Here is a 45,508-nt window from a genome sequence, read left to right as displayed (position 1 = left end):
AGTATTTTTTTTCATGTTTTCAAATCGGAAACATGTATTTGGCCTGCTTTTTTGTCTGAAAAAGCTGAGTAGTTACTAAATTATTTATCGGTAAAAATCAAATTGAAGATGTGACACCACTTGCTAAAATGACTCAGCTTACAGAATTAGATTTACCTAATAATGAGTTAAAGGATATTACTCCATTATCAAATCTAGTAAACTTACAAAAACTTGATTTAGAAGCAAATTATATTTCAGACTTATCGCCAGTTAGTAAGTTGAATAAGTTAGTATATTTAAGTTTTGTTGCAAATGAAATCCGCGATGTTAGACCAGTAATAGAACTAAGTAAGAAGGCTTATATTAATGTTCAAAACCAAAAAGTCTTTCTAGAGGATACAGAAGTAAATAAAGAAGTAAAAGTACCTATATACGAAAAAGACGGCGAGGTATCTACAAAAATCCGTCTGAAGAGTGATGGTGGTACGTATAGTAATGGTGTAGTGAAATGGAGTACACCAGGTGAGAAAGTATATGAATTTGGAGTGAAAGATCCATTTGCAGATACAGGTATTTTCTTTACAGGATCTGTAATTCAAAATGTAGTAGAAAGTAAAGGGGACAACAATTCTAAAGAAAACAATACTTCTAAAGAAGATGAAAAAGTAGAAGTAGTAGAATTTAAAGATGTACCAAAAGGACATTGGTCAGAAGAAGCAATTCATTATTTAGCGAAAGAAAATATTTTCAAGGGATATGGAAATGGACAATTTGGATTTGGGGATAGTATTACTCGTGGACAAGTTGCGTCTTTAGTACAAAGGTACTTGAAATTAGAAAATAAAGTAGAGCAGAAAGAGAGATTTACAGATACGAAAGGGCATATGTTTGAGCAAGAGATTGCCACAGTTGCGCAAGCTGGAATTATGCAAGGAGATGGTACTGGGGAGTTCCGTCCAGATGGAGTATTAACTCGATATGAAATGTCAGTAGTATTACAAAAAGTATTTCAGTTAAAGGGAAATGAAAAGAGTGTAGAGAGCTTTACTGATGTGCCAAAAGGTCATTGGGCAGAAGGCTATGTGAAAGCTTTAGCGGATAATAATATATCAAAAGGTGATGGAAAAGGAAACTTTTTAGGTGATGATTTCGTAACACGTGAACAATATGCACAGTTTTTATATAACGCAATAAAGAAATAAAAGATGAGAAAATACGTTATTCTTTGATTTAAAAAGAATAACGTATTTTTTATGTACAAAATGAAATAGGGAATAGACAGAAGTATAGATATATGGATGGCCCATTTTAAAGAAGAGCTATGAAACTATATTGACAAAAAGGCGTTATCATGTGATAATTCAATTAAATTTTTAGAATAATCAAAAAATACTCCTTTTACATAGAAAGGATTCGAACATTATATAAATATTATGCCGGGGGTGACGAAATGTTATTTTTTCTAAAAAAATGGAATGAATTAAAAGATGTGAAATCTGAATTGGCACTTCGTGATTGGTTTTATGGTACAAAAATTAGTTTATCACTCTGTACGTCAAAAGAGCCGTTAACTTTTTTAATAAACGTTGAGGGAAGAGATAAAGGGTTATTTTCAGAAGAAGACTTTATTGTTGTTAATTGTATGTGTGAGCCAGTATTTGAAAATGAAGAAAAACCAGCTGCAGAATCGTTTATGCATGCGGATATTTATAAAAAAAGTAGTGCAGAATGTATTTTACAAGTGCAGACTGTAGATAGTCATTTAATATCAGAGTTATATGGAGAAGAAGGGGAAGTAACATTCGATAAACGTAGTGTGGAACGTGTTTTTGGAAAAGAAGGTATAACAGAAATGACAATTCCCATTGTAGAAGATGAGAAGAAATTTGCTGATTTATTAGAAAATAATGTACCGAATTTTATTGAAGGTGGAGGAGTAGTTCTTGTTCATAATTATGGCATGATTGTGTGGGGGAAAACTCCAGAAGAAGCGAAAAAATGGCTAGAGGGTATAGAATATTTAATGAATTACCATGTAAAGTTGTTAATGATAAAAGGTGCAAAGAGCTCTGTTATATAAAATGTTTGTGATGTCGTTACAAGTCAATAAAAAATGAAAGCGTTTTAAAAATAATTTCACTCATAAAATATAGGTCTCCTTATTATATATAGATTACATGTTGACATGTAAGGAGGAACATATTTTGCGAGTTAAATATCATTTTCTGCCAAAACAGCAAGTAACATTTTGCAAAATGAACGATTCAGGTGAAGAGGCTTTGCACATTATGAATGAAACGGGATTTCGAGCAATCCCTGTATTAGCAGAAGATGAAAAGAAATTCATAGGGATTATTTATAAAGTAGATCTTTTAGAAAAGAAGTGTAATAGCGGATTAGAGAAATTAAGTGCGGAACATATGCTGGGAGATTCCTCCGCATTTATTTTTGAAAAGGATTCTTTTTTTAGAGCATTTTATGTTATTCGTCGACTTCCATTTTTAGCTGTGCTAAATGACTATAATGAATTTGTCGGTATCTTAACACATTCCAATATATTTGATGTTATTGAAGATTCATTCGGTATGCGGACGGGTGGTTATATATTAACAATTGCAACACAAGATTGTAAGGGAACGATTAAAGAACTTGGGACATTGTTGAAAGCATTTAATATCGGTGGATTATTTACACTAGATAACGGTGATCAATATATTCGCCGCGTTATCGTAAATATAGCAGATGAGTTAAATGAAAAAAGATTAAAGCAATTAATCGAAAAAATAGAGAAAAAAGGATTCAGGGTGAGTCATGTAGATTATATTTAAGGTGAAAAGGAAAGGTACCAATTTGCTATATGCAGATTGGTACCTTTTTAGTGTAAGTAATGAATCTTATTTTGAAACAGGAGGTGGAGATAGTGCTAAATCAGATAAAAAAATAAAATCTGCATGCGCGCGAATGTTAGGAATAGAAGTTTCTATAACACGTGATGTAATTTCACCTGGAGGTCCAACGTGTCCAATAGCTACCATAATCGGTTTTTCTTGAAGTTTTTTAATGAGTAATTGGGCTTGTTTTGAAATATGTGCCGCCGTATACACATCATCAAAAAATAATTGATTTTCAATAATAGGCACTCCTAATTCTTTCCCGATTTTTGGGACAACACTCTTAGGATTTGTTTTGCTATCTAAATAAAATAAACCGTGTTTTTTACAAGCTGCAAGTATAAGTCGTACAATTCTTTCGTCCGCGGTCACTTTTGATCCCATATGATTGTTCATGCCAATTGCATGCGGTACTTCTTGAATCGCTTGTTCGAGTCGGTTATTTATTTCTTCGTCGCTTAAATCAGTTGTAATTGCTTTTGGTCCAAGCCATTCTTTTTTACCTTTAATAGGTTCCATTGGCATATGTATAATAACTTCGTGCCCTTTCTTATGAGCCGCTATCGCATCTTCCTTTGTGGAAGGGAGAAAAGGCATAACGGCAACAGTCAGTGGAATAGGAAGTGATAACATTTTATCAGTCCCCTTCATATTATTGCCGAAGTCATCAATGACAATAGCGACTTTGTTTGTATGGGCCTTTGCTTGAACAGGAAACAAGAAGGATGGTAAAAACATAGTAAATATAAGCAATGCAATCGTATATTTGCGCATATAAATATTTCCTTTCTATTTTATCCCGCTATTTGCGAGCAGTGAGGAATGGACAAAATCCCCAATGATTAAATTTCACTTTATCAATCATCATTATGTTTTGCGTTTTTATATAAATTAAACAAAAAATGTCGAAGAAAAGTATATGGAAAATAGAGAATCCGCTATTTAATTGGTATTTGTAAAAAAAGAAGATGAAAAAAATGTCTATTATTGCGAATGTATTTACAAAGATAGAATAATTTGTAATAATTCTCAAAGTGAGGGTAAAGATTTGTAAATTACAGGGAGAAAATGTTAAATTTTCTGATTCTTCAAATTCAAATATGATTAAGTAGTTAAAAGGCCGATGGAGAAGTAAAGTCGAGAGCACGGAAGTATAATAAGGGGGATATGGATGTTTACTGTAAAAAGGAAGTACACATTAGAAAAGCTTTCACGTGATATTCATATGAAACGTGAAGAAATGATTCAATTAGGTTTAACAAGTGGGTTAAATAGTATGGAGACAATTCAAGTGAGTCAAGAATTGGACAAGCTTATTTTACAGTACCAGTGTTATAAAGAAAAACAAACACCAAAATGGTTATCAATTATAAAGGTACCTATTTTTCAAATTGGGTATGAAGGGAAATCAAGTAATTTTTGGCGAATGCTTGTGGCTGGTTTTATGAAATAAGTATAATTACCCTTTTGGGATAAGGATAATTATACTAGGTGTAACGGAATTTCGATATGAACTGTCGTTCCTTCATTTTCTATACTATCAATAAAAATATGCCCATTGTACATCTCTACAATTCGTTTACATATGACAAGTCCAAGACCGGTTCCAGTATCTTTATTAGTAAAGAACGGATGAAAGAGGTGTTTTTGAATATGTTTCGGAATTCCCTTTCCAGTATCTGTAATTTTCAATTGTGCGTGTGTCTCATTGTTTGTTACGGAAATGGTCAGTGTGTCACCAGAATTCATGGCTTCAATTGCATTTTTTGTAATGTTTAAAACCACTTGTTTCATATGGTCTTTTGAGCAACGGATATGAACAGGATGGTCTGGCAAATGTAAATGGAATACAATGTTATGTAGATTCGCCTCAGATTGAATAATTAATGCTACCTCATTTAGAATGGTTCTCACATCATATGTTTGTTCAATGATAGCAGTTGGCTTTCCAAGAATAAGAAATTCGCTTACAATTTCATTAATCCGTTCTATTTCTTGTTCGATGATGGAAAAATAAAACTGATCTTGTTCATCTTTATATTTCTCTTTTAATAGAGCGACGAGCCCTTTAATTCCGGTAAGAGGATTACGGATTTCGTGGGCTGTACTAGCTGCAAAAGTTCCAACTAATTCAATTTTTTGTAGTTCATTTTGTTGTCTTTCCAGTTTTGTTTGACGTTTTAACAACATATATTGAGCAAGTAAAAATAAAATAGACATTAAAAATAAAGTAGCTATACACTCTATTGCAACCCACTGATATAAAGTTTTTTGATGGATAGGCAATGGAGAAACAGAGACCTTCCAATTTAATCTTTTGAGTGGGGTAGTAAGCATATTAGAATGCGCATCACTTGTTTCGTTATTATCATCGGTGAGAAAAACTACATCATGTTTATCAGTTACTTCAAAATGATATTGTGGCTTAATGGCATTTAAAGATGCTGAAATGTAGTCAAAGCGTAAACTTGCTAACAATAAGCCTGAGATTTCCTTCTGTTTATTGAAAATGGGAGAAGCAATCATAATAGCTTGATGTCCAAGAACACGATCTGTAATGACTGATGATACAGTTGTTTTCTTCGTTTGCAATACGTCTTGAATATATTTGCGATCTGAGACATCAACAGGTGGCCGGTCGCCTTCAGATGCGATTGTAATGATTCCTTCTGGTGTAGCGTAATATAAACCAGAAAAACGTGCATCGTTTCCATCTGTATCATGTACAATTTGTTTAACTCCATTTATATTTCCAGTCTCGGTTCCTACGACCTTTGAGAGCATTTTTAATGCGGAAATTGCTTCACCAAGGTGATGATCTAAATAGTCTCTATATAAAAAGAGAACCGTGTGAGCAGATAGTTTGTTTTCCTGCTTCATTTTATACGAATGATATGAATAAAATGTAGCACCAATCCCTATCGTTGGTAGGATAACAAGAACTATATATAAAACTATGCTGTGGAATTTGACTTTCAATTTGGTACTCCTTCTTTTTTATTATCATTATATATAAACTATGTTAAAATTGTCATGTTTTTATTCAAGAATCATTCATAATATATTTGGGGAGAGGAAATGAATGAGTGAATACTCATTCGGAATTCAGATGAAGTACTAAGTTGTTTTTTCTTTTTATTACTGAGAATTTAAGTGAAGGGTTGAAAGTTGTATGACATCAAATAATGAACGAGAAGATATTTCTCAATCTTTAAAAGTATTTATTGCATTATCTCGTGTACATCGTTCTGTTATGGATACTACAAATAAATCTATACAAAGTAACGGGCTAAATCCAACTGAATTTGCTGTATTAGAACTGTTATATCATAAAGGCGGTCAACCACTTCAGCAAATTGGTGAGCGTATTTTAATAGCTAGTGGCAGCATTACATATGTTGTAGATAAGCTAGAGAAAAAGGGACTAGTAAAGAGAATTCCGTGCCCGAATGACAGACGTGTTATTTATGCACAACTAACTGAATCTGGAGAGAGCTTTATTGCTTCTATTTTTCCAGGGCATGAGCAAGTTATACATCAGTCTTTTGAAATGTTAACGAAAGAGGAAAAGGATGAATTACTAGCTCTATTAAAAAAGATTGGAAAATATGAAAAATAATAGTATGTTTCAAAAGAGCTTTGGATAAAGAAATCCAAGGTTCTTTTGTTTACATGTAATTATGACAGCATCTGCCGTATTTTGTTGAAGAATAAGAGGAGATTTGTAAGTAAGCATTGAATTATAGTAAGGATGCACATAATGGAGAGGAGGCTCGTTCATGTCATTTAAAGACTATGAATATAAACGGCCAAATATTGAAGAATTAAAAGAAAAGTTTACCGTTGCTTTAGAGAAGTTTGATAACGTAAAAACGGTAGAAGAACAAAAACAAGTCATCAATTCAATTAACGAAATTCGCAACGACTTCGGTACAATGGGGAACCTTTGTTACATTCGTCATTCTGTTGATACGACAGATGCTTTTTATAAGGAAGAGCAAGATTTCTTTGATGAATTCTCTCCAGTTGTACAAGGATATGGTACAAAGTATTATAATGCGTTAATTCATTCTCCATTCCGTGAAGAATTAGAAGCGTATTATGGAAAGCAATTATTTGCTTTAGCGGAGTGTGATTTGAAAACATACTCTGATGAAGTTGTGAAAGATTTACAATTAGAGAATAAATTGTCTTCACAATATACACAGTTATTAGCATCTGCAAAAATTGACTTTGCAGGAGAAGAAAGAACGTTATCGCAACTGATTCCGTTTATGCAAGGGAAAGAAAGAAGTGAACGTAAAGCAGCAAGTGAAGCATATTACGGATTTTTAGCTGAGAATGAGGAAGAGTTAGATCGTATTTATGATGAGCTTGTTAAAGTGAGAACGAAAATCGCCAAATCTTTAGGTTTCAAAAACTTTGTTGAACTTGGATATGCAAGAATGTACCGTACAGATTATAATGCGGAAATGGTGGCGAATTATCGTCAGCAAGTACTAGATTATATCGTTCCCGTTACAACGGAGTTAAGAAAACGACAACAAGCACGTATTGGTGTAGAGAAGTTAGCATATTACGACGAAAACTTTGAGTTTGCTACTGGTAATCCAACTCCAAAAGGAGATGCGGATTGGATTGTTAATCATGGGAAAACGATGTATAAAGAGTTATCGGCTGAAACGGATGAATTTTTCAATTTCATGCTAGATAATGATTTATTAGATTTAGTTGCGAAAAAAGGAAAAGCTGGTGGCGGATATTGTACATATATTGAGAATTATAAAGCGCCATTTATTTTCTCAAACTTCAACGGAACATCTGGCGACATTGATGTATTAACACATGAAGCTGGTCACGCTTTCCAAGTATATGAAAGTCGTAAGTTTGAAATTCCAGAATACAATTGGCCAACGTATGAAGCATGTGAAATTCATTCTATGAGTATGGAATTCTTTACATGGCCATGGATGAAGTCATTCTTTGAAGAAGATGCAGATAAATATTATTTCTCTCACTTAAGTTCAGCACTTCTGTTTTTACCGTATGGTGTATCTGTTGATGAATACCAACATTATGTATATGAAAATCCAGAAGCATCACCAGAAGAGCGTAAGACAGCATGGCGTAATATAGAGAAAAAGTATTTGCCGCATCGTGATTATGAAGATAATGATTATTTAGAGCGCGGTGGATTCTGGCAACGTCAAGGACATATTTATAGCTCGCCGTTCTACTATATCGACTACACATTAGCACAAATTTGTGCACTGCAATTTTGGAAACGTGCAAGAGATAATAGACAAGAGGCATGGGAAGATTATGTGAATCTGTGTCAACAAGGTGGAAGTAAATCATTCTTGGAATTAGTAGAAGTTGCAAATTTAACATCACCATTTGCTGAAGGCTGTGTGAAAAGTGTCATTACAGAAATTGAAGCGTGGCTACGTGCGATTGACGACACAAAATTGTAAAAAACATGCGCTTTTTTTCACATGTTTAACATCGACATAACGAGAAAATGATGAGATAATAAAAGAAAATTCAGAATACTAAAGAGGTGTTTCTAATAAGGAGCACCTCTTTTCACCAACAAAAAGGGGGGAAAGAAGTATGCTTCAATCTAATATGGATGTGAGTTTAGAAAGTTTGGTGAACTTATTACAGTCTACTCGAAGCACGCTATTATCAGAAATTGAAATGTTAAATGATACAGAAGTGAATGTAAAGCCACGCCGTGATAAATGGAGTATTATTCAAATTTTGCATCACTTGCATTTAGTTGAACAATCAGTTACATCTGCCCTTGTATATGCTTTACAAAAAAATGAAAGAAATACGACTCCATTTAAAGACCTCCAACTTACGCTTGATCGCACACATAAACGAGAAGCTCCTCAGCAAATGGAACCAACAGAAACGTTAATGAAAAAACAGCAAGGAATTCAATTACTAGAACATTCACGACAAGAACTATTACACGCGCTTCATAGTGTGATAGATGAAAAAGATTTATTTGAAAATGGATTAAAGCATCCTATTTTTAACGATTTGAATTTGTATCAGTGGGTTCAATTTCTTGATTTGCATGAACAAAGACATCTTACGCAGTTAAAAGAGGCGAAACACGCAATTTTGCAACGATAATCAGAAGGAAGTGGGAGACCACTTCTTTTTTGATACGTGCATAGTTTTCTTTCTTATTTTGGAATACTACATGGAGAAAGAACAGAAGGAGTTGAAAAGTATGTCCAAGAAAAAGAAAGAAGAAGAGCGCGCGTGGAAAGCACGTAAAGAAAATCAAAAACCACATGGTAAAGTGAAAGCCTTTGCTGAATTAGTTGAAGGAACAGAAAAAACGTGATGAGTATTTCATCACGTTTTTTGTATGAGTGGAAAAGTTAATAAGAAGGTTGTACCTGTACCTTTTTCGCTTATAATATCAATTTTTCCGTTCATAGCTTGAATAACACTGAATACGACCATCATTCCAAGACCAGTTCCTTTTTCTTTCGTTGAGTAGAAAGGGGATCCAAGGCGTTTTACTTGTTCTTGATCCATACCAACTCCTGTATCTTTTATATACAATTGTATATGCTTATGGTCTGGAACTAAAGTGAGTACGAGATCACCGCCTGTAGGCATTGCCTCAATACAGTTTTTTAAAATATTTAATAAACATTGGTTTAGTTTTTGTTTTTCACCAGCGATATAGAAAGATGTACTTTGTTTGATATAGTGGATACGAACATTTGTTAAATTAGCAAGAGGTGTGATTAAAGATAAGGCATGCAATAATTCTTCCTCTACTTGTAACTGTTGTTCTTTTTCAATACTTGGTTTCGCGAAAGTTAAGTAGTCTGTAAGAACATGATTTGCTTGTTCGATTCCGTTGATGGCTATGTCGATATATAATTTTCGCTCTTGCTCAGTGCATGTATTTGACTGCAAGAGTTGTAAAAATCCTTTTGTTGAAGTTAATGGATTGCGAATCTCATGAGAGATGGACGCTGCCATTTCTCCAATTAAATGGAATTTTTCGGCATTCATAAGTTCGTTTTGAAGACGAACTTGCATTTGTAGTATGTGTAGCAAATATAAAATAAGGATTGTTCCAATTATTGTACATATTTCGTACACGATAATATGGGGTATGTAATCGGCGCTATTTGTAACCTCTGAGAGGAAAGAAGGTACCCAGCCCAAGCCAAATATGAGACTGTAAAAGATAGCGAGTGCTATTTTTATTCGATTAGAACTTCGGTTAAATAGTTTGTATGTTAATAGTAGAACAATAAACAGTAGAACCGAAGCGATAAGGGATGGAAAAACACCTATTCCCCCTAATAAGAAGCGGTATATGTTTAATACAGTTAAGATGGAAGCACCAGCAATAGGGCCCCCTGTTAATGTACCGACAATTAATACGATATGGCGCATATCAAATTGAAATCCATAATTTGTTTTTGCTCCGAAAGTAATACATAGTATGGTAGCGAGGCAACATAATGCAATAAATATAGCTGAATTTAATTTAGGAGAACGTTTCCCTTTTTGATTCCAAAATAAATGGTATACGAGCATTGTAACAAGGATGAATAATATATTTAGAAAGAGATAAATAATAAAGGGTTTCAGTGGGGTGCCTCCTCTCTTCTCGCATTAAATTCATCATACTATAAAATGAAAGAAATGAAATGAAAAATAGCGGAAAAATCAGAAATTTTTTCTGGTAGTATACAATATGTTACAATAAGCTTTGTCAATGAAAGAAGGAATTCCGTGCATTGCACGGGAGAGGTTCGCGAACTCCCTCTATAAAAAACTATGGAAACAACAATATCTTTAGGTATTGTTTTGTTTTTTTATTGTGACAGTTCAAGAACGTTCTTTCTTCTTATTCGTAGTAGAGAAGGAGAATGAGTGAAATGAAAAAAGAAAAGGCAGTTGTTGTTTTTAGTGGAGGACAAGATAGTACGACATGCTTATTTTGGGCAATAGAGCAGTTTGCAGAAGTAGAAGCTGTAACGTTTAATTACAATCAACGTCATAAACTAGAAATTGATTGTGCAGCGGAAATTGCGAAAGAGCTAGGAATTAAACATACGGTGCTAGATATGAGTCTATTAAATCAACTTGCTCCAAATGCGTTAACGAGAACGGATATGGAGATTACACATGAAGAAGGTGAATTGCCATCGACGTTTGTAGATGGACGAAATTTACTATTCCTATCATTTGCTGCTGTATTAGCAAAACAAGTTGGAGCACGTCATATTGTAACGGGTGTATGTGAAACTGATTTCAGTGGTTATCCAGATTGCCGTGACGTGTTTGTGAAATCGTTAAACGTTACTTTAAATTTATCCATGGATTATCCGTTCGTAATTCATACACCACTTATGTGGATTGATAAAGCGGAAACATGGAAATTATCAGATGAACTTGGAGCATTCGAGTTTGTTCGAGAAAAAACATTAACATGTTATAACGGAATCATTGGTGATGGTTGCGGTGAATGTCCAGCATGTCAGCTTCGTAAAGCAGGATTAGATACGTACCTACAAGAACGCGAAGGAGCAAATAACTAATGGATAATTTCTTTGGATTTCGCATCGTAGAAAATTTGCAAAAAATGGACAAGGATATTCAGCGTAAACAGCTCAAATATCATAATAAAAGAGTAATGGTCAGCAAGGAATTTACATTTGATGCAGCACACCATTTACACTGTTATGAGGGGAAATGTAAAAACTTACATGGTCACACATATAAAGTTGTATTTGGGATTAGTGGATATGTAAATGAAATAGGTCTTGCGATTGACTTTGGAGATATAAAAGAAATTTGGAAGAATGAAATAGAAATTTATTTAGACCATCGTTATTTAAACGAAACGTTACCAGCAATGAATACGACTGCTGAAAACATGGTCGTTTGGATTTATGAAAAGATGGCAGAAGCATTACTAAAAGATAATCGTGCGAACGAATATAAAGGAGCTCGTGTTGAATTTGTTCGTCTTTTCGAGACGCCAACTAGTTATGCGGAAGTAAGACGGGAGTGGATGCTCGATGAGTAAAATCCCTGTCTTAGAAATATTTGGTCCGACCATTCAAGGTGAAGGAATGGTTGTGGGACAAAAGACGATGTTTATCCGTACAGCTGGCTGTGATTATAGTTGCGCATGGTGTGATTCTGCTTTTACGTGGGATGGATCGGCTAAGGAACAAATTAGACAGATGACAGCAGAGGACGTTTGGAACGAGCTTGTAGAAATTGGTGGCGAAAATTTTTCTCATGTTACGATTTCAGGTGGAAATCCAGCATTGTTGAAAAATATTGAGTTTCTTCTTTCTATATTAAAAGAGAATGGAATGCGGACGGCAATCGAAACGCAAGGGAGTAAATGGCAAGATTGGTTACTTCAAATTGATGAGATAACGATTTCTCCAAAACCACCAAGTTCGACGATGAATACTGATTTTCAGAAGTTAGATGCTGTTATTCAGAAACTAGCAGGAAAAGATATTAGTTTAAAGGTAGTAGTATTTGACGATTATGACTTTGAGTATGCAGTTAAGATGCACGAACGTTATCCAGATGTTCCATTCTTCTTACAAGTAGGGAATGATGATACAAAAACTGTGGATGATGCGATGTTGATTAAAAAATTATTAGATAAATACGAGTGGCTTATTGAAAAAGCGGTTAACTGTAAAGAAATGAATAATGCAAAAGTATTGCCACAGCTTCATGCGTTAGTATGGGGAAATAAACGCGGAGTATAATGAGAAGGGATGTTTAAAATGGCAGGAAGATTAGATGAAGATTTAAAAGATGTAACTTTATTAGGAAATCAAAATACAAAATATTTATTTGAATATAGCCCAGAAATTTTAGAGGTATTTGATAACAATCATCCAAACCGTGATTATTTTGTGAAATTTAATTGCCCTGAATTTACAAGCTTATGTCCGAAAACAGGTCAACCAGATTTTGCAACAATTTATATTAGCTACATTCCAGAACAAAGAATGGTAGAGAGTAAATCTTTAAAGCTATATTTATTTAGTTTCCGCAATCATGGTGACTTCCACGAAGATTGCATGAACGTTATTATGAATGATTTAATTAAATTAATGGATCCGCGTTACATTGAGGTATGGGGGAAATTCACACCACGTGGAGGGATTTCAATTGATCCTTACTGCAACTACGGTCGCCCAGGCACGAAGTATGAACAAATGGCAGACTACCGTATGATGAACCATGATCTATATCCAGAAACAATTGATAATCGTTAATATAATAGAAAGAAAGGATCTGTATAACATACAGATCCTTTCTTTCTATTATATTATGCATTTTGATTAATGACAGTATAGTTTTTATGACTTACAACTGTAAGAGGTTCCATATCTAGTTCTCTAAAATTTTCCATAATTGTTATATCTACAATAACGGAGTTTTGATTTACTTTTTGAACACGGCCTTGCATTCCACCTTTAAATTCAATGATATCTCCAGTTTCTGCGATCTGCATAAGCAACTCTCCTTGTTACAGTTTTCCAAAAAAAGAATAATTTTGGTTTTTTTTTATTTCCTCTTATTTTGAACCATATTGTCTAGTTTGTAAATGTTTCCAAAGTAAAAATTCGAAAAATATTCACATTTTGTAAGAAAATATGCAAGAACTCCAAGTTATTAGAAAAAAAGAACGGTTTAAATGCGTGCATCTTTATATAGGGGTATAATGAAAAAATACAATAACCTACTAAAGTGGGAGAAATTAGAGGCGGTAAAATGATGTTTGAATTTGTGGGGAGTGTTATAGCATTAACTTTATTTGTATTTTCTTATATAAATTTAAAAAAGATTCGTCATCATGAAACGACTACATATTTTGATGGGATGGATGGTATACATGCTGGGGTCACACATGAGAGTGGTGGGGATATGTAAAGGTGTATAACTTTCTTTTTTTGCGTGGTATGATATTTAAAAATAGTACATAATAGAGTTCGTAAGTGATGAATGGAGAGTGGAAAGAATGAAGATTTCTTTTATTCGTCATGGCCGCTTAGATCGTACTATAGAACCAATGACGGTTACATCCTTTCATGAATGGATGAAAGGATATGACTTACATACTATAACAGAAAAAGCACCTATACCAATGGAAACAATGGAAGCGGTTGAAGCAGCAAAGTTGATTGTAACGAGTGATCAAAGGTGTGCTATACAGTCAGCAGCTGAATTAATGAATTCTTTATCTTTTATGCAAAATTCTCTTTTTAGGGAAGCTGAAATTCCGACGAATTTTTATGCTCCAACATGGTTGAAATGTAAACCTAACGTATGGATGTTTATCGGGCGAACATTATGGATACTTGGTTACTATAAAGGTGTTGAGTCTTATAAGGAAGTAAGAGAGAGGGCAAGGCAAGCGGCTTACTTATTACACCGTTATGCTCTCGTACATGGAAGTATTGCTCTTGTAGGTCATAATTACATTAATGCAATGGTTGGTGCGGAGCTGAGAGCGATGGGATGGTCTGGTTCTCCTATTTTACATAGGAAGCCATGGGGATGTACAACCTATACATTCCACGAAGTGATGGATGGAAATATATTAAATACAAAATTAACATAAAAGCACACGATTTATATATAAATCGTGTGCTTTCTTTTTAAGACATAGAAATTTTGATGTTTAATGTTTTTACGAGGTGTGCATAAGGTTCGCCTACAAGCATAACGATTTGATCTTTTTTATAACCTAGTTTTTCATATAGTGAATAGGCACGTTTGTTTTCTGAATTAACAAGTAATGCGATTTTTTCATGCTCCTTTTCAGTTGCATGGATTTCAGCAGCTTCAATTAATTGAGAACCGATTCCTTTTCCGCCATATGCACTTGAAACTGATAATGTATCAATGTAATATTCATCAAGTTCAGCTTCTTTTTCTAATGTAATTGATTCATCTTTATGTAATTCTCTTAAGTAATGTACAATTGGTGCATCAAGACTTGTTGCTTCACTACCGTGATAAGCGACAATAACCCCAACTGCAACCCCGTCTTGTACATATACAAAACAGTTTTCATAGCTCAGTCGATTTCTCTCTTTTGAGAACCATGTTTCAAGTCCTAGTAATACTTCTGTCTCAACTGTGCTGCCTGTGATTTTTTCAGCAATTTCGTGCAGAGCGTTATATAATAAAGGTGCAATTGCCTTCGCATCTGTCTTTTTTGCTTTCCGAATCATAGTATCCCTCCTAATTCTATTTATATATTGTAGCATAGTGGTATGGAACTTTGCATAATTGAATACTGAAATGATTGATATAGAGAAGTAGCTATGTTAGTATATGATATTTAGTGAACATATACTAAAGAGATCTTTTTTGAAAAATAATGAAAATGAAATGAAGGTATAGCACCTGGATAATTTTACAGTTGTTGACCTATAGAATATACGATAAAATAAAATATTGCATAGAGGTGAAATATATGGATAAAGAATTAGCAAATGCAATTTTGGATCAGCTGAAAAATGGTGAAATAAAGGAGTATGTTGTTACGAAAGATGTATTTTATACGTTCAGAGAAGTTGTAGTAAGTCGAGAAGATTTTAAACATATTATTGGGAACGCACAGCGCGGCGGACAAGTAATTTATACATATTCAGAAACGCCACGTTCGTAACTAGAAGAATATAGGGAGGGGAATTATGGGCGATTTTAAACAAGGCATATTACCGCATTGGGATTATATGTGGAAAGATAGAGCTGGCAATAGGTTTATGGGGATGGTCATGTATCCAGAGAAACGAAAGTGTTCGGCAAAAATGCTTCAGAAAATAAAAAGAGCATATGAAGAGGCTATAGAAATTAAAGTAACCGTACAAGTTCAACATACATATCAGTACGTAGAAGGAATGATTGTGTACTTTGATGAAGAAGCTCCTGTATGTACAATGATTGATAAAGGTGAAAATCCACATCATATATTTGTAAAAGATATTTTGCGCATTGAGCACTCAGAATAATCTTTTTATAAATAAGTTGAATTTCCATAATAATAATCTTTTTCTATAATAGTTATCTTTTAGTATGTAACGCGAACCGAAAGTATATGTATAATATTTAATAAAGTAAAACTGATAAATGTAATCGTTTTTTAGAACAGATTATCGTTTCATGTCTGTTCTTTTTTGCGTGATGCTGGAGAAATATATTCCTCCAGCATTTGCCGTTTTATGACAAAATATATTGGTAACTTTTTTTAAAATAAGGTTAAATTCGTTGACAACTTTTTTGAAAAGCACTTTATTGACATGAGTTTTAGAATGTTGTTTCATAGTCATTGTATTGAAAAAAATCGACTGTCTTGTCGAAAAGTAAAATTTAAAAAAAGAAAGAATTTATACATATATCTTGTGTCTTATTTTGAAACGTAATACAATATATAGAGAAATCAAGAAACAACATACAGAGAGTATAGATTGGAGAGGGAGGGTCGGAAATGATAGTTGCATATGATTCTATGACAGGAAACGTGAAGCGTTTCATTCACAAATTAAATATGCCGGCCGTTCAAATTGGTGAAGATCTAGTAATAGATGAAGACTTTGTTTTAATTACGTATACAACAGGTTTTGGCAATGTACCAGAACGTGTTTTAGAATTTTTAGAGCGCAATAATGAAAAATTAAAAGGCGTATCTGCAAGCGGCAATCGTAACTGGGGAGACATGTTCGGTGCAAGTGCTGACAAAATTTCTGCTAAATATGAAGTGCCTATTGTATCAAAATTTGAGTTATCAGGAACAAATAATGATGTAGAATATTTTAAGGAAAGGGTGCGGGAGATTGCGACACATTGAACTGAATAATGAAATCACGCAAATGCAGGACGGTTTTTATCAGCTTCATAAAGATAAAGAGGCATTAGAAGTCTTTATGGAAGAAGCTAGAGAAAATACCGTTCATTTTAATAGCGTGGCAGAGCGAATGGAGTATATGAAAGAATATGATTACTATTACAACGTTCTGGACGAGTATAGCTTGGAGGAAGTAGAAGAGGTATATAACATCGCTTATGGTGAAAACTTCGAGTTCCAATCTTATATGGCAGCATCTAAGTTCTACAAAGATTATGCGTTAAAAACAAATGATCAAAAACAATACTTAGAAAGCTATGAAGATCGTGTAGCAATTGTTTCATTATACTTAGGACGCGGTGATGTTGCGAAGGCAAAACACTTCGCAAGCATGATTGTAAAACAAAACTACCAACCAGCGACACCAACCTTTTTAAATGCGGGACGAAGCAGAAGAGGAGAAATGGTGTCTTGTTTCTTGTTAGAGATGGATGATAGCTTAAATTCAATCGGCTTTAACATTAATACTGCAATGCAATTATCAAAAATCGGCGGTGGAGTAGCTTTAAACTTGTCTAAGCTACGTGCACGCGGTGAGCAAATTAAAGGTATCGATAACGCTGCAAGTGGTGTAGTACCTGTTATGAAATTACTTGAAGATTCGTTTTCATATGCAAATCAACTTGGGCAACGAAAAGGTGCCGGCGCAGTATACTTAAACATTTTCCATTGGGATATTATTGAATTCCTTGATACCAAAAAAATAAATGCCGATGAGAAGAGCCGTATTCAGTCTCTATCAATCGGAATTATCGTTCCAAGTAAGTTCTTTGAGCTTGCTGAGAAAAACGAACCTTTCCATGTTTTCGCGCCTTATACGGTGTATAAAGAATACGGAAAGCATTTAGATGATATAGACATTGATGAAATGTACGATGAATTAATGAGCAATCCGAAAGTGAAGAAGAAGCCGCTAGATATTAGTGCACGTGATATGCTTATTAAAATTGCTATGATTCAGCTTGAGTCTGGTTACCCATACTTAATGTTTAAATCAAATGCAAATAACCAACATCCACTGAAGGATATTGGAACTGTGAAGATGTCGAACTTGTGTTAAATATGTAGCACCTTCTAGTAGAAATGCTAGTCGAAAACTCCGTTAAACGGGGAAAGCCTCAAATTTGAGGTAACCTACCGTGCTAAATCTTATCTTAGAATGAAAATATAAAAGTTCAGAATGTATCTTATTATTTTGTATAGCAGAGTTATGGGACAACATAAAGTAATAAGAGACTTTCTGAAGTATGTAAGATAAGTAAAAGCCTAACGACTATCCCTTATGGGAGTAGAGCGCAAGCGATTGGCGTTCGAAAAGCGGAGCACCTAATCAGGTAATGCTGTAGGTGATGATATAGTCTGTCCTGTATGGTGACATACAGCAGTTGCATGAGCAACGGACTGAGGAGTAGCGGACTCGGTTGAACATTCGAGACAGAAATCTTCCAGCTTCAAGAAACTTCTGAAATAAATGATTACGGTACAGATGATATTATCCGTCGTGATATTAACTGTAATTTAGGATCGTTAAATATCGTAAATGTAATGGAAAATAAAGAAATTCGTGAAGCTGTTCATGCGGGAATGGAAGCTTTAACAGCTGTGTCTGATATGACGATCATTCCGAATGCACCAACTGTGAAAAAAGCAAATGATGAGCTTCATTCAGTTGGACTTGGCGCAATGAACTTACACGGATATTTATCAAAAAACAAAATCGCATATGAAAGTGCAGAAGCAAAAGAGTTCGCTCGTACATTCTTTATGATGTTAAATTACTACTCTATTGAGAAAAGTATGGAAATCGCTAAAGAAAAAGGCGAAACATTTAAAGACTTCGATAAGTCTGATTATGCGAATGGCACATACTTTGAAAAGTACGAAACGATAGATTACAGCCCAGTAACTGAAAAAGTTCAGCAACTATTTGAAGGAATTCATATTCCAACAAAAGAAGATTGGACAAGTTTAAAAGAGCAAGTGAAGAAGAATGGATTATATAATTCATACCGTCTTGCTATCGCTCCAACACAATCTATCAGTTACGTTCAAAATGCAACTTCAAGCGTAATGCCGATCGTAAGTCAAATCGAATCAAGAACATATGCGAATGCGACGACATATTATCCAATGCCGTATTTATCAAAAGATACGTTCTGGTACTATAAATCTTCTTACGATATGAATCAGTTTAAATTAATTGATTTAATCGCAGAAATCCAAGAACATATTGACCAAGGAATTAGTACAATTCTTTACGTTAATAGTGATATTTCAACACGTGAATTAGCACGTTACTACATCTATGCACATAAAAAAGGCTTAAAGAGTCTTTATTATACGAGAACACGTAAGTTAAGCGTGGAAGAGTGCGTAGCTTGTACCGTTTAATATAAAAAGTGAGACATCATGAGCAGGGTTTTCTGAACCCTGCTCATGCTTAGTTATCAATTTTTCATGTTTATTTAGAGAAGGGGCGATTGAATGCGTGCGGTAAACTGGAACAAAAAAGAAGATGATTTTAGTTTAATGTTTTGGAAGCAAAACATCGCTCAGTTTTGGACAGAAGAAGAAATCGCAGTATCTTCTGACAAAAATACTTGGGCACAATTATCAAAAGAAGAGCAGATTGCTTATAAGCGTGTATTAGGTGGTTTAACACTTTTAGATACGAAACAAGGTGGCGAAGGGATGCCACTTGTACTTGTTCATCTTGAAAATTTACAAGCGAAAAGTGTATTAGCTTTCATGGGAGCTATGGAAGAAGTACATGCGAAGAGTTACAGTCATATTTTCACAACGTTAGCTACTGAAGAAGAAATTGATGATATTTTTGAATGGGTAGACAATCATCCATTACTTGAGAAAAAAGCTGGTATTGTTACTAGTTACTATCGTCGTTTATTAAAGCCTGAAGTAACGAAAAAAGAGTTATACATGGCGATGGTAGCAAGTGTATTCTTAGAAAGTTACTTATTCTATAGTGGATTCTTCTACCCACTTTACTTAGCAGGTCAAGGTAAATTGACAGCAAGTGGTGAGATTATTAACCTAATAATTCGTGATGAGTCAATTCACGGCGTATTCGTCGGTATTTTAGCACAACAACTCTTCGCAGAACTTTCTGCAGAAGATCAACAAGAAGTGCAAAAAGAAACACAAGAGTTATTAATGGAACTATATGAAATTGAAATGGCATACACAGAAGAAATTTACACTTCTATAGGTCTTGTAGAGGATGTAAATCGTTTCGTTCGTTACAATGCGAATAAAGGACTTATGAACTTAGGACTTGAGCCGAAGTTTGAAGAAGAAGAAATTAACCCAATCGTTTTAAATGGTTTACGTACAGATACGAAAAACCATGATTTCTTCTCTGTAAAAGGGAATGGTTACGTAAAAGCAACGAACGTTGAAAAGTTAGCTGATGATGACTTCGTGTTTGATTTTTAATATATACTCATAAAGAAAAGCTGTCTTATTCATTGATAAGACAGCTTTTCTTTATGGATTTGTTTACATAACACTATTATTTTTGTATAACGAGTTTTGTTTAAAAAGTTCTATCCAGCAAATGGATAGAACTTTTTTGTAATTAAATGGGTATTTACAAACTATTTGTATCAGTGTATTATTTAACTAGTACACCAATACAAAAGGAGGGAAGAAATGAAAATAGAGTTTTCTCCAAATACACCAATTTACATTCAGGTAATGGAATACATAAAAAAAGAAATCGTAACAGGACATTTATTGCCGGGTGATAAAATTCCCTCTGTACGTGAATTAGCGAGTGAATTACAAGTAAATCCAAATACGATTCAGCGTACATTTCAAGAGCTAGAACGGGATGGGGTTGTTGTCACACGTAGAGGAATGGGACGATATGTAACGAATGAAGGGGAGAAAATTATGGAGCTGCGAAAAGAGATGGCGAAAGAATTACTTCATTCTTTTATAGATGGAATGGACAATTTAGGTTTTTCAGAAGAAGAAATTCTTACAATCCTTCGCTCTTCATTACACGAGAAGAGGGAGGAGAGCGAATGACAGAGTTATTAAAAATAGAAAACTTATGGAAGAGATACGGATTGAAAGCAGTGATCCGTGAATTAAACATAGAGATTACGGAAGGGAAAATTATAGGACTCGTTGGAGATAACGGGAGCGGGAAAACGACGTTATTGAAAATGATTGCCGGTCTGCAGCATCCTTCCGAAGGCAGTATTACAATCGCTGGTAAAAAGGTAGGATTAGAAACGAAAGAAATTGTTTCTTTTATGTCGGATAAACCAGTATTTGATGATTGGATGACGGTAAAAGATTCTTTATTCTTCTATCGAGATTTTTATAAAGACTTCGACATTCAAAAAGCGGTAGATACAATTGCGGAATTTAAAATACCGTTAGAAGAAAAAATTACAGCTTTATCAAAAGGTATGGTTGAAAAGCTACAAATTATTTTAACATTTTCGAGGAAAGCGAGGTTATACGTACTAGATGAACCATTGGGCGGGATTGATCTCGTTTCTAGGGAGCATGTACTGGAACTTATTTTACAGTTTTATCGCGAAGACTGTACTATTTTAATTGCAACACATTTAATTGGAGAAGTGGAAAATATTTTTGACGAAGTAATCTTTTTAAAAGATGGTGAGAGTGTATTGCATGAAAATGTAGAGGAATTACGTTTCCAAAGAGGAAAAGCTGTTACGGATTTGTTTAAGGAGGTGTTTAGTAGATGAAGGCCAGTTTAATATATATGTACAATGCGAATAAAAAACAAATTTTCATTTCGTTATTGTCATTCATATTTATTGCAGCTGTCGCTTTTGTAAGTATGGGGAATTATATTAAACAAGAATCAGGAGAAGTAAGGCAAATGATTATAGTTGCCTTAGTATTCTTAGTTTATATAATTTTTGCGGTATTAGTATTTCTGCAGGCGATGTCTGCGTTTGGGAAAATGACCGAAAGTACATTATTTCGATTAACACCGATATCTGGTAAAAAAATTGTTTTAGCAATATTGTCATATGCGGCAATTACCTTAATGTGTTTTGAAGTAATAGGTACTATGTTTTTCTATAGCATTTCGATGAAAGTAATAAAAGGTACAGAACTCTATGGATTGTTATTTACCGAAAGTACACTTACGTTAGATATAGTAAAACAATTATTTAGCAGTGTGTTATATGTATTTAATTTATCAAGTGTATTGTTAGTTTTACTTTTTACAGTAGCTGGCGTTAAAGTATTTTCTTTGAAAAAGAAAAAAATGGAGTATGTAATTATTTTCTTCTTATTTTTACTAGTAACGAAAGTAATCAATATGATATATGAAATGCTAGGTGGACTTGCACCTACACCTGCTTTTATAACAAAGTTAGTGTATATAGATGAATCATCAGAAGCAAATGTGTTTCTTTATTCAGAAAAGCTTATGAATTTATATAGTATTGCTTTTTCAATCGGTATATTTGTTTTATTTGTTTATATAACAGGTCGCATAATCGATAAGAAACTAGAAGCCTAAAGGAGGAATCAACATTGGGAAATGTAGTAGTAAAGTTAGAGAATGTTCGAAAAAAGATTGGTGGAACGGAAATTATCCGCGGTTTATCATTTGAAGTTCGTGAAGGGGAAGTGTACGGGTTTCTTGGACCGAACGGTAGTGGTAAAACGACGACAATTCGTATGATGACAGGTCTTATATCAATGACAGAGGGCGATATTACAATTTGCGGTCATAGTATTCGCACGGAGCGTGAAAAGGCGCTAGAGCAAATTGGGGCGATCGTAGAAAATCCTGAACTATATGATTATATGACTGGAATGCAAAACTTAAAGCATTTTGCGAACATGGCAATTACACCAATTAGTAAAGAGCGCATTGCTGAGATTGTAAAGCTTGTCGAATTAGAGCACGCGATTCATAAAAAGGTGAAAACATATTCACTTGGTATGAAACAACGTTTAGGAATTGCACAGGCATTACTTCATCAGCCGAAAATCTTAATTTTAGATGAGCCAACAAATGGATTAGATCCAGCAGGTATTCGCCAAATTCGAGATTATTTACAACGTTTAGCGAAAGAAGAGAATATTGCTGTAATCGTATCAAGTCACTTATTAAGTGAAATTGAACTCATGTGTGATCGCGTCGTTATTATTAAGCAAGGTGAGTTTGTGCAAGAGTACAACTTACACGAACAAGCGAAACATGATGAGACAGTAGTTGTAGCGTTTGAAGTAGATCAAGTACAGAAAGCGAATGAAATCATTAAAGGTAAGACGCAAGGAAATGTAATTGCAGTATCTGTCATGAAAGAAGAAATCCCACAACTTGTAAAAAAACTTGTGAATGACGATGTGCTTGTATACGGAGTTACTGTTCAAAATAAAACGTTAGAGGATGAGTTCTTAGCGATTACAGGGGGAGTGAAAGCGTAATGTTTAAATTAATTCAAAATGAATTTTTAAAGTTACATGCGAAAAAAGGTATGTATATTTTAATTGGTGTAATTGCAGTATTGGAGATTTTGGGAGTTTTAGCGATGCTGAAATGGGGAGACGGAAGTGAATTTAAAGGATCATATTTAGATTTTGCAAGTTCAGAGATTGGTTTAATTACTTTGTTTGCAACAATTTTTGGGATTACGATTGCTTCTCGTATGATTACTGATGAGTTCCAAAAAGGTACAATTAAGCAGTTATTAATCCGTCCAAGAAAGCGAATTACAGTTTTATTCTCTAAATATATTACAGTGTTACTTACTATAGTATTTATCATATTTGCTAGCACGTTAATTGCAATGATTATTGGCGGAATTGTAATGGATGGTAGTAAAACGGAATTAACGGTAGGAATCGTAATGAAATCTACTTTATATCAAGTACTTTCGCCGTTCTTCTTTGCGACGCTTGCATTTTTCTTAGCAAACGTATTTAGAAAGTCTGTATTACCATTAATTATTACGATGTTCCTCTTCTTCTTACAAGGAGCAATTAATATGGTATTAATGATGTTTGCAAAAGGTGTAGCGAAATTTGTAGTGTTTTTCCATTTAAATTTAAGTGTGTACGATAGCAATAAACTAGTAAGTGGCGGAACGGAACCAACATTTACAGAGTTTACATTTACAACTTCCTTATTACTTGTAGCTGTATACTTTGTTGTATTACTTGTAGCATCAAGTGCATTATTCCAAAAACGTGACGTATTATAATAAAAGAAATCCCCGCTTGTAAAAACGGGGATTTTTATTACATAACTTTCTCGTATATTTCAACTGTAAGAAAAGAATGATTACTATATATATTGTTCGAAAGTATTTGAGAAAAATAGGGAGAATTTCAACTATATTCATATTATAATTTAATTATCACACCATTTATTTTACTATCTTTGGGGGTGTTCTATTATGCACTATGCATTTTCACGTATAAGGCTACGCAGTTTTTTTGGATGGATGATTATAGGATTGTTCCTTACGATGATCCCATTAAGTCTAGCAAATGTTTCTGAGAATACGATGGAGGTTATTTCACAAATAACTGTATTTTTTGTATTTCCGTTATTTTGGTTATACGTAAAAACAAATAAAAATAATGTTGTGTTTAACAGTTTTTTTGATAAGCCAGGACGTTTACCGTGGGGATTAATTGTATTAGCAACGATAATGGGAATGATTTTTTCAGTTGGTATATCTCATATTCAATTTTACATATTAGCACATACGTTACCGAATTTCTTAGTTACTATGTTAGAAGAAGGAAATGTTATTAATACGAGTAACATATATATGACGATATTTACTTTCGTTTCAGCATGTGTATTAGCACCTATTATGGAAGAGGTTATTTTTAGAGGCTTCTTTTTACAGCGCATGGCTTATAAATGGGGCATTAAAAAAGCTGTAATCATATCTTCACTTATTTTTGGTTTAGGACATTTTGATGTTATTGGTGCATTTATGTTTGGTATTGTAATGTGCCTTTTATACATAAAGACGAAAAATATATGGACGAATATCGCTGTACATGCTCTAAATAATTTAATTGCAACAAGTATGCAATTTGTCGGTGGAGAAGAGAGTAGCGCAATCTCAATTACTGAATTACAAGCGCAAAGTAATTTATGGATCGGTATTGGTCTTACAGTTGTTGGATTACTTTGGTTAATTCCTTACGTTTGGAAACAATGGCGTACAGTAAAAGAAGTGGGTGTGCCACTAGTGCGCTTTATAAATGAGGAAAAAGTGGTGAGTGCATTACAAGAAAATGAAGTGTATAGTCAAGTGATCGTAACAGATAGACTGATGGCTGTAGAGCTACCAGATGAGGCTGTAAATAAGCTTCGATTAGAAGAAAATGATTATGTAACAGTATCTGTAGAAGAAGATAAAATTGTAATAAAGAAAGCGCGTGATAGATAATTAAAAAGTAGCTCTTAGGAGCTACTTTTTAATTTGTAATAATTTCTACACGAAAATTATTACCGTTCTTTACATATTTAATATCTGTAACAGTGCGGACTGTTTTTAAAATCTCCACTTTTTCACCAATTCGAGGGATAGTCGGAACATTATCCCAAATGCCAAGTAAATCATCTGATTGTGCCGTTTTTTCATAAAACCAGATTTTCAATGTAAAGCCCCTTTCTCGAACTTTATGTATTTTAATACATAATATATTATTTTTATTCTTATTGTAAGGGGTTTTTTTGTATTTTATGAATAAAAATAAATTAAGCTTCTGGGAAGATATGTTCAATATCAGGAGTAAGAGATACTTCTGATAATACGATATGAGAAACTGTCGTTGCATATGAAGAAACATCATTGATAAAATCTTCAAGTTCAACGAGTGAAGGAACAGAAATTTTTACAATGTAGCATAAGCTTCCTGTTACTCGGTAACAAAAACTTGCAGATGGATAAGACTGAATAAACTGTTGCATACGTGTTGTATCACCATTTTTTAAAGTAATTTCTAAAATACAATCTAAAACAAGTCCTGCTTTTTTATAATCAATATCGATTGTGTACTTTTGAATCACGCCTTCACTTTCAAGTTTGCGAACACGTTCTGCAGTAGACGGAGCAGATAAATTTACTCGTTTCGCCAATTCACGCATGGAAAGGCGACTATCATTATATAATTCATTTAAAATCTTTCGATCGACACGGTCTAGTTGCATTTGTAAATATACCTCCAGTAAAATAATAATTTTTGTAAAGGAAAAATATAAATTAAGATTCATATGAAATGTAAAGTGAACTTTATTTATTTTACAATAAAACGGAAGGAAATAGGAGGGGAAATGTTGGAGAGAATTTCATTATCAAATGTAGGAGTTACAAAGTTTCAAAAGTTATTAGGGCATAATCCAGATCTATTACATTCATGGAGTATGGTAGAGAATACACTGTATAATAAAGGAACTCTGTCGGCAGAGCTAAAGGAGCAAGTAAGAAGAACATTAGCGTACGGGAATGAATGTCCGTACTGTATGGCAAAGGGAAGGCCTGATGATATGCAAAAGGTAGAAGAAATGAGTGTCGCAGTTACTTTTGCACATACATTTGTTCATGATAAAAAGGCAATAGATGATAATATGTTTCATGCATTGAAACAATATTGGACGGAAAAAGAAATTGTAGAGCTTTGCGCTTATATTTGTTTTATTACTGCGTCACAACAACTTGGTTTTCTGTTTCAATTACAGCCGAATGAAGGAGAAAATGATGACATCAAATAGCACTTATTATAATTGATGTACAAAAGGCGTTTCAGTTACCATACTGGGGCGAGAGAAATAATCTTTTTGCTGAAGAAAACATGAGAATGTTATTAGCAGAATGGAGAAAAAGGAAACGACCAGTTTTTCATATTCAACATGTAAATAAAGAAAATGCTCAATCGATGTTTTATGAAGGAGCGGAAACGGTGAACTTTAAAGAAGAGCTGAAGCCATTACCAGATGAAGTGATTATTCAGAAATCTGTTAACAGCGCGTTCATTGGGACAAATTTAGAAGAGCAATTAAGAGAGAACAAATGTAATGCAGTAGTGGTTGTAGGATTAACGACAAATCATTGTGTGGAGACTACGACACGAATGGCAGGAAATTTAGGATTTACAACGTATTTAGTGAGTGATGCAACGGCTACTTTTAACCGTAAAGGTCTAGAGGGTAAAGAGTATAATGCAGAGGATATTCACAATATGACACTTGTAAATTTACATGAAGAGTTTGCTACGATTGTAACGACAAAAGAAGTATTAAAATTATTTTAAGAAAATAATTGCGAATTATATAGAAAAAAATAAGAATATTTCGTATAATCTAAGTACAATCATTTTGAAATAGGGGTGGCATCATATGGAGCAAATTCCGGTAAAGAGAATAGAAGAAGTACTTGTTGTAGCAGGGGACGATAAACAGAAGCAAAAGGAATTTTATGAATTGCTCTTATCTACTGAGTTTTATGTTGCTGGTTCACTAGAAGCAGAGGACGGGGCAACAGAAGGAATACTTCGTTTGCGTCATTTCCAAGGAGAGGGTAGATGGATCGTTCCGTTCTTTACACAAATGGAATTTGTAAAAGACGTGTTGCCAGAAGGAACGCCCCTTATTACGATACGTGGAAAAGAATTATTTGGTAGCATTGAGAAAGATGCTACAGCAGTATTAAATGTTGGCACTGATATAAGTAAAACATTTATTCCAGAAGAAGTTGCAGATATCGCATCTGGACGAATTTTTAATTATTATAAATAAAAGGAAAAGCGGAATCGCTTTTCCTTTTTAATTTGAATACGGATTGGCTACGCCAGAAGAAATAGAGATTGTTTTATTATTTGTATTTATTGTCGCTGTAGCTCCAAGAGGAATCCCGATGTTTGGGCTTATATGTCCAATCGGTAAACCGAATAGGACAGGTATATGATATGGTGCGAAAAATTCATATAGTATTGTTTGCAATGATTGAGATGGTTTAGAAGGAGTGCAGTCGTGACAACTTGTAAAAATAACACCGCTACATTCATTAAACTTTCCAGATATAAGTAGCTGATTTAACATACGGTCAATGCGATACGGTTCTTCCCCAATGTCTTCAAGCAACAAAAGTTTATTAGCCGTAATTATCTCATAGGGTGAGCCAATTATACTCGTTAATACAGTTAAATTTCCTCCCGCCAATGTGCCTGTAACTGTACATGGAGAGGTAGGTACGATACATTCTGAAGCAGATAAGATGGTTGAATACGGATGGAATAGTTGATTGAAAGAAGATAAAGAAAGAGAATCTACACCTTTACCTAATTCTTCAACCATTGGACCATGAAAAGTAACAAGCTTTGCATAACGTGAAAAGGCCGTATGTAAAGCTGTAATATCGCTATATCCCCAAAAGATTTTTGGATTCTGCTGAATGATTTCATATTGAATGTGAGGGAGGAGACGAGCACTTCCGTAACCACCTCGTGCACAGAAAATGGCCTTTACTTCATTATTTGTAAATGCTTCATGTATATCATCGAGCCGAACTTGATCACTTCCAGCTAAATATCCATATTTCTCATAAACACTCTTCCCAATTACTACAGATAAACCCATTTCTTGTAATAGGGTTACCCCTTTTAATACATTTTCAATTGTTGGTGGGCCGGACGGTGCAATAATCATTACTGTATCACCTTGTTGTAACGCATTTGGATATATCATTGTTTTCAGCCTCCTTCACTTTCAATATATTCGCTTCATAGGAAGTTCAACCCTTGTAAAAGAAGGGGAAAGTTTGTCAAATAAAGAAGATATAAGGGGAATAGGAGGAGAAATGATGTTTACAAGTCGAGTTATAGATACATTACAAATTAAGTATCCCATCATTCAAGCAGGTATGGCAGGTGCAATTACGACGCCTGAGCTGGTTGCAGCTGTAAGTAATAGCGGAGGACTAGGAACGCTTGGAGCAGGCTATATGAGCCCTGAGCAAATTCGTGAAGCAATTTATAAAATAAGGGAACGAACTGATAAGCCTTTCGGTGTTAATTTACTGTTAACGAAAGAGATACAGATAGAAGAAGAGAAAGTAAACTTGGCAAAGGTATTGCTTAGCGGAGTGAATAGAGAATTCGGTATAGAGGAAAAAGAGACGATAAAGCTTCCAAAAAGCTATAAAGAACAATTACAAGTGTTAGTAGAAGAAAACGTACCAGTCGTTAGCTTTGCATTTCAAACGTTAGAAAAAGAAGAAATAGATGACTTAAAAAGAAGAGGAATAAAAGTCATCGGAACAGCTACTCATGTGAGAGAGGCGAGGGTGCTTGCTGAATTAGGAGTAGACATTATTGTTGGTCAAGGTAGCGAGGCAGGAGGGCATAGAGGAACGTTTATTGGGAAAGAACAGGAAGCTATGATTGGGACGTTTGCATTAATTCCACAGTTAGTAGCAGCAGTCCCGCATATCCCAATTGTTGCAGCAGGTGGTGTAATGAACGGACAAGGGCTTGTTGCGGCATTTACACTGGGGGCAGAAGCTGTTCAAATGGGATCAGCCTTTTTAACGAGTAAAGAAAGTATTACGCATGATGTATATAAACAAGCGGTTTTACATAGTACAGATACGAGTACAACTGTGACTCGTGCGTTTTCCGGGAAATATGCACGGGGTATTCGTAATGAATTTATAGAGAAGCATGAAGGGAAAGAAGAAGGGCTTCCGATGTATCCAGTGCAAAATGTATTAACCTCTAAAATACGCCAAGAAGCAGCAAAACAAAATAAAGGAGAATATATGTCGCTTTGGGCAGGACAAGCGTCATCATTAGCGCGAATAGAATCAGCTCAGCATGTAGTGGAGCGAGTGATGAAAGAAGCAGAGAACGTAATCGAACAATTGCAAAGTGTATATAGAAAAAGACCACTTGAATAATTCAAGCGGTCTTTTCTTTAGTTTGCTTTATAAAATTGTTGGATGGCTTCATCGATATAAACCCAGCCTTTCCAACCTAAGTGCATGTGATCTTTTAAGAAGTATTTATCATACTCATGATTTGAGAAGTCGGCAATTGGATAGCCAGCTTTCTCAATTTGCTCATGAACTTTCTTATAGTACAATTCGCGACGTTCTTTCGGGAAGCCAGCGTAATCGTACCAAGGACCTTTTACAGGAACAGAAATGAAGAGTGGTTTTGCACCAGATTGTTTTAATAAATCAAGTACAATTTGTAAATCTTCATATTCTGGCGATTGATCATAAGCATCATTTTTTAAGTAGCCTTCACGTTGCTTTAATTTCTTCTTGATTTTGCTGTTGAAGTAATCATCTTCGATACCATATTCGTTAGAACCTGATTCTATTGCACCAGTTTGATCTGCATGTTTACGAGCTTCTTCCCAATTCATTTGTTTTAATGAAGGGTCAAGTTTTTCTTTATGCGGTTTAATATCAAACATTGCTGTAAATAAATCTTTACGATCTAAAATGTTACGATAAATATAAGCGAAAGGTTTAGCAGCAAGTGCTTTTACTTTATGCTTTGTATCATCATAAATGATACCTTCAAGCGAAATTTTTAGTAAAGTTTCTTTCTTGACGATCTCAAAGTTTAATAAACGTTTTGCAATTTGCTTTTTCATTTCAGGCTTTAAGTCATCATTGAAAAGCAAGTGATAGCCTTGTTGTTTTGAAAAGTTAGGTGCAAAGTGTGTTTCATCAATACCTTGTGGTACAAACCATTGAGGAGAAAGAACGAATACCATTTTCTTACCCTTCAATTGATCCATTGTAGATGCAAAGTTTAACACATGTACAAGGTCTTGTGTTCCTCCGCGTCCAAGTAGGAATGGTGTGAACCCTTCAGGCTTTACTTTGAAATAATTTGATGGATGGAAAGCATCCATACGTGCGAATTCCGATGAACCGTACATCGGAAGGTATTTCGGGTCTGCTAACATCTTTTGCTGTAATATCATACTTTGAATCTTTTCTTCTTTTAAAGAAGTGGCAGCTTGTTCTACTTTTTCATCACTTAAAAGTGGAAGTAGAAAGCGCGTTGGAATAAGTAAGAATACAGCAAAAAGGGCCAATGCTAAAAGCATCGGACCAAATTTTGCTTTGTTCATCGGATTTCTTCCAACTTCTTGATAACCATGTTTGGTGTAGCCCACTCGTCACGGTCAAAATCAGAAATAGAAACTTCAATATCTAAACGCTCTTGGAATTCAACTAATAAAGATACTACAGCGAAAGAATCAAGAATACCTTCTTCAAATAATTGAACATCTAAGTTTTCTTTCACAATATCGTTCTCACATACTTCTTCTAAAATATCTAATACTTGCTCTTTAAATTCTGCCATTTTTAAAATCTCCTTTATATCCGAAATATATTATATGTGCAACTTCTTACTAGTATAAGAAGGGTGCATTAAAAGTATCTGTTAAGGTGTCCAGAGAAAATTAGGAAACCGAAACATACAACGTGGAACGTAATTACAATCGCAAGGACGTGTGTAAATTTATTGTTTGGCCAAAACTTATGCTTCTTGTTTTTTCGCTCGAAAATATCGAATAAAATAAACAGTGCGGCATGATATAGACCATAAATAACATACTGCGCAACAGCGCTTCCTTGGATGTGCCAAATTCCCATAATGAAGAAGTTTAAAAATGCACCGATATACGAAATTGTGTAACGGTTTTTAATTAACTTTTTCTTCGTTGCAAAAAAGACGAAACGCATGTAAATAAAATCACGGAACCAGAATGATAAACTCATGTGCCAGCGGTTCCAGAAGTCTTTAATATTACGACTAAGGAATGGCTTATTAAAGTTTTCTGGCGTTTTAATTCCCATCATGTAACTGATACCAATTACGAACGCACTATAACCTGCAAAGTCAAAGAATAATTGCATGCTAGTAGCGTACATGAAAATCGTATTAGATAAAAGTGTATCTTGATTGGCGAATACTGCCTTTACAAGATATGTTGTTATTAAGTGCGCGATTATAAATTTATACAGAAAACCTTGGAAAATACGGTTAAGCCCTGTATATAGTAACTTTTGATATTCTTCAGCGCTAGGTGGCTTTTGAATATCTTTTTGGAATCTACGGTAACGATCAATAGGTCCACTTGAAATCGCAGGGAAGAATAAAACAAACTCCCAGAAATTAAAGAAGGAAAGTTCTTTAATTAAATTATCACGAACTTCAAAGACCATTTGTACAGCTCTAAATGTTACGTAAGACATACCTGCGAAAACAATAAAATGTAATTCAGGTACAAATGGTGCGATTTTTGCCAAAATAAGTGGCAAAATCGATAAAATAACAGCTATACAAAACATGAATGTACTATTATTTTGTTTTCTTAAAATTAAATAGCCTTTAATAAGGGCATATTGCCAAATAATAAATGCGGCTAACATAATCGCTTGCTTCGGTTTATCCGAGAAGATAATAACGAGCATTACTAATGTTAAAACGGCATTATATTTACGCAACATTTTACCTTTTAGTCCAGCTATGATAGTAGGTATTAATAAAATGCCCACTATAGCGAAAAAATAAAATGATCCATATGCGGTCATGCTGTAACCTCACTCAATAATTTTTTGCGATCTACCTTTCCATTTGGTGTCATTGGAATAGAAGATTGATACATGAATTTACGGGGAATCATGTAGTTTGGTAATCGCTCATTGAGTTCTTTTTTAATTGCAGATGTTAATTTGAATTCTTTTTCAAATGAATGTTCGCCAGGAACAACAACCGCTAATAAATAATCGTATTTCTCACCTTTTTTAATTGGAACGATAACTGCTCCTTCTACGTAAGAACACGCACGAAGGTGATGCTCAATTTCTTCTAATTCCATTCGATAACCATGCAGCTTAATTTGGAAATCAAGACGACCATTATAGAATAGAAGACCATTTTCAACATAGCCAGCATCGCCTGTTTTATAGGCGCGCTCACCGTCAATCATAGTAAATGCTTTTTCTGTTAATTCAGGGCTTCCTAAATATCCAACACTTACGCTTGGACCGACAATTACGATTTCACCTTTTTCACCATCAGGTGCAATGGTGCCATCTTCTTTCATAATAAGAAGGCGGCAATCTGATTTACAGTAGCCAACTGGAAGTGATTTGTATTGATCAAGCACTTCTTCTGTAACGTGAATACCTGTTACAGCGACAGTAGCTTCTGTTGGACCGTACGTATTCATAATTGTCGCTTTCGGGAAACGCTCAATTAATTTTCTAGCTACTTCATTTGGTAACACTTCACCGCAGAATAAGAATGTTTTCATGTTCGGTAGCATACTCTCAGAGAAAGATGCTTCCATTAAACACATCTCTGCGAAAGATGGTGTTGAAGTCCATACTTGTATATCCGATTGCTCTAAAGAAGCAAACAAGTCTTTTGGACGTGCAATCATATCTTTATCGATTGCCCAAAGTGTACCACCTGTTACTAAGGACGGGTAAATATCCATGACAGATAAATCGAATGAGAAAGGTGCTTGGTTTAAGAATACTTGTCCTGTTTGTAAGTTGAAATCTTCTACAGCCCATTTTGTAAAGCTTACAAGGCAGTTATAAGTAATCTGAACCCCTTTCGGATTACCTGTGCTTCCTGATGTGTAAATAATGTAGAAGTTCTCATCACCTTTTACCGCATGTTCAGGATTTGGAGTGTTCCCTTTATGAGTAAAGAAAATATCTTTTAAGTTGTCTTCACTTACAATGCGAACTGGTAAATCAGTTACAGTTACTTCAGTTCCTGATAAAAGTAGTTTCGCACCAGAATTTTCAGCGATACGTTGTACACGATCAGCTGGGATAGATAAATCTACAGGAATATAAGCGTGTCCAGCTTTTACACATCCTAAAAAGTTAATAATCATTTCAGGTTGCATATGGCCATACACCATAATTGGTGAACGATCATCTGGATACTCAGAAGAAATCCAATGTGCTAACGCATCAGAATCTTCCTTTAATTGTTTGTACGTAATTTTCGCATCTCGCCAAACAAAAGCAGTTTGATCAGGCGTTTCAATAGCCCACTTTTCAATTTGTTCTAATAACTTCATAACGTTCCCACCCTAAAATTCGTTGTAAATAAATGTACTTGTGTTTGTATCATGGAATCCATACAACCAAAGCAATGCAAATAAAATTGCAAGGTAATAAACCGTCTTTGCAACCCATTGTGTGAGTGGTCGAGACCATATCTCTTTTAATCTTTCCATGTCTTTCCCTCTCTTAATGAAATGATAGCTCTTTGTAGGTATCATGTCCTACATTATTGTGAAAAAAACAAAATTCCACATTTTAGGTAAAAATAAGTCAAAAGGCTCTTTTCTGATATTAGCACTAAATACTAAAAAAGAAAATCCCTAACTTAGCAATTATATTACATTCAGCATGAATTTGTAATGGGTTTGACATGTAAATAGGAAGTGGATTGTGTGAATGTATAAAAGTGGTCTGGGAGAATGTATAGAAATGTAATATTTGTTTGAGTTTTTCATAGTTAATATATGAATTGTTAAAGTTTCATAAGAGGAGGAATTTCTGATGAAGAGGATGTGGAAGGATCTTATTTCAGAAGAAAACATTATTAAGTGGAGACAGCATTTTCATAAATATCCGGAATTATCATTTCATGAAAAAGAAACTTCACAATTTATATATGATACATTATGTTCATTTTCTTCTTTTGAAGTAACGAGACCAACGAAGTATAGTGTACTAGCAATTAAAAGAGGGACGGGACAAGGGAAAGTAGTTGCGATTCGAGCTGATATAGATGCTTTACCAATTCAAGAAGAGACAAGGAAATCTTATACGTCTGTGAATAAAGGAATGATGCATGCATGTGGGCATGATGCTCACGCAGCTATTTTGTTAAGTACAGCAGAGGTGCTATCAAATATAAAGGAAGATTTCGTAGGTGAGATTCGTCTCTTCTTTCAGCATGCAGAAGAGGTGTATCCTGGCGGGGGACAAGAAATGGTTGAGGCAGGCGTGATGGATGGTGTTGATTATGTAATAGGTTTACATGTTATGTCTGGATTGGAGAGCGGGAAAATCGGAATTGCGTATGGACCGATGATGGCGGCACCGGACGTATTTACAGTTGAAATTCAAGGGAAAGGAGGGCATGCGGCGAGGCCAGAAGAAACGATAGATCCTATTGCTATCGGAGCGCAGATTATTACAAATTTACAACATATCGTATCAAGAAATACAAGTGCTTTCATGCAAAGAGTTGTTTCAGTTACGCAGTTTCATGGGGGAATGGCTGATAATATTATTCCTAATGCAGCAACTTTAATGGGAACTGTGCGTTCTTTTAATCAAGCGTTAAGAATAGAAGCAGAAGAGAAAATTGAGCAAATCGTGAAAGGAATTACAAAAGCACATGGAGGGAAGTATACATATACGTATCGATATGGATATGATCCGGTTATTAATGATGAATATATTACGAAAGTAGTAGAAGAAAGTGCACTACATTTGTTTGGGAATGAGCGTGTTGTGAAGCTTGAACCTTCTATGGGAGGAGAAGATTTTTCAGCATATTTAAGAAAAGCACCGGGTTGCTTCATTAAATTGGGGACGGGGAATGAAAAGATCGATACTTGTTATCCACATCATCATCCAAAATTTGATGTAGATGAAGCAGCTTTAATTTATGGAGTGGAATTATTTCTAGAGACAGCGATAAGATTACTAAAATCGTAAAAAAGTATAAAAAAAGGCAACTGCGCTCTATCGCAGTTGCTTTTATTTCTTTCCGTCAGAGAGGGCTGAGAAAGAACTATGCTCATTTATAGTATATGAATAGCTAACGGACAAGCTTGTACATTTTAATCATTTTTTTAAAAATAGTTATTGACATTGATAATCACTGTCAATTAATCTAAGGGTAGTTGAAATTGATAATTATTATCAATAGGATGGATGCGACATGTTAATGAGAAAAAAATTTCACCTTCTGCGGAGGGGATTAAAAGATAAAAATAAAGATGTTGATCAGCATATGGAATGGCAACGAAATGTAATTCGATCTGAATATGTAGATGAGAAGAGTACACTTCCAACAGAAAAAGAGATACAAGGTAAAAGGAGAGATTCAGTTGAGTAAGTTAGTAATGATATTTGCAAGTATGAGTGGAAATACAGAGGAAATGGCTGATCATATTGCGGGTGCAATTCGTGAAACAGAAAATGAAATTGAAGTGATCGATATTATGGATTCACCAGAGGCTTCTATACTAGAACAGTATGATGGAATTATTTTAGGTGCTTACACTTGGGGAGATGGTGACCTTCCTGATGATTTCTTAGATTTTTATGACGCAATGGATTCTATTGATTTAAATGGGAAAAAAGCAGCAGTATTCGGATCATGTGATTCGGCTTATCCGAAATACGGCGTGGCGGTTGACATTTTAATAGAAAAGCTACAAGAGCGCGGAGCTGCAGTTGTGTTAGAAGGACTAAAAGTAGAATTAACGCCAGAAGATGAAGATGTAGAAAAATGTTTACAGTTTGGAGCTGAATTTGTAAAACACCTTTCTTAATGGCAGAAGGGAGATGGAGAGCAAGTGCATGAGAAAATCGCAATCAAAACGATGACAGATTATCATTTGTATGATTTTATGCGTTGCCCGCATAAATTTTATTTTCGTCATATAAAAAGAAGAGAACCTTCTTCGTTTGAATGGCAACCAATCGCACAAATGATTGTGAATCGAATTATTAACGAATATTACACACTACCTGCGGGCCAACAAACGAAAATTGTACTTTTAATATTAATAGAAAAGTATTGGAAAAAAGTAAGGGTTAATATGTTTGCTTCGAAGGCGGAGTATTATATTGTGTTAGCGAAGCTAACAGATCACTTATTACAGTTTGTTGAAAGAGATGATAGTCAGACACCGCCGTTATTTTTGTATGAAAAATTTCAAACATATATGGAAGAGTTAGGTGTCCACATGTCATTGACATTAGAAGTTGGTGAGTGGAGTACTGAGTCGTTTGTAATTAAAAAGTATGTTGTCGATGCGGATGAGGAAATGCTTGCTCTTTGTCAAAAGTTAATGACAGTATTCAGTTATAAAGCTTTCGGCATTCTTCCAGGAAAAATTGAAGTTATTAATTTAATAGAAGGAACTAAGTATGAGTACATTCCGAAACAGGAAGATATTATAACTGGCATGGCTGATTTATCTAGAATGAAAGAAATGTTGCAACAACCTGAGCATTATACAGAGCGTCATTTTCGTTCTGAGTGTATGAGTTGTGCGTTTCTTAGTGAATGCCAAAGGGAAGAAGTAAAGAAAGAAGCGAAGCAGAAGAAAAATATCGTACATTAAAGGATGCAATTTTGCATCCTTTTTTGTTATTGACATGAAAAGCTTTTCATCATTTACCGTATATTTGTAGCAGATTTTAATAAAGGGAGGAATAATCAATGAAAGATGAAACGAAAGTATTTCAATGGTTAAAAGAACAGAATGCTCCTTTTGGAATTCAACTGCAAATTTTACAAGCGTTTCAACTGTATCAAATTATTGTTGAAATGGATAAAAAGTTAATGATGTATGAAGAGAGAGAATATCGGGAGAGAATTTAATCTCGGCCCTGTAGTATTACTTTCAGTTTTTCTGTACCTGCTAGGAATTCAAGTTCATTCTTTGTTTCAAAGTTATAAATCATATTATGTAATAAAGGACTGTATTGATAAAAGGTCGTGATGCGATGAATGAGTAATGGATCATGGTGTGAAATAAGCGTACTGTATTGTTCATATACTGATGTAGTAAATTCATGTCCAAAATCATAATATAGCCCAGCAAAATCAAAGGCGGGATCTCCAATTTGAGCATCACCAAAATCGATAATACCTGAAATGGTTTTATTTTGGTGATCAAATAAAATGTGATGATGTGTAAAGTCAGCGTGAATAATTGTTTTTTGAAAAGTGGATGTATCGATACATGTAAAGAAATTTTCGAATAAACAATTTAACGCTGATTTCTGGTATGAAGTAAGACTGTTAGTAAGATATTGAGTTAATTTTGTTTGTAGCTCTTTCCAGTAGGTGAGTGTTTTTTCTATAGGGAATTCTAATGCCTTCACACGCTTTAAAGGAATACTATGTAGAGCCGCAAGGAAAGTCGCTAATTGTGTAATAATTACTTCAAGTTCTTTTTTCTCTAGCTTGGTAACTATCTCTTTTTTAAACGGTTCACCATGAATGAGAGTATAGTAACTACAGAGGGGAACAGTATCAGTATCCTTTTTATAGAATAGGTGATACTTTGGAACCTCGATTTCTTGTAGCAAATGAGAGAGAATTATGCACAGTTCTTTTTCTAAAGGAATTCGCATTGCATATTCTTGTTTTCGCGGGAAACGAAACAGTAGCTCATCATTTACTATAACTGCTACATTATCCCATCCTTCTTCATTTTGTTTATATGAATGTATAGAAAGATTAGGCAAAGCTTCTTTTATATACTGTTTGTAAGAGTCCATAATTGCTCCTCGTTTCTGAATTAAGTTATTCCACTTTATGATATCAGAATTTTCTTTCTATATGTTAAAATATAACTATCATTATGAAGAAGGGCGGGAGTATTACGAAGAAAAGACTATTCATCATTTCTCTATGTATCGCTTTTGGATTGTTTTGGTCATATAAAGAAGAGGTTTTTGCTAGCTTTAAACCGATTAATCAGTACGGATTAAATAATGAATTAAAGAACAAAAGTATAGAAACTTTAACTCATAATGAAATGAAAAAGGTAGGGAAACATTTTGTGACAGAGCAATTATCAGTGTTTGAGCTTAATAATAAAGAAGATGTGAAACGAAAAGGTGAAGTACTATTTGTAAATAGAGGGTATGAACAATTAATAGGAAATTATTATCCAAATCGGTTTCGGGATTTAGAGTATAAATTTACAAACGAGGACATACGTGAAGTGACGGATGAAAGTTTTCGTTATCAAACTGTAGCGTACGTTGCGGGTGCTGAAAATGGTAAGAGAAGCGAAATGAAATTGAATTATGAAATAAAAATTGTAAAGGTTAATAATATATTTAAGGTGTTAGAACAAAAACAGTATGTAAAATAAAGTGAAACATGAATTAGTGCTACAAATAGCGGATAAAAAAATCCCCCAGTTCTTTGAGGGATTCTAAAGGTTTTCATTTTGTTGACCAAGTTCTTTTTGAGCAATATATAAATTTCCTTGCTCGACTTGTTTCTGTGTAAGAACAGAATCACCTGCATACCCTTTTTCTGTTTTCACAGTTCTTTTTGAACGATTGGAATCTTGTTTCTTCATATATAATATGTCACCTTTCCTTAAAAATAAACGAAAATGATGAGTACGAGTAACACCGCAGCAAAAATGGTAATGCCCATTAAAAACGAGGTGTTTTTATATTTAGGTGGCTTATGTACATCTTGCCGATATCCAGGTGAAATTTCAGGGGCGAATTCTTCATCGAATGATTGCTTTTTTTCTTTTTCGTCCATATGTATCCACCTTTCTTTTTCATTATGTTATACGTTCAAAGAAAAAATATGCATAAAGAAAACCGCCCCTCTATCGTGAGCGGCGGTTTTCTGTTGTATATTTTCTTTGAACTTGAAAGAGACGGACAAGAAGGAAGATAGCGCCAAATGCTAGACCGATAATAAGACCGATCCAATATCCTTTTGCTGCCCAGTCAGTATAAGTTGCTAATATGTAACCGAGAGGGAGACCTATTACCCAGTAAGCGATTAATGTCATAATTAAGGAAACATTTACGTCTTTATAACCACGTAGTGCCCCTTGTACAGGAGTTGCAATTGCATCTGAAATTTGAAATAAAATCGCAAATATAAGAAATTCTTTTGCTAAATGATGAACTTGTATATCTGTCGTATAAATTGAAGCAATTGCATCATCAAAGAAGTAGAGAAGAATTGAATATAATAGGGCGAATGCAAGTGCTAAGCCAATCCCGATAAATCCATATTGTTTTGCGTTATTGTATCGCTTTGCTCCAACTTCAAATCCAACAGCGATGGTCATTGCCATTGCTAAACTTAAAGGAGTCATATATAACAAGGAAGCGAAGTTCATAGCTGCTTGATGAGCAGCGATTGTTGTCGTACTAAAATTACTCATCATAAGTGTCACCGCAGCGAAAATACTCGTTTCAAAAAAGATAGCAAATCCGATAGGGACGCCAAGTTTTAAGAATTCAGTCCAACTTGAAAGAGAAGGACGATATAATTGTTTAAATATATTGAAAGATGCGAAAGGCTCTTTCGTACGAATAATAATAACGGTAATGATTAAAATGCACCAATAGGTTGCTGCAGAAGCAATTGCCGCTCCAACACCACCGAGTTTTGGAAAACCGAAATGACCAAAAATTAATACATAATTTAATACTACGTTAATTGGTAATGATAGTAATGTAATGATCATCGTTGTGCGAGTTTTTCCTAATGCATCAATAAAGCCGCGTAAAACAGTGTAAGTAAATAAAGGGATAATTCCAATTGCAATAATACTTAAAAATTGTGCCGCAATACGTTCCACGGGTTCTTCCAGGCGCATGCCGTTTAAAATAGGTGAAACAGCGAAGAAACCGATAAGGATGACCACGAAACTAGCACAAATTGCTAAATATACTGCTTGTATGACAACTTGGGGAACATCCTCTTTTTTCTTTGATCCAACTAGCTGCGCAACAATTGGAGTAGTAGCCATTAAAATTCCTGTTAATCCGGTACTAACGGGAAGCCATATACTTGTTCCGATAGCAACACCCGCTAAATCAATAGGACTTGCGTGCCCGGACATTGTCGTATCGAAAAAACTCATTGCAAATAATGACATTTGCGTTACGAAAATCGGGAAAAATAGTAATACAAATTGCTTTAATTTTTGTGAGAATGAATTAGTTTCTTTCATAAAATCCCCTTTCCGCTAAAAAAACAAACTCATACTATCATACAATTTAATCAAAAAATAGAAAAGAAATACGCGCATACAACATGTACAATCAATAAAAAAAGGATGCACTTTAAAAGGGGATAAGGTATTATGATAAGGTGTGAAAAATTACATATTTGTTATTAAGGAGGCACTACTCGTGGCTGATTGGTTAATTGGAATAATCATGGGTGCTGTTGAAGGTTTAACAGAGTTTTTACCAGTTTCATCAACAGGACATATGATTTTAACAGGTCATTTACTTGGATTTGACGACGAGAGAGCGAAAGTTTTCGAAGTTGTTATTCAATTGGGATCGATTTTAGCAGTTGTTGTTATATTTTGGAAGCGTCTATGGTCGTTAGTAGGTATTGGGAAAGTAACAGATGGACCATCGTTAAATTTATTACATATTATTATCGGGATGATTCCTGCCGGCGTACTTGGCGTATTGTTCCATAGTGCGATTAAAGAAGTTTTATTTGGGCCAGGCCCAGTTGTCATCAGTTTAGTGGCTGGTGGTATTTTAATGATTGTTGCTGAGAAGTTTTCGAAACCAAGTACAGCAAGAACATTAGATGAAATCACATATAAGCAAGCATTTACAATTGGGATGTTCCAATGTTTAGCGCTTTGGCCAGGATTTTCTCGTTCTGGTTCTACAATAAGTGGTGGTTTATTAGCTCGCGTGTCACATACAGCGGCGGCTGAATATACATTTATTTTAGCAGTACCAATGATGGTAGCTGCAAGTGGTTTAGATTTAATTAAAAGCTGGGATATATTAAGTGCGGCTGATATCCCGTTATTTGCAACAGGATTTATTACAGCATTCGTTGTTGCGATGCTTGCAATTGTTTCATTCTTAAAATTATTAGGTCGTGTAAAACTAACACCGTTCGCTTACTATCGTTTCATTTTAGCTGCGGTATTCTATTTCTTCATTATGTAATAAAAAAACTGCCGAGTTCGGCAGTTTTTTTATTTTACTACTTTTTCCATCATGCTTTCCATTACATGTTCCCAAAGAGAAGTATCATCAGCTAATGTAGCACGGAAATTAGCGTACATTTCTTTTTGTTTCTCTTCGAATGTTGGATCTTCTTTTTCAGGCAATGTAGCGCGCATTGAAGTTACTAACTCTTGTACTTTTGGAGCGCGTGGTCCCCAAGCGGCTTGTTCATTTCCATCTTTATCAATGAAAATAAAAATTGGAATGGCACGTGCTGTTCCATTTGTTAAATATTGATCCATTAATTCTAAGTTTTCATCGCGAATTAATAATCTCATATCAATATTTGCAACTTCAGAAATTCGTTTCATAACAGGTACGCATAAAAGAGCGTCACCACACCAATCAGCTGTTAATACGATAACACGCCAGCCATCATTTTGGCGTTCTTCTAATACAGGAAGTAATTCATTTGGAATTGAAAAGTTATTGTAAATGTGCAGTAGCTCATATTGATTTACTTTCATTTCATTCACATATGTATCAAAGGACATACCTTTATCAGCCCATTGTTGTAAGTTCATAAGTAACACCTCTTTAGTATGATTTGTTTTCATTGTACCAATTTTTATATAGAAAAGCTTGCATTCTTACTCTTTCTTGTCACTTAATAATTGATTTAATAGGAAAAGGAATAGTACGACACATAATTCAGTAAGATTGGACAGTTGTACGCTCTCTATCCAATCATCGGCAGTATGAATGACGAACCAATCTAGCGTAATTTCAATGATTGCAAAAAGAGTAATAGCCAGCCAATTTGGCATGTTTTTTGTCATTGGATATAGCAACGCCTTGAGGAAACCGAAGATAAAGAATGTAATACCGTCTAAGAAAGTGATTAATAGAAAAAATAGAAGTAAAGCAGTGCGTGATCTATACTCTATACCTGTAATATGAAAGATTCCTACATAAACAAAGAATATAAATGCAAAAATTATAATGAGAAACAGAATAACAAAACCAATAATCAAAGTCTTATCTTTTAGATTGAGATTAGAAAATTTTTCTTCTTCACTCACTATTCCATCCCCTTTTTCTGGAAAATCAACTTTATTGTATCATGAAATATCTATTAAAAAACTACGAATTGTGGGAAAATAAGGTGACAAAAAGTAAGATTTCATGTAAAATTATTAATAAGGTTTTTATTTAACTAAATGAAATAAAAGGGGCTGTCAAAGTTGTCTCAAAATCGAGAGCAATTAATGGAAGAACTATCGACAAATGTTTTTGCTATGTTCCGCACGTTGCGTAATGATATTGGAAAGATATTTGGTGGTTACATACCGTGGAATGAGTTCATCGTCCTTAGAATATTGAATCGTACGAATAAAGAAATGGTATCACGTGTAGCCAATGAGTTAAATGTGTCGAATAGTCATATTACAGCTGTTACAGAAAAATTAATTAATAAAGGTTTTGTAACTCGTTCACGTTCTACGTCAGATCGCAGAGTTGTATATTTGGAGATTACAGAACAAGGAAAAGATTTAGTTGCAAAAATGGAAGGGGAGAAAAAGAAATATTTACAAGAAAGATTCTCCACGCTTTCAGAAGAAGAAATGAATATAATGATATCAATTTCTAAAAAACTTATTTAATTCATCACAGGTAAGAAAACGCTTACGTAATAAAGGAGAAGACCTTCCTTATGAGAGGAAGGTCTTCTTTCGTATGTAAAAGATTATAAAAAAGAAAATATGTAACATACTACTAGTAAAGGAAGGGGGCAGACATATGACAAATCGAAATGGTAGTAAAGGGAGCGGAAATCAAGGCTCACCAAAATCAGGACAATTTCAGCAAGAGTTTAGTACTGAATTTGAGACTGGTAATGATAATAAAGGAAAAGAATATCGTTCGAAAAAAGGAAGTAAATCAAAAAAGGAGTGAAATAATTCACTCCTTTTTTGATTTAAGATGCTGCGGATTGATCCGTATTATATTTTTCTTCTGATTTTGCGACGATCATTGCGCAAATTGCATCACCGGAAATATTTACAGCTGTTCTTGACATATCTAAAATGCGATCAATACCGATAATTAAGGCAATACCTTCTACCGGTAGATTTACTTGATTTAAAACCATCGTAAGCATTACAAGTCCAACACCTGGTACACCAGCAGTACCGATACTAGCTAGTACAGCAGTTAATACGACGACAGCTAATTGGGACATAGTAAGCTCAACTCCGTATACTTGAGCGATAAACACAGTTGCTACACCTTGCATAATGGCAGTACCATCCATATTAATTGTTGCACCTAGTGGTTGTACAAAAGAACTTATCGCTTTTGGAACGCCAAGTTTTTCTTGTGCTGTTTTCATTGCAAACGGAAGAGATGCATTAGAGCTAGATGTACTAAACCCAATTGCCATTACCGGTCCGAAATGTTTAAAGAAACGGACAATACTTTCTTTTGCTAATACCTTTAATAATCCGCCATAGACGAAGACGCCGTGAATAATAAGTACTAGCATAACGACAATCATATACTTGAACATCGCAGCGACGCCTGCAAGACCCATTTTACCAACGGATGAAGCGAGCAATCCAAATGTTCCGATTGGAGCTAATTTCATAACGAGATTAACAAGATACATCATTAATTCGTTGCCCTGTTCAAGTAATGAATGGATACCTTGAACCCGTTTTCCTAAAATAGCTATACCGAGTCCGATTAATACGGCAAAGGCAATAATTTGTAACATGTTTCCATCAGCCATCGCTTTTGCTGGGTTATCTGGTACGATATTTAGCAATGTATCGACGAAAGATGTTTCGGTTTTTGCCCCTTCATATTTAAGCCCTTCGGTTTTAAAGTTACCGCCAGATCCTGGTTGTATAATCAGTGCAAATGTAACTGCAATAGAGATGGCAACGGCTGTAGTTACAAGAAAGAATGAAATTGATTTTAAGCCGATTCTTCCAAGTTGTTTCGGGTCTCCAAGCCCAGCAGATCCAAGCACGATAGAAATGAATACAACAGGAACAACTAGCATTTTAATGAGGCGAATAAATAATTGACCAAGTGGATTGAACACATATTGATTTAATGGTTCAAAAATGGATGGTGCAGCTAAATTTAAAGTGAGTCCGACGACTAAACCGAGAAATAATGCGATTAAGATTGCTTTTGTTTGTTTCAATAAAACCCCCCCTTTATTTTTGTGAAATTACTTTCTACATTAATTGTACAGAAAAACCGCCTATTTTGACAGTATTTTCTGAATATTTTGTATGAAAATATGTATTTAAATATAGATTGCTTTTGCTAAAGTAAGCAAAAAAGTTGGGGAATCTAGTTAGAACACAAAGTAGACCATCACATAGGATGGTCTAGGGAAGGGGACAATTTATGTCGATTTAATTAGGGATGGAAGCCATTCAAAGACACTGGGGAATGTCTTATAAATTAGGGAGGAACAGCTTCGATACATATACTATAAAAGTTGGATGTGACCCCCACGTGAACATAGAGTGAAAGAGAGAGGGAGTTTTAAATAGAAGATAGAGTAAACAAAAAAATAAGACCATCACAAATGACGGCCTAAGGAAGGGGACAATTTATGTCAATTTAATTAGGGATGGAAGTTGTTCAAGACACTGGGGAATGTCTTATAA

General features: G+C 34.6%; 57 protein-coding genes, 2 pseudogenes and 1 riboswitch. Of the genes and pseudogenes, 39 read left to right on the top strand and 20 right to left on the bottom strand.

Going from position 1 to position 45,508, the window contains the following annotated elements; translation table 11 throughout:
* Positions 1–71: 71 nt before the first annotated feature.
* The 3 genes and pseudogenes from JDS99_RS24005 to cbpA all read left to right on the top strand — a co-directional run.
* A pseudogene (locus JDS99_RS24005) lies at positions 72–1,184 on the top strand (S-layer homology domain-containing protein); the annotation flags it as partial.
* Positions 1,185–1,432: 248 nt separating this feature from the next.
* Positions 1,433–2,062: a class II aldolase/adducin family protein gene (locus JDS99_RS24000; protein WP_048545015.1), complete on the top strand. Its 630-nt coding sequence runs from the start codon at positions 1,433–1,435 to the stop codon at positions 2,060–2,062.
* A 124-nt stretch (positions 2,063–2,186) separates the two neighbouring features.
* Positions 2,187–2,810 (top strand): cyclic di-AMP binding protein CbpA, encoded by a 624-nt coding sequence (cbpA, locus tag JDS99_RS23995; RefSeq protein ID WP_048545012.1) that lies wholly within the window; start codon positions 2,187–2,189, stop codon positions 2,808–2,810.
* A gap of 66 nt (positions 2,811–2,876) precedes the next feature.
* On the opposite strand, the gene JDS99_RS23990 is transcribed toward cbpA, so the two are convergent.
* Positions 2,877–3,647 (bottom strand): divergent polysaccharide deacetylase family protein, encoded by a 771-nt coding sequence (locus JDS99_RS23990; RefSeq protein WP_046958227.1) that lies wholly within the window; start codon positions 3,645–3,647, stop codon positions 2,877–2,879.
* A gap of 397 nt (positions 3,648–4,044) precedes the next feature.
* Here JDS99_RS23990 and JDS99_RS23985 point away from each other — a divergent pair, with 397 nt between their 5' ends.
* Positions 4,045–4,326, top strand: a complete 282-nt coding sequence (locus JDS99_RS23985; protein ID WP_000495532.1) for an aspartyl-phosphate phosphatase Spo0E family protein — start codon at positions 4,045–4,047, stop codon at positions 4,324–4,326.
* A gap of 29 nt (positions 4,327–4,355) precedes the next feature.
* Here JDS99_RS23985 and JDS99_RS23980 read toward each other — a convergent pair whose 3' ends face one another.
* A complete protein-coding gene (locus tag JDS99_RS23980) occupies positions 4,356–5,852 on the bottom strand; it encodes a DUF3149 domain-containing protein (RefSeq protein ID WP_088608351.1) in 1,497 nt (498 codons plus the stop codon).
* A gap of 193 nt (positions 5,853–6,045) precedes the next feature.
* On the opposite strand from JDS99_RS23980, the gene JDS99_RS23975 reads away from it, so the two are divergent.
* From JDS99_RS23975 to JDS99_RS32085, 4 genes are all read left to right on the top strand, one after another.
* Positions 6,046–6,492, top strand: a complete 447-nt coding sequence (locus JDS99_RS23975; RefSeq protein ID WP_000203344.1) for a MarR family winged helix-turn-helix transcriptional regulator — start codon at positions 6,046–6,048, stop codon at positions 6,490–6,492.
* 160 nt (positions 6,493–6,652) lie between these two features.
* Complete coding sequence (locus tag JDS99_RS23970; RefSeq protein ID WP_087984813.1) at positions 6,653–8,347, top strand: M3 family oligoendopeptidase; 1,695 nt, start codon at positions 6,653–6,655, stop codon at positions 8,345–8,347.
* Between the two features lie 139 nt (positions 8,348–8,486).
* Positions 8,487–9,020, top strand: a complete 534-nt coding sequence (locus tag JDS99_RS23965; RefSeq protein WP_088608350.1) for a DinB family protein — start codon at positions 8,487–8,489, stop codon at positions 9,018–9,020.
* A 100-nt stretch (positions 9,021–9,120) separates the two neighbouring features.
* Positions 9,121–9,237: a DUF6254 family protein gene (locus JDS99_RS32085; RefSeq protein ID WP_000038254.1), complete on the top strand. Its 117-nt coding sequence runs from the start codon at positions 9,121–9,123 to the stop codon at positions 9,235–9,237.
* A gap of 11 nt (positions 9,238–9,248) precedes the next feature.
* On the opposite strand, the gene JDS99_RS23960 is transcribed toward JDS99_RS32085, so the two are convergent.
* Positions 9,249–10,457, bottom strand: a complete 1,209-nt coding sequence (locus JDS99_RS23960) for an ATP-binding protein (protein WP_088608349.1) — start codon at positions 10,455–10,457, stop codon at positions 9,249–9,251.
* Between the two features lie 207 nt (positions 10,458–10,664).
* A riboswitch (PreQ1 riboswitch) is annotated at positions 10,665–10,708 on the top strand.
* A gap of 93 nt (positions 10,709–10,801) precedes the next feature.
* Here JDS99_RS23960 and queC point away from each other — a divergent pair.
* Genes queC through queF form a run of 4 tightly spaced genes read left to right on the top strand, consistent with a single transcriptional unit; the run spans position 10,802 to position 13,180 of the window.
* A complete protein-coding gene (queC, locus tag JDS99_RS23955) occupies positions 10,802–11,464 on the top strand; it encodes a 7-cyano-7-deazaguanine synthase QueC (protein WP_000711595.1) in 663 nt (220 codons plus the stop codon).
* Entirely contained in the window at positions 11,464–11,955 is a 492-nt protein-coding gene (queD, locus tag JDS99_RS23950; RefSeq protein ID WP_000368411.1) for a 6-carboxytetrahydropterin synthase QueD, read from the top strand. Before queC ends, queD begins: the two co-directional genes overlap by 1 nt.
* Positions 11,948–12,664 carry a 7-carboxy-7-deazaguanine synthase QueE gene (gene queE / locus JDS99_RS23945; protein ID WP_000036302.1) on the top strand — a complete coding sequence of 239 codons (717 nt, stop codon included), beginning with the start codon at positions 11,948–11,950 and terminating at the stop codon, positions 12,662–12,664. The genes queD and queE overlap by 8 nt, the downstream gene beginning before the upstream one ends.
* An 18-nt stretch (positions 12,665–12,682) precedes the next feature.
* Entirely contained in the window at positions 12,683–13,180 is a 498-nt protein-coding gene (queF, locus tag JDS99_RS23940) for a preQ(1) synthase (RefSeq protein WP_000918895.1), read from the top strand.
* A 53-nt stretch (positions 13,181–13,233) separates the two neighbouring features.
* On the opposite strand, the gene JDS99_RS23935 is transcribed toward queF, so the two are convergent.
* A complete protein-coding gene (locus JDS99_RS23935) occupies positions 13,234–13,419 on the bottom strand; it encodes a YkvS family protein (RefSeq protein ID WP_001165081.1) in 186 nt (61 codons plus the stop codon).
* Positions 13,420–13,679: 260 nt separating this feature from the next.
* Here JDS99_RS23935 and JDS99_RS23930 point away from each other — a divergent pair, with 260 nt between their 5' ends.
* Positions 13,680–13,838: a hypothetical protein gene (locus JDS99_RS23930; RefSeq protein WP_157843619.1), complete on the top strand. Its 159-nt coding sequence runs from the start codon at positions 13,680–13,682 to the stop codon at positions 13,836–13,838.
* A gap of 88 nt (positions 13,839–13,926) precedes the next feature.
* Positions 13,927–14,529 carry a histidine phosphatase family protein gene (locus JDS99_RS23925; RefSeq protein WP_098133991.1) on the top strand — a complete coding sequence of 201 codons (603 nt, stop codon included), beginning with the start codon at positions 13,927–13,929 and terminating at the stop codon, positions 14,527–14,529.
* A 37-nt stretch (positions 14,530–14,566) separates the two neighbouring features.
* On the opposite strand, the gene JDS99_RS23920 is transcribed toward JDS99_RS23925, so the two are convergent.
* Positions 14,567–15,145, bottom strand: coding sequence for a GNAT family N-acetyltransferase (locus tag JDS99_RS23920; protein ID WP_199695821.1), 579 nt, complete (start codon positions 15,143–15,145; stop codon positions 14,567–14,569).
* A 245-nt stretch (positions 15,146–15,390) separates the two neighbouring features.
* On the opposite strand from JDS99_RS23920, the gene JDS99_RS23915 reads away from it, so the two are divergent.
* The 12 genes and pseudogenes from JDS99_RS23915 to JDS99_RS23860 all read left to right on the top strand — a co-directional run bounded on the left by JDS99_RS23915 (position 15,391) and on the right by JDS99_RS23860 (position 25,259).
* Complete coding sequence (locus JDS99_RS23915) at positions 15,391–15,585, top strand: hypothetical protein (RefSeq protein WP_000356682.1); 195 nt, start codon at positions 15,391–15,393, stop codon at positions 15,583–15,585.
* A gap of 25 nt (positions 15,586–15,610) precedes the next feature.
* Complete coding sequence (locus tag JDS99_RS23910) at positions 15,611–15,928, top strand: hypothetical protein (protein ID WP_199695819.1); 318 nt, start codon at positions 15,611–15,613, stop codon at positions 15,926–15,928.
* Positions 15,929–16,404: 476 nt separating this feature from the next.
* On the top strand, positions 16,405–16,764 hold the full coding sequence (gene nrdI, locus JDS99_RS23905) for a class Ib ribonucleoside-diphosphate reductase assembly flavoprotein NrdI (RefSeq protein ID WP_000634376.1): 360 nt from the start codon (positions 16,405–16,407) through the stop codon (positions 16,762–16,764).
* Positions 16,751–17,878 (top strand): annotated as a pseudogene (locus tag JDS99_RS23900) (ribonucleotide reductase N-terminal alpha domain-containing protein); the annotation flags it as partial. The gene nrdI and the pseudogene JDS99_RS23900, both read left to right, overlap by 14 nt.
* A gap of 383 nt (positions 17,879–18,261) precedes the next feature.
* Positions 18,262–19,212 (top strand): ribonucleotide reductase large subunit, encoded by a 951-nt coding sequence (locus tag JDS99_RS23895; RefSeq protein WP_306628300.1) that lies wholly within the window; start codon positions 18,262–18,264, stop codon positions 19,210–19,212.
* A 93-nt stretch (positions 19,213–19,305) separates the two neighbouring features.
* Complete coding sequence (gene nrdF / locus JDS99_RS23890; protein ID WP_060489487.1) at positions 19,306–20,274, top strand: class 1b ribonucleoside-diphosphate reductase subunit beta; 969 nt, start codon at positions 19,306–19,308, stop codon at positions 20,272–20,274.
* A 216-nt stretch (positions 20,275–20,490) separates the two neighbouring features.
* On the top strand, positions 20,491–20,871 hold the full coding sequence (locus tag JDS99_RS23885; RefSeq protein ID WP_000687513.1) for a GntR family transcriptional regulator: 381 nt from the start codon (positions 20,491–20,493) through the stop codon (positions 20,869–20,871).
* Positions 20,868–21,566 (top strand): ABC transporter ATP-binding protein, encoded by a 699-nt coding sequence (locus JDS99_RS23880; RefSeq protein WP_048544987.1) that lies wholly within the window; start codon positions 20,868–20,870, stop codon positions 21,564–21,566. The genes JDS99_RS23885 and JDS99_RS23880 overlap by 4 nt, the downstream gene beginning before the upstream one ends.
* Positions 21,563–22,357 (top strand): ABC transporter permease, encoded by a 795-nt coding sequence (locus tag JDS99_RS23875; RefSeq protein WP_199695817.1) that lies wholly within the window; start codon positions 21,563–21,565, stop codon positions 22,355–22,357. The genes JDS99_RS23880 and JDS99_RS23875 overlap by 4 nt, the downstream gene beginning before the upstream one ends.
* 14 nt (positions 22,358–22,371) lie before the next feature.
* Complete coding sequence (locus tag JDS99_RS23870) at positions 22,372–23,274, top strand: ABC transporter ATP-binding protein (protein ID WP_000528799.1); 903 nt, start codon at positions 22,372–22,374, stop codon at positions 23,272–23,274.
* Positions 23,274–24,050, top strand: a complete 777-nt coding sequence (locus tag JDS99_RS23865) for an ABC transporter permease (RefSeq protein WP_088062593.1) — start codon at positions 23,274–23,276, stop codon at positions 24,048–24,050. The genes JDS99_RS23870 and JDS99_RS23865 overlap by 1 nt, the downstream gene beginning before the upstream one ends.
* Before the next feature lie 195 nt (positions 24,051–24,245).
* Positions 24,246–25,259, top strand: coding sequence for a CPBP family intramembrane glutamic endopeptidase (locus JDS99_RS23860; protein WP_097906838.1), 1,014 nt, complete (start codon positions 24,246–24,248; stop codon positions 25,257–25,259).
* Between the two features lie 28 nt (positions 25,260–25,287).
* On the opposite strand, the gene JDS99_RS23855 is transcribed toward JDS99_RS23860, so the two are convergent.
* Together JDS99_RS23855 and JDS99_RS23850 are read right to left on the bottom strand one after the other, a co-directional pair.
* Complete coding sequence (locus JDS99_RS23855; protein ID WP_097960514.1) at positions 25,288–25,470, bottom strand: DUF3913 family protein; 183 nt, start codon at positions 25,468–25,470, stop codon at positions 25,288–25,290.
* A gap of 100 nt (positions 25,471–25,570) precedes the next feature.
* Positions 25,571–26,023 carry an Lrp/AsnC family transcriptional regulator gene (locus JDS99_RS23850; protein ID WP_001175491.1) on the bottom strand — a complete coding sequence of 151 codons (453 nt, stop codon included), beginning with the start codon at positions 26,021–26,023 and terminating at the stop codon, positions 25,571–25,573.
* 63 nt (positions 26,024–26,086) lie between these two features.
* Here JDS99_RS23850 and JDS99_RS23845 point away from each other — a divergent pair, with 63 nt between their 5' ends.
* The 3 genes from JDS99_RS23845 (at position 26,087) to JDS99_RS23835 (ending at position 27,607) form a co-directional block, all read left to right on the top strand.
* Positions 26,087–26,584: a carboxymuconolactone decarboxylase family protein gene (locus tag JDS99_RS23845; RefSeq protein WP_199695816.1), complete on the top strand. Its 498-nt coding sequence runs from the start codon at positions 26,087–26,089 to the stop codon at positions 26,582–26,584.
* A complete protein-coding gene (locus tag JDS99_RS23840; RefSeq protein WP_199695823.1) occupies positions 26,581–27,123 on the top strand; it encodes an isochorismatase family protein in 543 nt (180 codons plus the stop codon). Before JDS99_RS23845 ends, JDS99_RS23840 begins: the two co-directional genes overlap by 4 nt.
* 85 nt (positions 27,124–27,208) lie before the next feature.
* A complete protein-coding gene (locus JDS99_RS23835) occupies positions 27,209–27,607 on the top strand; it encodes an SseB family protein (protein ID WP_000435201.1) in 399 nt (132 codons plus the stop codon).
* 27 nt (positions 27,608–27,634) lie between these two features.
* On the opposite strand, the gene JDS99_RS23830 is transcribed toward JDS99_RS23835, so the two are convergent.
* Positions 27,635–28,555 carry a S66 peptidase family protein gene (locus JDS99_RS23830; RefSeq protein WP_087984824.1) on the bottom strand — a complete coding sequence of 307 codons (921 nt, stop codon included), beginning with the start codon at positions 28,553–28,555 and terminating at the stop codon, positions 27,635–27,637.
* A 115-nt stretch (positions 28,556–28,670) separates the two neighbouring features.
* On the opposite strand from JDS99_RS23830, the gene JDS99_RS23825 reads away from it, so the two are divergent.
* The gene (locus tag JDS99_RS23825) at positions 28,671–29,765 is read left to right on the top strand and encodes an NAD(P)H-dependent flavin oxidoreductase (protein ID WP_199695815.1); all 1,095 of its coding nucleotides are present in this window, start codon (positions 28,671–28,673) and stop codon (positions 29,763–29,765) included.
* A gap of 17 nt (positions 29,766–29,782) precedes the next feature.
* Here the strand turns inward: JDS99_RS23825 and dltD are convergent, their stop codons facing one another.
* The 5 genes from dltD to JDS99_RS23800 form a co-directional block, all read right to left on the bottom strand.
* Positions 29,783–30,958 carry a D-alanyl-lipoteichoic acid biosynthesis protein DltD gene (dltD, locus tag JDS99_RS23820; protein WP_097857428.1) on the bottom strand — a complete coding sequence of 392 codons (1,176 nt, stop codon included), beginning with the start codon at positions 30,956–30,958 and terminating at the stop codon, positions 29,783–29,785.
* Positions 30,955–31,194, bottom strand: coding sequence for a D-alanine--poly(phosphoribitol) ligase subunit DltC (dltC, locus tag JDS99_RS23815; RefSeq protein WP_000807310.1), 240 nt, complete (start codon positions 31,192–31,194; stop codon positions 30,955–30,957). The genes dltD and dltC overlap by 4 nt, the downstream gene beginning before the upstream one ends.
* A 68-nt stretch (positions 31,195–31,262) precedes the next feature.
* Complete coding sequence (gene dltB, locus JDS99_RS23810) at positions 31,263–32,429, bottom strand: D-alanyl-lipoteichoic acid biosynthesis protein DltB (protein ID WP_088062608.1); 1,167 nt, start codon at positions 32,427–32,429, stop codon at positions 31,263–31,265.
* A complete protein-coding gene (gene dltA / locus JDS99_RS23805) occupies positions 32,426–33,940 on the bottom strand; it encodes a D-alanine--poly(phosphoribitol) ligase subunit DltA (protein ID WP_000770525.1) in 1,515 nt (504 codons plus the stop codon). Before dltA ends, dltB begins: the two co-directional genes overlap by 4 nt.
* A gap of 12 nt (positions 33,941–33,952) precedes the next feature.
* A complete protein-coding gene (locus tag JDS99_RS23800) occupies positions 33,953–34,099 on the bottom strand; it encodes a teichoic acid D-Ala incorporation-associated protein DltX (RefSeq protein ID WP_000440293.1) in 147 nt (48 codons plus the stop codon).
* Between the two features lie 328 nt (positions 34,100–34,427).
* Between JDS99_RS23800 and amaA the strand changes: the two genes are divergently transcribed.
* The 5 genes from amaA to JDS99_RS23775 all read left to right on the top strand — a co-directional run bounded on the left by amaA (position 34,428) and on the right by JDS99_RS23775 (position 37,497).
* A complete protein-coding gene (gene amaA / locus JDS99_RS23795) occupies positions 34,428–35,597 on the top strand; it encodes an N-acyl-aliphatic-L-amino acid amidohydrolase (protein WP_087984828.1) in 1,170 nt (389 codons plus the stop codon).
* Positions 35,598–35,823: 226 nt separating this feature from the next.
* On the top strand, positions 35,824–36,000 hold the full coding sequence (locus JDS99_RS23790) for a hypothetical protein (protein WP_016088748.1): 177 nt from the start codon (positions 35,824–35,826) through the stop codon (positions 35,998–36,000).
* Complete coding sequence (locus JDS99_RS23785; protein WP_000041145.1) at positions 35,993–36,439, top strand: flavodoxin; 447 nt, start codon at positions 35,993–35,995, stop codon at positions 36,437–36,439. The genes JDS99_RS23790 and JDS99_RS23785 overlap by 8 nt, the downstream gene beginning before the upstream one ends.
* A gap of 24 nt (positions 36,440–36,463) precedes the next feature.
* Positions 36,464–37,237, top strand: a complete 774-nt coding sequence (locus JDS99_RS23780) for a hypothetical protein (RefSeq protein WP_199695814.1) — start codon at positions 36,464–36,466, stop codon at positions 37,235–37,237.
* 98 nt (positions 37,238–37,335) lie between these two features.
* Complete coding sequence (locus tag JDS99_RS23775) at positions 37,336–37,497, top strand: hypothetical protein (protein ID WP_046958209.1); 162 nt, start codon at positions 37,336–37,338, stop codon at positions 37,495–37,497.
* On the opposite strand, the gene JDS99_RS23770 is transcribed toward JDS99_RS23775, so the two are convergent.
* Complete coding sequence (locus JDS99_RS23770) at positions 37,494–38,402, bottom strand: aminoglycoside phosphotransferase family protein (protein WP_097890361.1); 909 nt, start codon at positions 38,400–38,402, stop codon at positions 37,494–37,496. The two genes, JDS99_RS23775 and JDS99_RS23770, sit on opposite strands and share 4 nt — an antisense overlap.
* A gap of 83 nt (positions 38,403–38,485) precedes the next feature.
* On the opposite strand from JDS99_RS23770, the gene JDS99_RS23765 reads away from it, so the two are divergent.
* The gene (locus JDS99_RS23765; protein WP_098133997.1) at positions 38,486–39,004 is read left to right on the top strand and encodes a biotin transporter BioY; all 519 of its coding nucleotides are present in this window, start codon (positions 38,486–38,488) and stop codon (positions 39,002–39,004) included.
* 63 nt (positions 39,005–39,067) lie between these two features.
* Here JDS99_RS23765 and JDS99_RS23760 read toward each other — a convergent pair whose 3' ends face one another.
* The 3 genes from JDS99_RS23760 to JDS99_RS23750 all read right to left on the bottom strand — a co-directional run bounded on the left by JDS99_RS23760 (position 39,068) and on the right by JDS99_RS23750 (position 40,846).
* Positions 39,068–39,217: a hypothetical protein gene (locus tag JDS99_RS23760; RefSeq protein ID WP_000743739.1), complete on the bottom strand. Its 150-nt coding sequence runs from the start codon at positions 39,215–39,217 to the stop codon at positions 39,068–39,070.
* Positions 39,218–39,237: 20 nt separating this feature from the next.
* On the bottom strand, positions 39,238–39,411 hold the full coding sequence (locus tag JDS99_RS23755; RefSeq protein ID WP_000343559.1) for a hypothetical protein: 174 nt from the start codon (positions 39,409–39,411) through the stop codon (positions 39,238–39,240).
* Positions 39,412–39,481: 70 nt separating this feature from the next.
* Positions 39,482–40,846, bottom strand: coding sequence for an MATE family efflux transporter (locus tag JDS99_RS23750; protein ID WP_106382755.1), 1,365 nt, complete (start codon positions 40,844–40,846; stop codon positions 39,482–39,484).
* 181 nt (positions 40,847–41,027) lie between these two features.
* Between JDS99_RS23750 and uppP the strand changes: the two genes are divergently transcribed.
* Positions 41,028–41,819 carry a bacitracin resistance undecaprenyl-diphosphatase gene (gene uppP / locus JDS99_RS23745; protein ID WP_060489503.1) on the top strand — a complete coding sequence of 264 codons (792 nt, stop codon included), beginning with the start codon at positions 41,028–41,030 and terminating at the stop codon, positions 41,817–41,819.
* A 29-nt stretch (positions 41,820–41,848) separates the two neighbouring features.
* Here uppP and JDS99_RS23740 read toward each other — a convergent pair whose 3' ends face one another.
* A complete protein-coding gene (locus JDS99_RS23740; protein WP_097890357.1) occupies positions 41,849–42,436 on the bottom strand; it encodes a thioredoxin family protein in 588 nt (195 codons plus the stop codon).
* Between the two features lie 33 nt (positions 42,437–42,469).
* On the bottom strand, positions 42,470–42,901 hold the full coding sequence (locus JDS99_RS23735) for a YrvL family regulatory protein (RefSeq protein ID WP_087984835.1): 432 nt from the start codon (positions 42,899–42,901) through the stop codon (positions 42,470–42,472).
* Positions 42,902–43,063: 162 nt separating this feature from the next.
* Between JDS99_RS23735 and JDS99_RS23730 the strand changes: the two genes are divergently transcribed.
* Positions 43,064–43,483: a MarR family winged helix-turn-helix transcriptional regulator gene (locus tag JDS99_RS23730; RefSeq protein ID WP_137035313.1), complete on the top strand. Its 420-nt coding sequence runs from the start codon at positions 43,064–43,066 to the stop codon at positions 43,481–43,483.
* A gap of 136 nt (positions 43,484–43,619) precedes the next feature.
* Positions 43,620–43,775 carry a hypothetical protein gene (locus JDS99_RS23725; RefSeq protein WP_000184933.1) on the top strand — a complete coding sequence of 52 codons (156 nt, stop codon included), beginning with the start codon at positions 43,620–43,622 and terminating at the stop codon, positions 43,773–43,775.
* 22 nt (positions 43,776–43,797) lie between these two features.
* On the opposite strand, the gene JDS99_RS23720 is transcribed toward JDS99_RS23725, so the two are convergent.
* Positions 43,798–45,033 (bottom strand): dicarboxylate/amino acid:cation symporter, encoded by a 1,236-nt coding sequence (locus tag JDS99_RS23720; protein WP_000814822.1) that lies wholly within the window; start codon positions 45,031–45,033, stop codon positions 43,798–43,800.
* Positions 45,034–45,508: the final 475 nt, after the last annotated feature.

This window comes from Bacillus cereus group sp. N6 (genome assembly GCF_016483705.1).
GTDB classification, from domain to species: Bacteria; Bacillota; Bacilli; order Bacillales; family Bacillaceae_G; genus Bacillus_A; species Bacillus_A wiedmannii.
Note: the sequence above shows the minus strand (reverse complement) of the source record. Positions and strands in the feature narration are given on the sequence as shown.

Coding starts and splice junctions, on each gene's coding strand:
- JDS99_RS23990 (WP_046958227.1), bottom strand. CDS start 3,647: ATGCGCAAATATACGATTGCATTGCTTATATTTACTATGTTTTTACCA.
- JDS99_RS23885 (WP_000687513.1), top strand. CDS start 20,491: ATGAAAATAGAGTTTTCTCCAAATACACCAATTTACATTCAGGTAATG.
- JDS99_RS23970 (WP_087984813.1), top strand. CDS start 6,653: ATGTCATTTAAAGACTATGAATATAAACGGCCAAATATTGAAGAATTA.
- queF (WP_000918895.1), top strand. CDS start 12,683: ATGGCAGGAAGATTAGATGAAGATTTAAAAGATGTAACTTTATTAGGA.
- JDS99_RS23755 (WP_000343559.1), bottom strand. CDS start 39,411: ATGGACGAAAAAGAAAAAAAGCAATCATTCGATGAAGAATTCGCCCCT.
- JDS99_RS23790 (WP_016088748.1), top strand. CDS start 35,824: ATGTTAATGAGAAAAAAATTTCACCTTCTGCGGAGGGGATTAAAAGAT.
- JDS99_RS23800 (WP_000440293.1), bottom strand. CDS start 34,099: ATGGAAAGATTAAAAGAGATATGGTCTCGACCACTCACACAATGGGTT.
- JDS99_RS23910 (WP_199695819.1), top strand. CDS start 15,611: ATGGGCGATTTTAAACAAGGCATATTACCGCATTGGGATTATATGTGG.
- JDS99_RS23865 (WP_088062593.1), top strand. CDS start 23,274: ATGTTTAAATTAATTCAAAATGAATTTTTAAAGTTACATGCGAAAAAA.
- dltC (WP_000807310.1), bottom strand. CDS start 31,194: ATGGCAGAATTTAAAGAGCAAGTATTAGATATTTTAGAAGAAGTATGT.
- JDS99_RS23850 (WP_001175491.1), bottom strand. CDS start 26,023: ATGCAACTAGACCGTGTCGATCGAAAGATTTTAAATGAATTATATAAT.
- dltD (WP_097857428.1), bottom strand. CDS start 30,958: ATGAACAAAGCAAAATTTGGTCCGATGCTTTTAGCATTGGCCCTTTTT.
- JDS99_RS23760 (WP_000743739.1), bottom strand. CDS start 39,217: ATGAAGAAACAAGATTCCAATCGTTCAAAAAGAACTGTGAAAACAGAA.
- queD (WP_000368411.1), top strand. CDS start 11,464: ATGGATAATTTCTTTGGATTTCGCATCGTAGAAAATTTGCAAAAAATG.
- nrdF (WP_060489487.1), top strand. CDS start 19,306: ATGCGTGCGGTAAACTGGAACAAAAAAGAAGATGATTTTAGTTTAATG.
- nrdI (WP_000634376.1), top strand. CDS start 16,405: ATGATAGTTGCATATGATTCTATGACAGGAAACGTGAAGCGTTTCATT.
- JDS99_RS23935 (WP_001165081.1), bottom strand. CDS start 13,419: ATGCAGATCGCAGAAACTGGAGATATCATTGAATTTAAAGGTGGAATG.
- dltB (WP_088062608.1), bottom strand. CDS start 32,429: ATGACCGCATATGGATCATTTTATTTTTTCGCTATAGTGGGCATTTTA.
- JDS99_RS23975 (WP_000203344.1), top strand. CDS start 6,046: ATGACATCAAATAATGAACGAGAAGATATTTCTCAATCTTTAAAAGTA.
- JDS99_RS23765 (WP_098133997.1), top strand. CDS start 38,486: ATGAAGAAGGGCGGGAGTATTACGAAGAAAAGACTATTCATCATTTCT.
- JDS99_RS32085 (WP_000038254.1), top strand. CDS start 9,121: ATGTCCAAGAAAAAGAAAGAAGAAGAGCGCGCGTGGAAAGCACGTAAA.
- JDS99_RS23875 (WP_199695817.1), top strand. CDS start 21,563: ATGAAGGCCAGTTTAATATATATGTACAATGCGAATAAAAAACAAATT.
- JDS99_RS23775 (WP_046958209.1), top strand. CDS start 37,336: ATGAAAGATGAAACGAAAGTATTTCAATGGTTAAAAGAACAGAATGCT.
- queC (WP_000711595.1), top strand. CDS start 10,802: ATGAAAAAAGAAAAGGCAGTTGTTGTTTTTAGTGGAGGACAAGATAGT.
- JDS99_RS23985 (WP_000495532.1), top strand. CDS start 4,045: ATGTTTACTGTAAAAAGGAAGTACACATTAGAAAAGCTTTCACGTGAT.
- JDS99_RS23835 (WP_000435201.1), top strand. CDS start 27,209: ATGGAGCAAATTCCGGTAAAGAGAATAGAAGAAGTACTTGTTGTAGCA.
- JDS99_RS23925 (WP_098133991.1), top strand. CDS start 13,927: ATGAAGATTTCTTTTATTCGTCATGGCCGCTTAGATCGTACTATAGAA.
- dltA (WP_000770525.1), bottom strand. CDS start 33,940: ATGAAGTTATTAGAACAAATTGAAAAGTGGGCTATTGAAACGCCTGAT.
- JDS99_RS23965 (WP_088608350.1), top strand. CDS start 8,487: ATGCTTCAATCTAATATGGATGTGAGTTTAGAAAGTTTGGTGAACTTA.
- JDS99_RS23920 (WP_199695821.1), bottom strand. CDS start 15,145: ATGATTCGGAAAGCAAAAAAGACAGATGCGAAGGCAATTGCACCTTTA.
- JDS99_RS23860 (WP_097906838.1), top strand. CDS start 24,246: ATGCACTATGCATTTTCACGTATAAGGCTACGCAGTTTTTTTGGATGG.
- JDS99_RS23740 (WP_097890357.1), bottom strand. CDS start 42,436: ATGAAAACAAATCATACTAAAGAGGTGTTACTTATGAACTTACAACAA.
- JDS99_RS23770 (WP_097890361.1), bottom strand. CDS start 38,402: ATGGACTCTTACAAACAGTATATAAAAGAAGCTTTGCCTAATCTTTCT.
- amaA (WP_087984828.1), top strand. CDS start 34,428: ATGAAGAGGATGTGGAAGGATCTTATTTCAGAAGAAAACATTATTAAG.
- JDS99_RS23880 (WP_048544987.1), top strand. CDS start 20,868: ATGACAGAGTTATTAAAAATAGAAAACTTATGGAAGAGATACGGATTG.
- JDS99_RS23830 (WP_087984824.1), bottom strand. CDS start 28,555: ATGATATATCCAAATGCGTTACAACAAGGTGATACAGTAATGATTATT.
- JDS99_RS23750 (WP_106382755.1), bottom strand. CDS start 40,846: ATGAAAGAAACTAATTCATTCTCACAAAAATTAAAGCAATTTGTATTA.
- JDS99_RS23725 (WP_000184933.1), top strand. CDS start 43,620: ATGACAAATCGAAATGGTAGTAAAGGGAGCGGAAATCAAGGCTCACCA.
- queE (WP_000036302.1), top strand. CDS start 11,948: ATGAGTAAAATCCCTGTCTTAGAAATATTTGGTCCGACCATTCAAGGT.
- JDS99_RS23930 (WP_157843619.1), top strand. CDS start 13,680: ATGATGTTTGAATTTGTGGGGAGTGTTATAGCATTAACTTTATTTGTA.
- JDS99_RS24000 (WP_048545015.1), top strand. CDS start 1,433: ATGTTATTTTTTCTAAAAAAATGGAATGAATTAAAAGATGTGAAATCT.
- JDS99_RS23825 (WP_199695815.1), top strand. CDS start 28,671: ATGTTTACAAGTCGAGTTATAGATACATTACAAATTAAGTATCCCATC.
- JDS99_RS23845 (WP_199695816.1), top strand. CDS start 26,087: ATGAAATGTAAAGTGAACTTTATTTATTTTACAATAAAACGGAAGGAA.
- JDS99_RS23915 (WP_000356682.1), top strand. CDS start 15,391: ATGGATAAAGAATTAGCAAATGCAATTTTGGATCAGCTGAAAAATGGT.
- JDS99_RS23960 (WP_088608349.1), bottom strand. CDS start 10,457: ATGCTCGTATACCATTTATTTTGGAATCAAAAAGGGAAACGTTCTCCT.